This is a genomic window from Microbacterium sp. UBA1097 (genome assembly GCF_002313585.1).
Taxonomy (GTDB): domain Bacteria; phylum Actinomycetota; class Actinomycetes; order Actinomycetales; family Microbacteriaceae; genus Microbacterium.
Genome location: NZ_DCBW01000013.1, coordinates 1 through 57,671 on the forward strand (window position 1 = coordinate 1; position 57,671 = coordinate 57,671).

The window sequence follows — 57,671 nt, forward strand, 5'->3', positions numbered from 1 at the left end:
TACTGCCCCACGTGCCAGACCGGCGGCAAGCTGCTCGCTGATCGTCGCCTCTCCCGCCTCCTGAAATAGACCCGAGATACGCGCCCGACCAGTCTGCTCAATGGTCTCCGCAGGAGCGAAGCGAACTGCCCAGCGCGGGGCTGGCACCGGGTCTGGCGGGAGCCGGCGCAGCCGGCGAGGGCATGTCCCCGCGCTGGGCAGTTCGCGTAGCGGCACCACTTACCGCAGCTACCGCCCATCGGCGCAACGCGAACGAATCAGTCGCCGAGCGTGTCCATGAGTGTGCGGGCGTCATCATCCACCCAATCGAGGGACTTGGTGACGGCCTTCTTCCACAAGCGGTACCGGCGAGCGCGTTCCTCATCCGACATCTGCGGCTCGAACCGGTGGTCGACCTGCCAGTGTTCGCGCAGCTCATCAAGGTCCGACCAGACTCCGACGGCGAGACCGGCAGCGTACGCTGCGCCGAGGGCCGTCGTCTCGACCACGCGCGGGCGTACGACGGGGATGCCGAGGATGTCTGCCTGGAACTGCATGAGCAGGTCGTTCTTCGTCATTCCACCGTCGACGCGGAGTTCCGAGAGGTCGCGGCCCGCGTCTCCGACAACAGCCTCGATGACATCGCGGGTCTGGAAGGCCGTCGACTCGAGGGCAGCTCGCGCGATGTGGGCGCGCGTGACGTACCGGGTGAGGCCGACGATCGCACCGCGCGCGTCGGGTCGCCAGTACGGGGCGAACAGGCCCGAGAAGGCTGGCACGAAGTAGGCGCCGCCGGCGTTTTCGACTGTCATGGCGAGGGTCTCGACATCCTGTGCGCGATCGATGATCCCGAGATTGTCGCGCAGCCACTGCACGAGCGATCCCGTGACGGCGATCGAGCCTTCGAGCGCGTAGTGGGCGGGCCCATCACCAAGTCGGTACGCGACGGTGGTGATGAGTCCGTGGCGGGACCGGACGATCTCGGTCCCCGTGCCCACCAGCAGGAAGTTGCCGGTGCCGTAGGTGTTCTTCGAATCCCCGACCCCGAAGGCAGCCTGCCCGAAGGTGGCGGCCTGCTGATCTCCGAGGATGCCGGCGATCGGCAGTTCGCGGGCTGTGCCCGGAAGCGCGAGCTCGCCCACGACGTCCGACGACGATCGGATTTCGGGCATCATGGCGCGCGGGATGTTCCACAGCGCGAGCATCTCGTCCGACCAGTCGAGGGTCTGCAGGTCCATGAGCAGCGTGCGGCTCGCGTTGGTGACATCGGTCACGTGCGCCCCGCCACTGGTGCCGCCGGTGAGATTCCACACCACCCACGAGTCGGGGGTGCCGAACAGCAGATGGCCGGCTTCGGCATCCGCCCGCGCCCCCGGCACGTGATCGAGGATCCAGGCGACCTTGGATGCCGAGAAGTAGGTGGCAAGCGGAAGACCCGTCACCTCGGTAACCCGGTCGCCGACGCCGTCACGGGCAAGGGCATCGAGCCAGGGCTGCGTGCGGGTGTCCTGCCACACGATCGCGTTGAAGATGGGCTGGCCCGAGCGGCGGTCCCACACGATCGCAGTCTCGCGCTGGTTCGTGACACCGACGGCGGCGATACCGGATGCCTGCAGATGGGCCTTGCTGAGAACGCCGGAAATCACCCACTCGGTGTTGGTCCAGATCTCCATGGGGTCGTGTTCGACCCACCCGGCACGAGGAAAGATCTGCTCGTGTTCGCGCTGGGCGGTTGCCACCACGGTTCCGGCGCGATCGAAAACGATCGCCCGTGTCGAGGTGGTGCCTTGGTCGATGGCTAGGACGTGTTCGGCCACGATGCCTCCCGAAGTGTTGAACGCCTCCAGACGATGGATGGCGCGCCGCTTAGGCTACCGGTGCCGCCGCGGGCTGCCAGGTCGGATCGGCGGCGTGGACAGCGACAAGGGCTGCGGCGACCTCGGCCGTGGCGGCATCCTCGTCCCATCCGAGCACTCCAGCGACGGCGTCGGCGATCTCGGCGACGACATCGGGTGTCGCCTCGCCACGGAACGCGATGCTCGTGCGGCGCAGCAGCAGGTCGGCCAGATGCACGACATCCTCTGAGCTCGCGAGGTACCGCAGTTCGCCGGTGCTGTAGGCGGGAAGTGTCCCGAGGGGCCGGTCCTCGGCATCCTCGTCGACGAATGCGATGACCTCGCGGGCGGTCGTTCCGTAGCGTTCGAGGAGGGTGGCTGCGGCATCCTTCGAGAGCCCCCGGCGGTTCTCGGCGACCCACTGATGCCGTGCCCGCTCGGTTACCGGGTACCCGGCTCCGCCGCCGATTGCACGGCCATGGGTCGTGACGACGCGGGGTCGAGCAAGCAGCGCAAGGGCGTCATCGGTGAGGTGGGCGGCGGAGGCGCGGAAGGTGGTCCATTTGCCGCCGACGAGGCTGATCACCGTGGTGTCCGCCGACCCGGGGAGCTGCTCGGTCTCGACACGGTAATCGCGCGAGACGAAGCCGGGAGCGAGATCGCCGTGGCCGGGAAGCGGGCGGACACCCGAGAAGCGATACACGATCTGCGAGCGGTCGACGGTGATGTCGGGGAAGACGTGCCCGATGAGGTCGATGAAGTAGTCGACCTCGGGCTCGGTGCACACCGCGGGCTCTGCCATATCGTGCTCGAGGTCTGTGGTGCCGACCAGGACGCGTCCCTTGAGCGGGTAGATGAGCACGATGCGACCGTCGCGGTGTTCGAAGAAGATCTCTCGACCAGCCGTGGCTGCCAGCAGCTCGGGGTTGTCGAGCACGATGTGCGAGCCCTTGGTTCCGCCCATGAAGCTGGTCGGGGCCCCGAGGGCGCGGTTGGTGAGGTCGGTCCAGGGTCCGGATGCGTTGATCACGACGGCCGCGCGGAACGGGAACTCGGCACCTGTCTCGGTGTCGCGAAGCGTGATCGCGCCGTCCGCTGCCCCCACGACTTCGAGGTAGTTCGCGGCCCGGGCGCGGTCGCCACCGGCGGCACGCCCGTCGCGGAGCAGATCGAGCGCGAGTCGCTCAGGGTCGTGCACCGAGGCATCCCAGTAGGTCGCGGTGTACTTGACGGTCTCGTTGATCGCCGGAAGCGCTCGCAGCGAACCGGCGCGTCCGCGGAAGGTGTGGCGGGGAACACGGCCGCCGCCGCGCGAGAACGAGTCGTAGATCGTAAGGCCGATCTTGATCAGCGCGGCGCCGCGCTCGACGTGCTTTCCTGCGCCGTGACGCAGGAAACGGAGGGGCGCCGAAAACACCCCCGAGAACGTGGAGAAGATCGGGATCGTCGTCTGCAACGGACGGACGTAGTGGGGAGCCGTGGCGAGCAGATCGTTGCGTTCCGTGACCGCCTCGTGCACAAGCCGGAACTCGCCGTTCTCGAGGTAACGGACGCCGCCGTGGATCATGTGCGACGACGCTGCTGATGCGCCGCTGACGAAGTCACCGCGTTCGACGATCGCGACATCCACGCCCTGGAGAGCGAGGTCCCGAAAAGTCGCGAGTCCGTTCACCCCTCCGCCGACGATGAGAACGTCAGCCTGCGGCCGTTCGCTCAGTCGGGCGACAGTGGTTCGTGCGACGGCGCTCATTGATCGTCCTTCCTCGCCCGGGTATCTCCCGGTGCTCCCATCGTGCCACACATGGTCGAAGTTGCAGGCTTTCTGCACATACGTGCAAACTGTGTCAGTGACCGACGATGCGACCCACCTGCGGCGGGCACTGACCGCCGCCCACCTCTACTACGTCCAGCTCCGCACCATGGATGCGATCGCCGCCGAGCTCGGGACCTCGCGCTCCACGGTGTCGCGACTGCTGTCGTTTGCGCGCGCCGAGGGAATCGTCGAGGTGCGCGTGCGTTCACCCCTCGACGCCCCGGGACTCGTGGAGACGCAGCTGCGGCGCCAGTTCGGCGTCCGCGCACAGGTCATTCCCGTCCCCGAATCGGTGAGCGATCTCGAGCGCCTCGACCGCGTCGCGCAGGGAGCAGCTCAGTTGCTCGATGAGCTAATCGTCTCGGATCTGGTGGTCGGCATCGCGTGGGGATCAACACTGGCTGCGATAGCACGGCGTCTCACTCCCAAGCGCGTGCACGGCACGACATTCGTGCAGCTGAACGGCTCGGGGAACGTGAAGACGTCCGGTATCACGTATGCGAGCGAATTGCTCAGCAGGTTCAGCACTGCTTACGGCGGGGATGCCGAACAGTTCCCTGTGCCGGCGTTCTTCGATGATCCCGAGACTCGGCGCGCACTCTGGCGGGAGCGCAGCACGCGACGCATCCTCGATATCCAGAGCCGCATGGGTCTCGTGCTGTTCAGTGTGGGAGCTTTCCGGGCCGAGGTACCCAGCCGCGTGCACGCCGGCGACTACCTCGAACCCGCCGACCTCGAGCAGCTGAAGACAGAACGGGTCGTGGGTGATGTTGCGACGGTGTTCTACCGCGCGAACGGCTCGACCGAGGGGATCGCCTTGAACGACCGGGGATCGGGCCCGTCTTTCGATCTGCTTCGCGCGGTCCCGCGGCGCTGCTGCATCGTGACCGGCGAGGCCAAGATCCCGAGTCTGCGCGGCGCGCTCGCCGCGGGCCTCATCACGGATCTCGTCATCGACGAGCGCACCGCCCGCGCCATGGTCGACGGACGCGAAGCGTCGTAGCCCACGGGAATGAACGCGCGCGCGGCGCGTTGACTACACTCGAGAGCAATGAACGTGCTCCGGGGTCGGTGAGAATCCGAACCGGCGGTGACAGTCCGCGACCCGCTGCATCCGTGTTCGAGAGAACGCCGCAGCGGTTGATCCGGTGAAATTCCGGGACCGACGGTGATGCGACGCGACAGCGTCGTCAGTCCGGATGGGAGGCAGCACAGGTGACGCCACGGCGTCGCCGCCTTCCCTGCCCCGTCGCACCCGACCGGAGTGGGCAGTGAGCCAAGGCGCAAGCGAGACAGCGGCGATGAGACGCGCGCTCAACGCCGCGCTGCGTGGGCCCCGGGGAGTCAACCCCCAGGTCGGAGCCGTCATCCTCTCCCCGAGCGGCGAAGTACTCGCCGAGGGGTGGCACCGGGGCGTCGGAACCGCGCACGCCGAGGTCGATGCGATGTCACAGCTGACGCCCGAGCAGCTTCGCGGGAGCACGGCAGTGGTCACCCTCGAGCCCTGCAACCACACCGGCCGCACGGGTCCCTGCGCGCAAGCCCTCATTGACGCTGGTGTGGCCCGTGTGGTCTACGCGGTCGACGATCCCGGCGCCGTCTCGGGCGGCGGCGCCGAACGTCTCGCGGCATCAGACGTAACCGTCGAGGAGGGTCTGCTGCGCGATGAAGGCACCGCGCTCCTCGACACCTGGCTCACGGTGCAGCGGCTGGGTAGACCGCACGTGACGGTGAAGTGGGCGCAGAGTCTGGACGGCCGGGCCGCCGCCGCCGACGGCACGAGCATGTGGATCACCGGCCCCGAGGCGCGCGCTGACGTGCACCGGCGGCGATCGGATGCCGATGCCATCGTGGTTGGCATTGGAACCGTGCTCGCCGATGACCCGGCGCTCACCGCACGAGGGGCTGCCGGGCAGCCACTGTCGCAGCAGCCCCTGCCTGTCGTTCTCGGGCGGCGCGCGATTCCGGATGCCGCGCAGGTGCGCAGGCATCCCCGCACCCTGATCCAGCGGCCCGGGACAGACCTCACCATGGTGCTGGACGAACTGCGCGATCTCGGCATCCAGCGTGTTTTCGTAGAGGGCGGGCCGACGGTTGCGGCATCATTCCTGCGCGCCGGGCTCGTCGACGAGGTGCTGGCGTATGTCGCTCCGGTACTGATCGGCTCCGGCCCCGACGGCGACAGGCCGGCCGTCACCGACATCGGGGTCACGACCCTCGCTGACGCTCACCGACTCGAGCTGACCGCGCTCGAGCGGCTCGGCGATGACGTGTTGCTTGTCGCACGCCCCCGCGCCGCCGCCGAGGCCCCCGAATCCCCGTCCCCCGAGACCACCGCCGCTGACGCGTCGTCGGTGTAGTCAGGAGATCGCCATGTTCACAGGACTCGTTGAAGAGATCGGCCGCGTCACCGCCGTCGAACCGTCGGGTGACGGCATCCGGGTGACGATTCACGCACCGCAATCCGTCGCTGATGCCGCGCACGGCGACTCCATCGCCGTCAGCGGCGTGTGTTTGACCGTCGTTGCCCGCGACGGCGACGGATTCACCGCAGACGTCATGCGCCAGACCCTCGACATGTCCACCCTCGCCGATGTCTCTGTCGATCGCCTCGTCAATCTCGAACGCGCCACCGCCGCCGGCGGACGCCTGGGCGGCCACATCGTGCAGGGTCACATCGATGGCACGGGAACCGTTGTCGAGGTTCGGCCCGGCGACCAGTGGCGGGTGATCCGCGTTGCGATCCCCCGGCACCTGGCCCCGCTCATCGTCGACAAGGGATCGATCGCGATGGAGGGCGTGTCGCTCACCGTCAGTGCCGTCAGCGAACCCGCCGACCCCGAACCCTGGTTCGAGGTCTCGCTCATCCCCGAAACCCTCGAGGCTACGACGTTCGACTCCCTGCAGCCGGGCTCGCCCGTGAACCTCGAAACCGACATCCTTGCCCGTCACGTGCAGCGTCTGCTGGCGTTCCCCTCGGCGGCCGAGGCCGCCCCGACCGAAGGAGGCTCGCGATGAGCCTTGCCCCCATCCCCGAGGCCCTGGATGCGCTACGCGCCGGGCGCCCGATCATCGTCGCGGATGACGAGAATCGCGAGAACGAGGGCGATGTCGTCCTCTCGGCAGAGCTCGCCACCCCCGAGGCTGTGGCGTGGACGATCCGCTGGTCCAGCGGCCTGCTGTGCGCGCCGATGCCCGCCGAATGGGCAGACCGGCTCGACCTGCCGCCCATGGTTGCGGTCAACGAGGATGCGCGGGGGACCGCGTACACCGTCACGGTGGATGCCGCCGACCGCACCTCGACCGGCATCAGCGCGAGCGATCGGGCACACACGCTGAACGTGCTCGCCGATCCTTACTCGACGCCCTCAAGTGTCATCCGGCCGGGCCACGTCCTGCCGCTTCGCGCCGTCGACGGCGGCGTCCGCGAGCGCGCTGGACACACCGAGGCGGCTGTCGAGTTGATGCGCCTGGCAGGACTGCAGCCGGTCGGCGCGATCGCCGAGGTCGTCGCCGAAGACGGCTCGATGATGCGGATGCCCGGGCTGCTGGAGCTCGGAGCCCGCGATGGTGTTCCCGTCATCACGATCGAGCAGCTCATCGCCTACCTTGACGAAAACGAGCCGCGCGCGGCCGCGCCGCAGGACGTGCACCGCCGCCGCGTGAGTTTGCGCGCCGAGGCGACGGTCCCGACCGCGCACGGCGTGTTCCGCTTCCTCGCGTACAAGGATCGGATCACCGGCACCGACCACATTGCGGTCGTGGCCGGTGATCTGGCCGAGGACGCACCCCTCGTGCGCGTGCACTCGGAGTGCCTGACCGGCGAGGCTTTCGGCTCCCTGAAGTGCGAATGCGGCCCCCAGCTGGATGCCGCGCTCGACGCTATCGCGCAAGACGGCGGCGTTGTCATCTACATGCGCGGACACGAGGGACGCGGTATCGGCCTGATCAACAAGCTGCGGGCGTACAGCCTGCAGGAGCGGGGCCTCGACACTGTCGATGCGAACCTGGCCCTCGGGCTGCCCGCCGATGCGCGAGACTACGCTGCCGCTGCCGGCATCCTGGGAGATCTTGGCATCGACCGGATGCGACTGCTCTCCAACAACGGCGACAAGGTGGCTCAGCTTCGCGAGCTCGGCCTCGACATCGCGGAGCAGGTGCCGCTGCTCGTGGGCGTCGGCCCGAACAACCACCAGTACCTGGCCACGAAGGCCGAGCGCATGGGACACACCATTGCCCTGGACGACCTGGATCGCGCTCTCGGAGTCGGGGCCGCAGCAGAGAGGACCGACGCATGAGCGGAACCGGCGCCCCCGAGCGCGACACCGTCGACGGCTCAGGACTGGACATCGTGATCGTCGCGGGCCAGTGGCACGAGACCATCGCGAACGGCCTCCTGGACGGCGCCCGCCGGGCACTCGATGCCGCCGGCGCTTCCTACCGCGTCGTGCCTGTCCCGGGCTCGTTCGAGCTTCCCGTCGTGGCAAAGGCAGCTCTGGATGCCGGCGCCGACGCGGTCGTCGCGCTCGGCGTCATCATCCGCGGCGGAACCCCGCACTTCGAGTTCGTCTCGTCAGCGGCCACCGACGGGCTCACCCGCGTCGCCCTGGACGCCGGCAAGCCCGTCGGCTTCGGCGTGCTGACTCTGGACGACGAGGCGCAGGGCATCGACCGGGCCGGCCTTCCGGGCTCGCGCGAAGACAAGGGCTTCGAGGCTGCGGATGCCGCCCTCCGCACCGCGCTCGCGCTGCGGGAGCTGCGGGGCTGACCAGCACCGGGTGAGGCGAACAAGACTCCACCTTCAGTGAGGCATAAGGTACGCTGACGGCATGGAGATTCTTCGTCACGCCGTCCTTCTCGTTCACCTCTCGGGCTTCGCGATTCTGTTCGGCGCCTGGGTCGTCGAGGCGGTGCGGCGCACCGGAGCCGTGACGGCACTCATGAACTGGGGCCTGCTGATCGCGGGCGTCGCGGGGCTCGCGCTGGCAGCACCCTGGGGCGTTCCCGAGGGCGTCGAGTTCAACTACATGAAGATCGGCACAAAGCTCGTCATCCTGCTCATCATCGGGGCGCTCCTGGGCATCGGATCGGCCCGCACCAAGCGGAACGGCTCGGCTCCCGCCGGTGTATTCTGGGCGATCGGCATCCTGACCTTTGTGAACGCGGCCATCGCCACACTCTGGCGCTGAGGCATCGGAGGTGCGGGGGCCGTTCTCGTCCCCCGCACCGATAGGCCTCCATGACCTCTTCCGTCGCCGTTCCGTCCGCTCCCGCCAACCCGCGAAGCCGCGTCATCACGGCAAGCCTCGTCGGCACGACGATCGAGTTCTACGACTTCTACGTGTACGCGACGGCGGCAGTTCTCGTCTTCCCCGCGCTGTTCTTTCCTACCGGTAACGAGACCACATCACTGCTGGCATCCTTTGCGGTCTTCGGCGCCGCGATGGTCGCCCGGCCCCTGGGCGCGGTCGTGTTCGGCCACTTCGGCGATCGGTTTGGCCGCAAGGCGACCCTGGTCACCTCGCTGCTCACAATGGGTATCGCGACCTTCGTGATCGGCCTACTCCCGACCGTGAACGAGATCGGGGTCTGGGCCGCGGTGTTCCTGCTTGTGCTGCGACTCGCGCAGGGATTCGCGCTCGGCGGCGAGTGGTCGGGCGCTGCGCTGGTCGCCACCGAGAACGCCCCGGCGGGCAAACGAGCCTGGTACGGCACCTTCCCCCAGCTCGGAGCCCCGATCGGCTTCATCATCGCCAACGGCATCTTCCTCGCGATCAACCTCTCGCTCCCCCACCCCGATGGCACGGCCCAAGCCTCAGACGCGTTCCTCGCCTGGGGCTGGCGCATCCCGTTCCTGTTCTCGGCGGTCATGGTCATCGTCGGCCTGTGGGTGCGGCTGCGCCTGGTCGAGTCCGACTCGTTCACGCGGGCCGAGAAGAGGGGGACGCTCCGGAAGTTCCCCCTCGGGCTCGCCCTGCGTCGCTACTGGTGGCGGCTCATCCTCGGCACGTTCATCATGCTCGCGACCTACGTGCTGTTCTACCTGATGACGAGCTTCACGCTCTCGTACGGGACGAAGGCGACGACGGATGCCGCGCAGGCCGCCGCGGAAGCCGCCGGAACGCCGTTCGACCCGGCCAGCTACGTTCCGGGCCTCGGTTTCGGGTACACGGACTTCGTGCTGATGCAAATCATCGGCGTCGTCTTCTTCGGGATCTTCACGCTGCTGTCGGGACCCGTGGCCGACGCGATCGGCAGACGTCGCCTGCTGCTGTGGGTGACCGCGGCGATCATCGTGTTCGGCTTCACGTTCACGGTGTTCCTGCTCCCCCAGGCCGATCCGAAATTCACCGGAGCACTCGTGCAGGCCTTCCTCGTGTTCGGCTTCGTCCTCATGGGGTCGACCTTCGGGCCGATGGGCGCCGTGCTGCCCGAACTGTTCCCCACCGAGGTGCGCTACACCGGCTCGGCCGTGTCCTACAACGTGTCGTCGATCCTGGGCGCAGCACTCGCTCCGCTCGTGGCCGTCGCACTGTGGGCAGCCGCCGATGGCAGCCCCTGGCTCGTCGGTGTCTATCTTTCGGCGATGGCAGTGCTCACCTTCATCGCCCTCCTCCTCTCTCCGGAGACCAAGGACGTGGACTACGACGAGATCGGAGCCGGCGAGACGGTATCGCTCTAGCGCGAGCGTCGGGAGCGGGATGCCTTCGCGTCAGTCCAAGAAGAGCTTCCGCAGTCGCGTGGTCGTGAAGATCAGGCCGACGGCGATCATGACCACGTAGTACAGGACATGGCCGAGCATCGCGATCGACAGTGCTCCGGTCGTGAGACCTCGAATGAGTTCCACGCCGTGCCACAGCGGTAGGGCCATCACGATGGCCTGCACTGCCTCGGGGTACACGGTGATCGGGTAGAAGGTCGCCGAGAAGAGAAACATCGGCAGCAGCACCATGTTGATCCAGTCCATGTGCTGGAAGGTCTTCATGTAGCTCGTGACTGCCATCCCGAGGCTTGCGAATCCGAAGGCGATAAGCACGACAGCGGGGAGGGCGAGGATCGCCGTGGGCGCGAGGTTCAGGCCAGCGAACTGCATGATGATCATGAATCCGGTGGCGTACACGAGGCCGCGCAGCAGCGCGTACAGGATCTCGCCTAAGGCGACATCCAGCGGCCCAAGAGATGTCGAGAGCTGCCCCTCGTAGAGCTTGCCGTAGTTCAGCTTGAAGAAGACGTTCCAGGTGGAGTCGTAGATCGCGCCGTTCATCGCAGAGACCGCCAGCAGCGCCGGGGCGATGAAGGCCGCGTAGGAGACCTCCATTCCCGACGACGTCTCGACGTTCTCGATGAGCATTCCGAGGCCGATGCCGAGAGAGAACAGGTAGAACACGGGCTCGAAGAAGCCCGAGAGCACGACAACCCAGCTCGACGAGCGCGCCGCGATGAGACCGCGCTGCACGACGGCCCAGGGGTTACCCGACCACAGGGCGCGGACGCTCCCGCTGCGGCGCGGTTCCGTTTCCGATGCCACCACGGTCATTTCGCGAGCCTCTGCGTAAAAGTGCGGCGAGCGAATGCGTAGCCGACGACGGTGAGGACGAGGAGATACGTGAGGTGAACCGCGGCAGCACCCGGGCCGCCCGGGGCCCCGTACGTCGCCATCCGGCCCAGCTCGGACGCGTGCCACAGGGGCGAGATCCAGCCGATCCACTGCAGCCAGATGGGAAGGCTATCGAGCGGGTAGAAGGTGCCCGAGAACAGGAACATCGGAACGAACAGGAAGCGCTGCACGAGAGCGAACTGACCCTTGTCGTCCTGGATGGAGGCGGCGTATGCCATCAGAGGAACTCCGAAAGCGAGGCCCGCGAGCAGACCGACGAACATCGCGACCCAGCCGGTGGCGGGGTCGGGCACCGCGCCGAAGAGGGTGATGAAGACGTAGTAGGCGACGACGGCGATCAGCATCCGGGCCGAGGCTCCGAGGATCACCCCGTTCGCGATCTGCGGGCTCGACAGCGCCGACGCGTTGAACCCGTAGAAGTAGCGCCGCCACTTGAAGCCTGACATCACGGGGTAGGTGAACTCTTCTGTGGCCACGCCGATCGCTGCGGTCATGAGCAGCGCCGGCGCAACGAACAGGAGGTAGTCCACCTGCTCGCCGTGCACCTCGATCGTGCCGTTCAGGAGCGCGGCAAGTCCGAGCACCAGTCCGAGCAGATACAGGATGGGTTGCCCGAGCGCCCCGACGACGATGGTCCACCCGTACGCGCGCATCGCGCGCACCATGTGCTCGGCGACGTACCACGACCCCCGTCGGCGGGGCTTGCGCCCCCAGGCGAGCGCTTCGGTGCGCAGCTCGTCGAGCGAGGGCTGAGTGCGCGCGTCAGGAACCGGCGTGCTCATTCGATCAGCGACCTTCCGGTCAGGCGCAGGAAGACATCCTCGAGGCTCGACCGCCGCACCAGGGAGGTCAGCGGCTGCAGCCCGGCGGCTGTCACCTGCTCCAGCGCACGTTCGCCGTCGTGCGCGTAGACGAGGATCCGGTCGGGAAGCACCTCGACGCGGTCGCCGATCCCCTCGAGCTGGGGCGCCACCTGCTCGTTGCGGTCCGATCCGAAACGCACCTCGAGCACCTCGCGGCTGGAGTGCTCGCGGATGAGGGAGGCCGGCGTTCCCTCGGCCATGATCTGCCCCTTGTCGACCACGATGAGCCTGTCGCACAGCTGCTCGGCCTCGTCCATGTAGTGCGTGGTCAGCACGAGCGTCGTGCCGCGCTCCTTCAAACGGAAGAGGCGATCCCACAGCACGTGCCGGGCCTGCGGATCAAGACCCGTCGTGGGCTCGTCCAGCAGCAGGATGCGGGGGTCGTTGATCAGCCCGCGGGCGATCGTGAGCCGGCGCTTCATGCCGCCGGAGAGCTGATCGACCTTGCTCTTTGCCTTGTCTTCGAGCGCGGCGAACGCCAGCAGCTCATCGGCCTTCTGGGAACACACCTTGCCGGGCAGCCCGAAGTAGCGGCCGTAGATGAAGAGGTTCTCGCGGGCGTTGAGTTCGCCGTCGAGGTTGTCCTGCTGCGGAACGACGCCCAGCCGCGAGCGGACCTCGGGACCGTACTGGTCGGGATCCAAGCCCAGGATGCTGAGCTCTCCGCTCGTGCGGGTCGAGACTGCGCCGATCATCTTCATCGTCGTGGACTTGCCTGCACCGTTGGGACCCAGCAGCCCGAAGGACTCACCGGGGGCAACCTCGAACGACAGCCCGTTCACGGCGAGGAAGTCGTCCTTGCCCGCGATCTTGTAGGCCTTGACGAGGTTGTGGGCACGAATGACGGGCTCTGGCACCGTCCTACTGTACGAGTGATCTCCGACATCGCGAGACGTCGGAGTAGCATCCCGGTGTGACCGATACACAGCTTCCCTACCGCGCCGACATCGTCGGCAGTTTCCTCCGACCGGCAGCCCTCGCCGAGGCCCGCGCCGCGCGTGCGGCGGGAGAGATCGACGACACCGCCCTGCGCGAGGTGGAAGACGCCCAGATCGCCGCGCTCGTAGGCAAGGAAGCGCAGAACGGTCTGCGGCTTGCCACCGACGGCGAGTTCCGCCGGTCATGGTGGCACTTCGACTTCTTCGGGATGCTCGATGGTGTCGAGGTCGTCGAGCTCGACCACGGCATCCAGTTCCAGGGTGTGCAGACCCGGCCGCTCGGCCTGCAGGTAGGCGGACGCATCGGCTTCAGCGATACGCATCCGTTCCTCGCCCACTTCCGCGCTCTGGCCGACGCCACTGCCGCAACCGGCGCAACACCGAAATTCACGATCCCCGCCCCCACCGTCTTCGATTTCCGTCTCGAGCCCGCCGGGATCACCACCGGCCTTTACGCGGACCGCGATGCGCTCGTGCCCGACCTCGTGCAGGCCTACCGTGATGCCGTGCAGGCCTTCTATGACGCCGGATGCCGCTACCTGCAGTTCGACGACACGGCGTGGGCTTACCTCTGCTCACCCGAAGAGCTCGAAAAGGCAGCGGCCCGCGGCATCCGCACCGAGGGAATCGGCGAGCGCTACTCGGCGATGCTCAACGCGATCCTCGAGGCCAAACCCGCCGACATGACAATCACTACCCACGTGTGCCGCGGCAACTTCCGATCGACGTGGATCTCCTCCGGCGGCTACGAGCCGGTTGCCAAGCACCTGCTCGCCGACACGAACTACGACGGTTACTTCCTCGAGTACGACAGCGACCGCGCCGGTGGTTTCGAGCCGCTGCGCTTCCTCCCCCACGGCCACAAGCGGGTAGTGCTGGGCCTGGTGACCACCAAGTCGGGCGAGCTCGAGGATGCCGACCTGTTGCGCACCCGCATCCAGGAGGCTGCGCAGTTCGCGCCGCTCGAGCAGCTGGCCCTCAGCCCCCAGTGCGGTTTCGCCTCGACCGAGGAAGGTAACCTCCTCACCGAGGACGAGCAGTGGGCCAAGATCCGCCTGGTCGTCGACACTGCCGCCACCGTCTGGGAGTGACCGTCACGAGCGCCTGATGCTCAGGAGCGCTTGACGTACGGGCGGCCCTCGAGGGCCGCACGATCGATCTCTTCCTGGTCCTCGACGAACGGGGTGCCGTGGGTATGGAACGTCGGCACCGTTTTCATGCCCCATGCCTGGCCCTTGGCGCGCTCGGCCTGACTCCATTCGACGACGGGCCAGTCGGGGTCGAGGATGAGGCGGCCCTGCGCTGTGGCGAACTCGATGCGGTTGCCGCCCGGCTCCCACACGTACAGGAAGAACGTCTGGTTGATCGCGTGCTTGTAGGGGCCGTACTCGATGTAGATGCCGTTCTCGAGGCAGATGTCCGCGGCCTTGAGGATGTCTTCGCGCGAGTCCGGGGCGATCGCGAAATGATGGAACCGGCCCCGCTGGTGCGTCCAGTCGTCTGAGTACACGACGTCGTAGGACTTCTGGTTGAACCGGAACCACCACGCACCGTACCGGCCGTCATCGAGGCGCACGCGCTCGGATTCCCGCAACATCATGACATCGCGCCAGAACTCTCCGGCGGCGTTGACGTCGCTGGCCAGATAGTTGATGTGATCCATCCGCCGTGCGTTGATCCCGCGGCCGGGGTATGCGGATGCCTGGTTCTTCAGCGCCGGGCGATCCTCGTCATCCGGAACGTAATGCTCGGTGTCGTAGTACAGCGCCATCAGATGGCCGTCCGGGTCCTCGAACTCGAACGACCGGCCCACCCCGACCTCGCCATCGCGCCAGCCGTGGCCCAGTCCGGATGCCTCGATCGCCGCGACCCGCCGCTCCAGAGCCTGCGGACTCGATGCGCGATAGAGGGTGCGTCCCACGCCGTTCGTGTCGGATGCGGTGAGCTTCAGCGTGTACAGCTGGTACTCGTCCCAACACCGCAAATACGCCGAATCGCCAATGCGGGCTACCTCCCGCATTGCGCAGATGTCGCGGAAGAACCGGAGGCTCTCCTCGAACCGCGGAGTGAACAACTCCACGGCGCCCAGGTGGGCAAGGTCGAAGTTCTCGCTCGTAGCCATGGGTGTCCTCTCTGACACAGCCTCTCTACCGATGCATCCTGTCTATCACTCATTTACCTCTGGACATAGGTAAATTTTGCCCGTACGATCTCGCTGAAGCCACCCGGACGAGGAAGTCGAGGAGACACCCATGGCCAAGAATCTGCAAGAGCTGCTGGACGAGAAGGGCGACACCGTCCGGATGCTGCGGGACTCGCAGCTCGGGACGTACATCTACCCGGTGGTTCCGGCCGAGTTCAGCAACTGGCGCCGCGAGCAGAAGGCGTGGCGCAACGCTGCGGTGCTCTACGACCAGAGCCACCACATGGTCAACTTCTTCGTGAAGGGCCCCGATGCGCTGAAGCTGCTCACCGACACCGGCATCAACGGTTTCAAGAACTTCCCCGTCAACACCGCCAAGCAGTTCGTTCCCACCGCCTCCAACGGCGGCGTCATCGGTGACGGCATCCTCTTCCACGAAGCAGAGGGCGAATACGTGTACGTCGGCCGCGCTCCCGGCGCCAACTGGCTGCAGTTCCACGCCGAGACCGGCGGATACGACGTCGAGTTCCGCTACGACGACCGCTCCCCCTCCCGCCCCTACGGCCAGGCAGTGCACCGCGACTACTACCGCTTCCAGATCCAGGGCCCGAACGCCTGGGCGATCATCGAGAAGCTCGCCGGTGGCCCCGTCGAGCAGGTCAAGTTCTTCCACATGGGCGAAATGACGATCGCCGGCGAGAAGGTGCGCACGCTCCGTCACGGGATGGCGGGCGCTCCGGGCCTGGAGATCTGGGGCCCCTACGAGCAGCACGGCAAGATCCGCGACGCCATCCTCGAGGCCGGGCGCGAGTTCGGCATCGAACCCTGCGGGTCGCGCGCGTACTCGTCGAACACCCTGGAGTCGGGCTGGATCCCCTCGCCCCTGCCGGCGATCTACTCCAGCGAGGCCGAGCGCGCCTACCGTGAGTGGCTGCCGGCGAACAGCTACGAAGCGATCAACGCCCTGGCAGGGTCCTTCGTCTCGGAGAACATCGAGGACTACTACCTCAACCCGTGGGAGCTCGGCTACGGCTCGTTCGTGAAGTTCGACCACGACTTCATCGGCCGTGACGCACTCGAGAAGCTCGACCCCGAGACCCAGCGCAAGAAGGTCACGCTGGCCTGGAACGACGAGGACCTGACCAAGGTGCTCGCGTCAGTGCTCGACCGCGAGGGCCCCGGCTACCAGTTCTTCGATCTGCCCAACGCCAACTACGGGTCCAGCAACTACGACGCCGTCATCGACGCCGACGGCAACACCGTGGGACTCTCGCTGTTCACGGGCGTCACCGCGAACGAGAAGCGCGGCCTGTCGCTGGCCACCGTCGACCGCGACGTTCCCGTGGGAGCCGAAGTCCGCGTGGTCTGGGGCGAGCCGAACGGCGGATCGGGCAAGACGACTGTCGAGCCGCACGAGCAGATCGCAATCCGCGCCGTGGTGAGCCCCGTACCCTATGCCGTGACCGCTCGCCAGGAGTACCAGGGCGGCTGGCGCACCACCGGATCGCTCTGATCCGAGCCGCGCTTCGCGCACACGACGATCTGGGGGACGGATGCTTCGGCATCCGTCCCCCAGATCGTCTCCGGGCGTCCACGTCACGACGAGATGTGGATGCCTTCGAACCCACCCGGGAATCCGCTGACCGCCGCCGAGACGGTGTCGAAGAACCAGTCGAGTGCTCCAGCATGCTGTGGGGACCGGCGACGATAGAGATGCAGTTCGACGGGTCCGAGAGCGAAGGGCAGTTCGCGGATGATGAGCGGCCAGCTCCGCGACCATCCGACAGCCAGTGTCTCGGGAATCGTCGCGATGAGCGTCGTCGACCGCGCGAGTAAGGGCGGGAGCGACGCGATGTGTTGCACGCTCACCGCCGGCGGCTCGCTCACGCCGTGGCGAGCGTGTACGCCGGCCAGCAGGCGGGCACTCGAGTCGCCCTCGACCCAGACCCGGCGCGCCGCACGGTACGCCTCGAGACTCATCTCAGCGCCGACGAGGGGGTTCTGCGAGGACATCACGACGCGGTACTCCTCGCGCTTGACCGTCTGGCGCTCGAACGCAGCGGGCAGTTCCGCCGGGGTGATGGCAAGGTCCACAGATCCTCGGGTGAGTAGATCCTCGAGGTCTTCACCGCGCAACGCTGTGACGGCAAGGCGCGCGCGCGGCGCTCCGAGCGCCATCGCGTCGCCGATCGCCGGGAGCCAGCCGATCTCACCGAGTTCCGAGAGCGCGATGCGGAAGGTGCGCTCGGAGGTCAGAGGGTCGAAGCCGGTCACCGCCGCAATGGTTCGATCGATCACTGACATGCCCTCGTGGAGCTCGGGATAGATCGCGTCGGCAAGCGCTGTGGGCCGCATCCCCTGAGCCGTTCGCTCGAACAGCGGATCGCCGAGTTCCCGCCGCAGCCGCGCCAGGGACTGACTGATGGCCGACTGCGTCACGAACAGCCGGCGGCCCGCCGCTGTGAGGCTGCCCGCCTCGTAGATCGCGACGAACACCCGGGTGAGGTTCAGGTCAGTGAGCATGCGTGCACCTCGATCGAGTCAATATGAGGACCGCTCACAGAGCTATTAGCAGCGCTCATTAGAAAATGCTATTTGATTCAGTCCTGCTTGGGATAGCGTCTCCTCGGGCCGGCACGCACCGCGTCGAGCCCCGAGAACGAAGGAGTTCACATGACCGAGTCGCTGGCCGCCGCGATCGCCCGAGCGGGAAGCCCCGTGCAGCTTCTGCGCAACGCCCAGGCGCGACCCACGATCTTCCCCGTGACGGCGGAGTTCAGCAACTGGAGGTCGGAGCAGCAGTCCTGGCAGAAGACAGTGGCGCTTCTTGACCAGTCCCACCACATGACCGACCTGTTCATCCGCGGCCGCGATGCCCTGCACCTGCTGAGCGATCTCGGCGTCAACAGCTTTGCGCGATTCCAGGTTGACAACGCGAAACAGTTCATCGCGGTCAATGACGAGGGGTATCTGATCGGCGATGCGATCCTGTTCTATCTCGCCGACGAAGAGTTCGACCTCGTCGGCCATCAGATGGTGATCGATTGGGTGCAGTTCCACGGCGAGACCGGCGACTACGACGTCACCTTCGAGCGCGACGGCAACTCGATCGTGCGCGCCGGAAACCCCACCCTGTACCGGTATGAGCTGCAGGGACCGAACGCACTTGAACTCATGGAGAGGGTCACCGGCGCCCCCGTGCCGCCGACCCGCTTCTTCCACATGGCGACATTCACGATCGACGGCATCACGGTGCGCTCACTGCGTCACGGAATGGCCGGTCAGCCCGGCTTCGAGCTGTTCGGCCCGTGGGAAGAGGGCGAGCGCGTCCGGGACGCGCTGCTGCGCGAAGGAGAGCCGCTCGGGCTCGTGCGGGTCGGATCCAAGGCGTACTCCTCGGCGAATCTCGAATCCGCGTGGGTTCCCTCTCCCCTGCCTGCCATCTTCACCGGGGCCCACGCGGAACGGTACCTCGACTGGCTTCCCGCAACCAGCGCCGGGTCTCTGGCCGGAAGCCTCACCTCCGAGCGGATCGAGGACTACTACGTCACGCCCTACGACCTCGGTTACGGCCGCAGTGTGGCGTTCGATCACGACTTCCTCGGCCGGGAGGCACTCGAGCGCATCGCGCAGGAGCCCACACGGGTCAAGGTGACGCTGATCTGGAACCCGGACGATGTCGCAGCTGCACAGCGATCCCTGCTCGAGCCGGGGTTGCCGGCGAAATACATCGACTTCCCGAAGGCCCGCTACGGGCTCTACCAGGTCGACCGTGTTCTGATCGACGGGCACGATGTGGGGATCTCGCATGATGCCGGGTACATCACGAACGAGCAGGTATTCGCGTCATTGGCGAGCCTCGTTCCGGATGCCGCGGAGCCGGGCACCGAGGTTGTGGTGGTCTGGGGCAGATCCTCACCCGAGGCATCTCTGGCGCGGCCGGGGCCTACGAGCGCGGAGTACCGTCGTACATAACCCCCTCCCCGAATCGAGGTCTCGATGTCGCGCGCTGATACGCGTCCCGCCCGTCGTGGGCGCCGCACCCCCGAGGAAGGCCCACGCGCGACGTTCCGCCAGCTGGTGCCGTTCCTCCTCGAGCACCGCACCGTGCTGATCGTCGTCGCCATCCTGAGTATCATCGGGGCCGTCGCGACCCTCGCCCAGCCGCTGCTGGTCGGGCAGGTGATTGCGCAAGTCGAGGCTGGCGGCGGCCTCGGGCTGTTGGTGTGGGGAATCATTGCGCTCGTGGTGGCAGCCTCGGTCATCTCCGGGTTCCAGCACTACCTGCTGCAGCGCACCGGAACTGCCGTGGTCTACTCCAGCCGGCGACAGCTCGTGGCCCGCATCCTGCACCTCCCCATCCGCGAATTCGACGCGCGGCGCACAGGTGACCTCGTTTCCCGTGTCGGAACCGACACGACGCTGCTCTATGCGGTCCTGACGCAGGGACTCGCGGATGCCGTGGGCAACTCCCTCATCTTCATCGGCGCCCTCGTCGCGATGGCGCTGATTGATCCCCTGCTGCTGCTGGCCATTGTCGTCGTGATCGGGGTCTCCATCACCGGCGTCGTGGTGCTCAGCGGCCGCATCCGTCGCGCGACCGGCGAGCAGCAAGAGAAGGTCGGTGAATTGGCCTCCTCGGTCGAGCGCGCGGTCAGTTCGATCCGAACCGTGCGCGCGGCCGGAGCTACCGAACGCGAGGTCACAGAGATCACGGGCGTCGCAACTGACGCGTATGGGGTCGGGGTCCGCATCGCCAAGGTCTCCGCGCTTGTCGTCCCCGTCGCGGGGATCGCCCTTCAGGTTTCGCTGCTGGTCGTCTTGGGGGTGGGCGGCTATCGGGTAGCCTCCGGAGCGATCGAGGTGGCAAGTCTTGTGACCTTCATCCTTTTCCTGTTCCTGCTCGTGGGTCCCCTCGGCAGCTTCTTCGGGGCGATCACCTCGGTGAACCAGGCTCTGGGTGCGCTGGGTCGCATTCAAGAGATCCTCAATCTGCCGACCGAGGATGCCGACGACGCGCGGCTCGCGGCATCCGTCAGCGCAGCCTCCCCCGCTCGTTCGCCACAACACGCCGCGGGCGCAGGCGCCGCGGAGCAGATTGCGGCAATCGAGTTCCGGGATGTCTGGTTCCGCTATCCCGAAGCCGTCGTCGCCGCGCGCCGGAAGGCCGAGACCGAGGCGCGCGCCGTGCTCGAGAGCGCGCACGTCGACACCTCGGCGATCGCGCTCCCGAGCGGCACCGAGGACGCCACGGATGATGCGTCAGCAGCCCCGGCCGAGGCATCCACTGACGCCGGCGACGTGCTGCGCGGCGTATCGTTCCGGGTTCCGCGTGGGTCGCGTGTGGCGATCGTCGGCCCATCCGGCGCCGGCAAGAGCACGACGCTTGCGCTCATCGAGCGGTTCTACGATCCGACGGGCGGCGCGATCCTGCTCGGCGGCGCAGACATCCGAACCCTCCCGCGCGAAGAGCTCCGTGCACAGTTGGGCTACGTCGAGCAGGACGCACCAACCCTCGCCGGCACGATCGCCCAGAACCTGCGCCTCGCGTCCCCCGAGGCGACGGATGCCGACTGCGAGCGCGTCCTCGAGGCCGTGAATCTCACCGAGGTGCTCGAGCGCAGTCCGCTGCGCCTTCAGGCCCCGGTCGGCGAGAACGGCGTCATGCTCTCGGGCGGCGAGCGTCAGCGCCTGGCGATTGCGCGTGCCCTGCTGGCCGCTCCCCCCATCCTGCTGCTCGACGAATCGACGTCGTCGCTGGATGGACTCAACGAGCAGCGGATGCGGGATGCCATAGACGCCGTCGCGGCCGACAGGACCCTCCTCGTGATCGCCCACCGCCTGTCGACGGTCGTTGACAGCGACCTGATCGTCGTCATGCAGAACGGTGAGGTCATCGGTCAGGGCACGCACGGCGAACTTGTCGAGTCCACGCCGCTCTACCGCGACCTCGCCCGCCACCAACTCCTGGTCTGACCCGCCCCGCCGAACCCACAACAATCTCGACGAACCCACCCCTTCCTGCGGCTGAAACCTGTGGGGTAACGCAAGAAGGGGTGGGTTCGCGAGGGGCGCGGGTTGCGCCGGATGCGGGCGGGAGGAGGACGCCCGGGTCAGGAGGACTTGAGGCGGTAGCGAAGGGCTGCGAGTTCGGCGTTCAGCTGGGCGGGGATGCGGCCATCGAAGACCCCGTAGAACTCCTCGGTGAGGTCTGCCTCGTGCAGCCACGACTCCGGGTCGACGGCGAACAGTTCCTCGAGATCCTCCTGCGGAACCTCGATGCCGTCGAGGTTGAGGTCCTCGATGCGCGGAAGGCGCCCAATAGGGCTGTCAAGCGCCGGCACCTTGCCGTCGACGCGACGGATGATCCACTCGATGACACGGGAGTTGTCGCCGAACCCGGGCCAGAGGAAGCGGCCATCAGCCCCCTTGCGGAACCAGTTGACCTGGAAGATCCGCGGTGCACGATCGAACCTCAGCTTCTGGCCCATCTTGACCCAGTGCCCGAAGTAGTCGGCCATGTTGTAGCCGCAGAAGGGCAGCATCGCGAACGGATCGCGACGCAGTTCGCCGACCGTTCCCTCTGCAGCCGCGGTGCGCTCGGACGAGATCGTGGAGCCGAGGAAGACCCCGTGCGCCCAGTCGGTTGCCTCGACCACGAGCGGAACGTTCGTGGCACGGCGTCCGCCGAACAGGATCGCGTCGATCGGCACGCCTTCGGGAGCATCCCAGTCGTCGGCGATCTGCGGGCACTGGTCGGCGCGTACGGTGAACCGCGAGTTCGGATGAGCGGCGGGTCGCCCGGATGCCGGGGTCCAGGGGTTTCCCTCCCAGTCGATCAGTTCTGCCGGCGGCTCGTCAGTGAGTCCCTCCCACCACACATCTCCGTCGGGCCGAAGTGCCACGTTCGTGAAGATCGTGTTGCCCCAGAGCGTTTCGACAGCCGTGACGTTCGTGGACTCGCCGGTGCCGGGGGCGACACCGAAGAAGCCGGCCTCGGGGTTGATGGCCCAGAGGCGTCCATCCTCGCCCGGGCGCAGCCACGCGATGTCGTCGCCGAGTGTCTCGACGCGCCATCCGGGAATCGTCGGGCGCAGCATCGCGAGGTTCGTCTTGCCGCAGGCCGAGGGGAAGGCTGCGGCGAGGTGGTAGGCCTTGCCCTCGGGGCTGATGACGCGGATGAGCAGCATGTGCTCAGCCATCCATCCCTCGTCGCGGCCGATGACCGAGGCGATGCGCAGCGCGAAGCACTTCTTCGCGAGGATGGCGTTACCGCCGTACCCGGAACCGTACGACCACACCTCCAGGGTGTCGGGGAAGTGCACGATGTACTTCTCGTCGTTGCACGGCCAGGCGACATCATCCTGACCGGGCGCGAGCGGCGCACCGACAGAGTGGACGGTCTTCACCCACGGCGACCCGTTTGCGATCTCGCGCAGGACATCGGTGCCGACACGGGTCATGATGCCGATCGAGGTGACGGCGTAGGCGCTGTCGGTGATCTGCACACCGATGTGCGACAGCGGGCCGCCGACGGCTCCCATCGAGAACGGCACGACGTACATCGTGCGTCCGCGCATCGATCCGTCGAACAGCGGCGTGATGGTGGCGCGGATCTCTTCGGGCGCGACCCAGTTGTTTGTCGGGCCGGCGTCTTCTTCGCGCTCAGAGGCGATGAAGGTGCGCGCCTCGGTGCGGGCGACATCGCTCGGGTGCGAGCGGGCAAGGTACGAGCCCGGGCGCCACTCGGGATTGAGCTTGATGAGCTTGCCCTGCTCGACCTGCTCCCTCAGCAGCGCCTCATTCTCGGCGCGCGAGCCGGTCACCCAGTGGATCCGGTCGGGCTTGGTGAGCGCAGCGATCTCATCGACCCACTCGATCAACGCGTCCATGCCGGGGCCGGAGATCGATGGCAGTTGGCCGGATGCCGACGCGGGCGCCGAGATAGTGGGGCGAGTAATGTCAGCGATGGCCATTGTCTCTCCTGTGTGCGACGTCGACTGGGGGTCTTTCTCCACTTTCCTGCACGCGGAGGGCGGTTTGAAGCGGCTCAGCCTCGTAAGAAACGAAATTCTTTCGCTAGCATCAAGGAATGGCACCCACGAACCTCGAACTGGTGACGCTCGGGCACCGCATCCGTCACGAACGCGTGTCTCGGGGCTGGACGCTGGACGAGTTGGGTGCACAGGTCGGGGTCGCGGGAAGCCAGTTGAGCCTCATCGAAAACGGCAAGCGCGAGCCGAAACTCTCGCTGCTGCAGGCGATCGCCCACGCCACGGGACTGGAGGTCACCGACCTCCTCGCCGCTGAACCCCCGAATCGTCGGGCTGCGCTCGAAATCGAGCTGGAACGCGCGCAGGCAAGCCCCGTGTTTCGCAGGCTCGGCATCCCGCCGGTGAAGGTCACCAAAGGGACACCCGATGAGACGATCGAGTCGATACTCGGCCTGCACCGGGAGCTCGATCGCCGCGAGCGAGAAGCGATCGCAACGCCCGAGGAGGCGCGGCGCGCCAACACGGAGCTGCGCCTGCGGATGCGCGAGCGTGACAACTACCTGCCCGATATCGAAAAGCTCGCCGAGAAGCAGCTTGCGGCGGCCGGTCACGTCTCGGGCGCGCTCACCCACCGCACCGTGAGCATCATGGCCGAGCGCCTCGGGTTCGAGCTGCTCTACGTCAACGACCTTCCGCGCTCGGCGCGATCGGTCACCGATCTCGAGAACGGCCGCATTTACCTGCCGCCCGCATCTATCCCGGGCGGCCACGGGCTGCGCTCGATGGCACTGCAGGCGATGGCCCACCGGCTGCTCGGACACCAGCGACCCACGTCGTACGCCGACTTCCTGCAGCAGCGCCTCGAGATCAACTACTTCGCCGCCTGTTGCCTCATCCCCGAGACCAACGGCGTCGCGTTCCTGCAGCAGGCGAAGAAGGAACGCAATCTGGCCGTCGAGGACTTCCGCGATGCGTTCGGTGTCACGCACGAGGCTGCGGCGATGCGGATGACGAACCTCATGACGCAGCATCTCGGCATCCGTCTGCACTTCCTGCGCGTCGACGGATCCGGTGCCATCTCACGGGTGTACGAGAACGACGACCTCCCCCTGCCGATGGATGTCACCGGTGCCGTTGACGGCCAGATCGCCTGCCGCAAGTGGTCGGCCCGTGCCGCCTTCTCGGAGCAGAACCGCACGACCGAGCACTACCAATACACCGACACCCCCGCGGGCACGTTCTGGTGCGCCACGCAGACCGGTACGACAGCCGACGGCGAGTTCTCGATCAGTGTGGGGGTTCCGTTCGACGATGCCCGCTGGTTCCGCGGCCGTGAGACCACCAAGCGTGCGGTCTCCACCTGCCCCGACGAAGCCTGCTGCCGCCGAGCACCCGCGGAGCTCACGTCGCGGTGGGAGGGCAAGGCCTGGCCGAGCGCCCGCGTGCACATGCAGATGTTCACGCCGCTCCCCCGTGGCAACTTTCCCGGCGTCGACGACTCCGAGGTGTACGCCTTCCTCGACCGTCACGCCTGAGGCAGCATCCGTGGCTCGCCCCCAAGAAGTGGGCGCAGATTGTCGTCTCGATGCGATAAGTGGGCGCAAACTGTCGCCTCAGGCCCTGCAAACGACAATGGGAGCCCATCTTTTTCCGCTGGGACCGCGCGCGAGGAACACGTAGTGATGCTCGAGAGGCCGGCATGGGCTCCTCCCCACACCTGAGTTCAGCGCGGGATGACACGAGTTGCCTGAACGGCCAGCCACGTGCACGGCTCGTCCAGGATGCTGAACGGATGCCGCGCCGCCACGCCCCGCTTCCTTCGACGCTGTCCACCCCCTTCGCCTATGCCGAGGCCCGAGCGATGGGTGTGACCGCCGGGCGGCTGCGCGGGTCCGATCTCGAGCGGCCGTTCCACGCCACTCGCATTCTCACCGACCCTGCGACACGCTCCGCGTTCGCGGGTCCGCAAGCGATCGACGCTCGCGTTCGCGCCCGGGTACTCGAGCGGGCCCGCGCATACAGTCGTGTGATGAGCCGGCGAGGGTTCTTCACGGGGATGACGGCAGCGGCGCTTCTCGGGTGCCCGCTGCCCGACGGCTTCGACCCTGACGCGGACCTGTCGGTTGGCACGGTGCACCCGCATCGGGCAGCGCGAGCCCGAGGCGTGGCCGGCTTTCAGACGCGCGAGCACCTTGCGCACGTGATGGATGTCGGAGGCTTGCGCGTGACGACTCCTGCGTCGACTTGGGCGATGGTCGGCGGGGAGCTTTCGGAACGGTGGCTCGTGATCATGGGGGATCACTTCGTGCGCGTTCCTCGCGACCATCGAGGTCGCGCGATGCCGAACGCGCGACTGGCCACGCCCGCACAGCTGGAGGCAGCAGCACTCGCGCCAGGGAGGCGGCATCGCAAAGCGCTCGTTCGTGCCCTGACGTCGGTGCGCGTCGGTAGTGCCTCCCGGCTCGAGACGGAATATCGGCTGGATGCCGAGGCCGCGCGACTGCCCCACATGGATCTGGATGTCGAGGTCCGCGGTGCAGACGGAGCGCTGATAGCCATTGTCGACGGCATGCACCGAGCGTTCGACCTGATCGTCGAAGTCGAAGGCGATCACCACCGGACAGATCGCGCGCAGTGGAATCGCGACATCGACAGAACGGCGGCACTGGCGGCGCAGGGGTGGGAGGTCGTTCGCCTCACCTCACGACGCATTCGAGACGGGAGCGCGACGTCGGTGGTTCGAAGCGCCCTCCACCGCCATGGATGGTCGGGACCGCGGGGCCACTAACAGCGTCGCTCCGCGCACGGCGACACGACGGCATCTGTGGGAGGGTGGATCCGTGCGCGCCTGGCTGATCCGATTCGTGACGCTTTACGTCTTCGACGTCGCCGTCCTGCTGCTGATCGGACTGATCATGCCGCAGGTCTCGGTCGGCTGGTCGGTGCTGTGGGCGGCAGTGGTGCTCGCGCTGGCGACGATCTGGGTCAAGCCTGCCTTGCGACGCTGGCTGGGAGGACGCGCCGAGCGGTCGAGCCGTGACCTCACCCGGGCTGGCACGAAACTCGTTCAGGCGGGCGTCGTGCTCGTCGTCGCCGCGATCGTCTGGATGCTCGTCGTGGTGCTGTCCGGCGTCGATGTCGCGGGCTTTTTCTGGGGGTGGATCACGCCCCCAGTGCTGCTGGCCATCGCGTGGCTCATCTATGACGCGATCGACGACCGGCTCGAGGCGCAGACCGGTCGCCTCTGGGACTCTGCCCGACGCCGGCCGTAGCTCACTCGCCTCCGCCGGCGCCGCCGTCTGAACCCGCATCAGCATCGGATGCGTCACCCTGCGCGTCGGCATCGCCCGCGGATTGGGCGGCAGCCACGCCATCCCGAGCATCGTCACCTCGATCTTTCGCCTGCCGCGATACACCGTGATGGCAGCTGTCAGCACCAGAACTGGCGCGATCACCATCAGCGTCAACAGCACCAGTCCGAATGCGACAGTCGATGCCGCCCGCGTGATCGTGAACTGGACCCCGAGGAGCGTGATCGTGCCGTCCTCGGTGACCACCGACACAGTCGACACCGCCTCCGCAACGACGTTCCATCCCGGGACACGACCGTCTGCCGTCAGGACGTAGGGAATCGGTACCCCCTGACCGTCGGCATCAACGCGCATCGGCGCGATCAGGGTCTCGGCGGTGTAACGGTCGAATGGCCACTGCTCGATGAACCCGTCGAGCGTCAGTGCAACCGTTTCGGCGCCGACGACCTCGTCGGCGCCATATTCGATCGTGCGCGCCCCATTGGTTCCCGTGACGAGCACGTGCACAGCTTCGTCCATCGAGAAGTCGTCGGATGAGTACGATCCCAGATCGGTGGGGTTGATGCGCACCGACATGGTGCTCGCCGCCCCATCGATGTCGACCGGTGTCAACGTCAACTCCAGCGGCACACCCTCGCCACCGCTGGAGGCTTCGGCATGCTCGATCCGACCCCCGGCCGCGTACAGGACGATGACGACGACGTAGAGCAGCGCGATCGCGAGAACTCCCCCGATCACGCCGATGCTGCGGGCACGGGAGCGCGCACGCGGTCGAGAAGTCACGGCGACATTGTGCCAGAGCGCAGCGACGAGGGCGTGACGCTTGTCACGACGGCGTTTTAGGGCAGCTCCGCCAGTGACCCCCGCGCGTGCGTGATGCGTCGCTCGGCTCGTCGCAACTCGCCCTCGGACGTCGATTCCGCCTCTCCGGATCCAGCCGAGTGGGCGGCGACGAGATCGAGGTTTGCACGCAGGTTCACAAGCGCCCCTCCGAGCCCCGCTCGCAGCGCCTCGCGAGCAACGGCAAGGTCGGCATCCAGGTGGTGATTGCCCACCCGGCCCAGCACGTCGAGCTCGGCGACGAGGGCGATACCCACCTCGCCCACCTCCACGGACGAACGCGCACCGTCCACCGCGGCGCGGAGCAGACGGGATTCGCGAGCGGGATCCTCGGTTGGAAGAGCGAGGGCCGCGCCCAGCGCGACGGATGCCTCACTGTCGGCATCCGATGCGTGCAGCGCACGCGTTCGAAGGACCAGGAGTCGCCGACCCGAAGCTTTCGCCTCGTCGCGGCCGGGAGTGTATTCGGCAACCATGCGCAGCAGGCCGGCCGCGAGGGCAAGCATCACCGCGCTCGCAGAACCACCGCCGGGAGCGCCCGTCGCCTCGCCGAGGCGGTCCAGCCACTGCTCGAGCGGAATCGACGCCCGCGCGTCGCTCGGATCAGCCTCTGCCATGGTCGCTAACCGCCCGGTCAGCTCGCCAGACGCTCGGCGGTCTCGACGACGTTCGCGACGAGCATCGCGCGGGTCATCGGTCCGACGCCCCCAGGGTTGGGCGAGAGCCAACCGGCGACCTCCGCCACGGCGGGATCGACATCTCCGGCAAGTTTCGCGCGCCCGGATTCGGTGGTCCCGACCCGGGTCACGCCGACATCCAGCACGGCAGCGCCGGGCGCGATCCACTCGGGCTTAACCAGGTGCGGCTGCCCGACGGCGGCGACCACGATGTCGGCCCGTCGAACCTGAGCCTCGAGGTCGGGGGTGCGCGAGTGGGTGAGGGTCACTGTCGCGTCAGTGCCCTTGCGGGTCAACAGAAGACCGAGCGGGCGACCGACGGTGATACCGCGGCCGATGACAGTGACGTGCTTTCCCGCTATTTGAACCCCATGACGGGTGAGGAGCTCGATGATCCCGGCGGGCGTGCACGGCAGCGGCGCCGGAACCGCGGTGGCGGGGTCGACGCCCAGCACGAGCCGGCCGAGGTTCGTCGGATGCAGGCCGTCGGCATCCTTGTCCGGGTCGATCAGTTCCAGGATCGCGTTCTCATCGATGCCCTTGGGCAGTGGCAACTGCACGATGAAGCCGGTGACGGCGGGGTCCGCGTTGAGCGCACGGACAGCATCCGCGATCTCGTCCTGCGTCGCCGTCGCGGGCAGCTCGACAGCGATCGATGCGACACCGACCTCCGCGCAGTCGCGGTGCTTGCCGGTGACGTAGGAGCGCGAGGCGCCGTCATCGCCGACGAGCAGAGTACCCAGGCCCGGCACGATGCCCCGCTCCGCGAGGGCAGCGACGCGGTCACGCAGCTCCCCCTTGATCGCGGCGGCTGTCGCGGTGCCATCGAGCAGTTGTGCAGTCATTCGCGTCTCCTGTCGTCATCCCGCGACATCCGCGTCCCGGGACGGATAACTACGTCCATAGGTATTCTACGGATGCCGGGTCCCGTCAGCCAGAGCCGGCTGCCGAAGCCCCGCCCACCGTTGGCCACGGGCCCGTGCACGCCGTCCTTACTGCGACAGCCCCGGGTAGAGCGGGAAGGCTTCGGTCAGCGTCGCGACGCGCGCACGCAGGGCATCGATATCGGGGTTCGGCAGCAACGCGAGCGCGATGATGTCGGCAACCTCGGCGAACTCGGCGTCCCCGAAACCGCGAGTGGCAAGCGCCGGCGTCCCGATCCGAAGACCGGAGGTGACCATCGGCGGGCGCGGGTCATTGGGGACGGCGTTGCGATTGACGGTGATCTGGATCTCGTGCAGCAGATCCTCCGCCTGCTTCCCATCGATCGCCGCGTTTCGCAGGTCGACCAGCACGAGGTGCACGTCGGTGCCACCGGATCGGACGGCGATGCCGGCATCTGCGACATCGCGCTGGGCGAGCCGGTCGGCGAGGATCTTCGCACCGCGGATCGTGCGCTGCTGCCGCTCCCGGAACTCCGGGGTCGCAGCCAGCTTGAAGGCCGTCGCCTTCGCCGCGATCACGTGCATGAGGGGGCCGCCCTGCTGCCCCGGGAAGACCGCCGAGTTGATCTTCTTCGCGATCGCTTCGTCGTTGGTCAGGATGAATCCCGAGCGGGGCCCGCCGATGGTCTTGTGCACGGTGGATGACACCACGTGCGCGTGCGGCATGGGTGAGGGGTGCACGCCGCCGGCCACGAGCCCGGCGAAGTGAGCCATGTCGACCCACAACAGCGCGTCGACCTCGTCGGCGATCTCGCGGAAGCGCGCGAAGTCCAGCTGGCGTGGGTACGCAGACCACCCCGCGATGATGACCTGCGGACGGTGTTCGAGCGCGAGGCGGCGCACCTCGTCCATGTCGATCAGACTCGTCTCGGGGTCGACGCCGTAGGCGACGATGTCGTACAGACGCCCAGAGAAGTTCGCCTTCATGCCGTGCGTGAGGTGCCCGCCGTGATCGAGAGATAGACCCAGGATCGTGTCACCGGGGCGGGCGATGGCGTGCAGGACCGCGGCATTGGCTGTCGCGCCCGAGTGGGGCTGCACGTTCGCGTACGCGGCACCGAACAGGTCCTTCGCGCGCGCGATCGCAAGCTCTTCGGCCACGTCGACCTCTTCGCAACCGCCGTAGTAGCGCTTGCCCGGGTAGCCCTCGGCGTACTTGTTCGTGAGCACCGAGCCCTGCGACTGCAGCACCGAAACGGGAACGAAGTTCTCGGAGGCGATCATCTCGAGGTAGCTCTGCTGACGAGCGAGCTCCCGGTCGAGGACCTGAGCGATCTCGGGATCGACTTCGGCGAGTGGGGCGGTGAAGAACGAGTCGCTCATGGCGTGTGCTCCTTGTGCTGCGGGGCGGGGACGACGGCTTCGGGTGGGGTTCCGTCTCGACCCAGGCGTGCGGTCGAGTACCGTGTCGGTCGCTCCCCGGTGGTCATCCACCTCAACGCCAGTCGCGACACCCCGAGCATAGCGGATCGCGCTACGCCCTCGATCCGCGACCGAGCGGTTGGTAGAGTGACTCAACGCTATTTGTTAGGACTCTTTACATGACCGGGACGCAGCCCCGTGACGCCGCCGCCTTCCCGTGGCCGGTTCCTCTCCCCCGCGACGCGGCAGCGGTCGAAGGACCGGGATTCACCCTGCAAGCGCGGACGGCGGTCACCGGCGACCAGACCGTGATCGGCATCCTCACGAAGCTCGTGTCTGCGCGAACGGACGGCGAGATCAACCTCGATTCCACCGCGACGGGCCCCGGCATCTCGCTTGTCATCACGGATGCCGAAACTCCCGAGTCCTACCGACTGAACGCCTCCGCGGACGGCGTCGAGGTGATCGGGTCTGACGCCGCTGGCCTGTTCTACGGCATCCAGACCCTCGCGCAGCTGATCGAACGCACGCCGGATGGATGGCGCATCCCGGCCGTAGAGGTTGCCGACGCGCCGCGCTTTGCGTACCGGGGCGTCATGGTCGATGTCGCGCGCCACTTCTTCCCCGTCGAGGTGGTGCTCGGCGTCATCGACCGAGCCGCGCAGCTCAAGCTCAATCACCTCCATCTGCACCTGACCGATGACCAGGGGTGGCGGATCGAGATCCCCTCGCGCCCCGAACTGACCCGGTTCGCATCCGGTACCGCCATCGGCGGGGACTCCGGCGGCTTCTACACCGCCGAGGACTACGCCCGGATCGTGGCGTACGCAGCCGCTCGGCACATGACCGTCGTGCCCGAGATCGACCTTCCCGGACACACCCATGCGGTCGGCCTCGCCTACCCCGACATCGTCGAGCCTCCCGTGCTCTCGGAGCACATCCGCGAGGTCGTCGAGGCGTACGGCAGCACGCTTCCGGTCGCGGGCGAGCCATACGAGGGCATCGCGGTCGGCTTCTCCTCGTTGCGGATCGGCGACCCGGCGACAGAAACCTTCGTGACGGATGTCGCCGCCGACCTGGCCGCGATAACTCCCGGACCCTACCTTCACGTCGGCGGAGACGAGGCCCTCGGCACGGATCCGGCCGACTACGCCGCGTTCGTGAGCCTCGCGTCACGCATCGTCGCGGATGCCGGGAAGGTGCCCGTGATGTGGCACGAAGCTGGTGCGGCCAGTGACCTGCATCCGGGAAGCGTCGGTCAGTACTGGGGATTCGTCTCGCCGACCGACGGTATGGACGAGAAGGCGCGGGGCTTCGTTGCGCGCGGCGGACGCGTCATCCTGTCGCCTGCCGACGCGGTCTACCTCGACATGAAGGATTCCGCGGATTCGGAGCTCGGCCTGACCTGGGCGAACGGTGTCACGAGCGTGGAACGCGCCTACGCATGGGAGCCGGGGGCGGTGCTCGACGGGGTGGCCGAGAGCGACATTCTGGGCGTCGAAGCACCGCTGTGGACCGAAACCGTGCGCACAGCTGCCGACATCGACGCGCTCATGTTCCCGAGGATCGCTGCCGCGGCCGAGGCAGCCTGGTCACCGGCTACCGGCGAGCACCCGCTACGCAGCTGGGAGTCGTTCCGCGAGCGGGTCGGCGCACTCGACGGTCTGTGGAGCGCCCTCGGCATCCGGTTCCGCCGATCGCCTGAGATCCCCTGGAGTGGCGAGGGAGCATCGTGAGCACCACGATCATCCACAGCGCGCGGCTCGTCGCGGACGGCGCCGAGACGAGCAACGCCTGGGTCGAGATGCAGGGCGGCACCATCGCTGCCGTGGGAGAGGGAGAGACCTGGCGGTCACGAGCCGCGGCGGCGACAATCATCGATGCGCGGGAGGTCGCCGGACCCGGCGCCATTCTCACACCGGGGTTCGTCGACATCCATGGTCACGGCGGCGGTGGGTTCTCGTACGAGGGCGACGAGTCAGGCATCCGCGCCGCCCGCGCGCTGCACCTCGCACACGGCACGACACGGGCAGTCCTCTCCCTCGTTTCGGGCTCGCTCGAGCACCTCACCACCCAGGTCGCGCGGATCGCGGCGATGACGCAGACGGATGCCGACATCCTCGGCTCCCATCTCGAGGGGCCGTTCCTCGATCACGGTCACCGCGGCGCACACGATCCCGCGGCCTTGCGCGCGGCGACGCCGGACGCCGTCGCAGCGTTGCTCGAGGCCGGCGCGGGGACGATCCGGCAGGTCACGCTGGCACCGGAGCTGCCCGGCGCGGCGGAGGCGATCCGCGCCTTTCGGGAGGCGGGCGTCTGCGTCGCCGTCGGCCACACGGATGCCGATCTCGACGCGACACGTGCGGCGTTCGAAGCCGGCGCGACCATCCTGACCCACGCGTTCAATGCGATGCCTCCCCTGCACCACCGCGCGCCGGGCCCCGTCGGCGCTGCAACCGCCGCCCCGCGCGTGACGCTCGAGGTCATCGCTGACGGCGTGCACGTGCATCCCGAGCTCATCCGGATCCTGTTCGCCGCAGCACCCGGACGGATTGCGCTCATCACCGACGCGATGGCCGCGGCGGGCGTCGGCGACGGTAGGTACACGCTGGGCTCGCTCGAGGTCGAGGTCGTCGACGGTGTCGCCCGCCTCGTGGAGACTGGCGCGATCGCGGGGTCAACCCTGACGCAGGATGCTGCGCTTCGCGTGGCCCTCGAGGCAGGCGTCGACCTGCCCGCGGCCGTCGATGCGCTCACCCGCACGCCGGCCGCGGTGATCGGTGTGGCGGATCGCCACGGCAGCCTGCGCCCGGGCTTCGCCGCTGACGCCGTGGTGATGGATGCCTCGCTCCAGCCCCGAGCTGTCTGGCTCGACGGGCGGCGCATGCACTGAGGCCAGCATCCTTCCCTGCGGCAACGGAAAGATGGGCGCGAACTGTCGTCTCCCAGTCCAGACGCGACGATTCGCGCCCACCTTTGCCGCGACAACGACCAGATGCGCCCAACTCACGCGGCCTAGACTGGAAACATGCCCGAATCAGCGACCCCGTCCGGCGTTCCCGCAGGGACCCGCCCGGCGTTGAGCGCGGTCGACGTGCTCGCCGTTCTGTGCGAACTCTTCGCGTTCGGGACTCTCGCGTTCTGGGGCTTCGCCGCCTGGCCCTTCCCCTGGAACATCGTCGCCGGCATCGTCGCGCCGGTGGTCGCCATCCTGCTGTGGGCGCTGTTCGTTTCGCCCCGGGCCGTCATCGTCGTCCACCCGTTCCTGCGGGCCGTGGTCGAACTCCTCGTGTATGTCTCGGCGACGATCGCCTGGTGGAGCGTGGGCCTTGTCTGGGTCGGCCTGATCTTCGGGGTCATCGCCGTCACCGTCGGCGTGCTCGCGGGGCGCCGCCGGCTGGCATGAGCGACCGAGAGGTCCTCGCGCAGCTGCGTGCCGAACTCGGCGACGCGCTCGACACGTCGGATGCCTCTCTCGAGGCCGCCCGCGCCGACAAGTCTGGGCACGCCAGCACCGGCCGTCCTCTCGCGGTCGTGCGCGCCCGGAACGTCGAAGACGTGCAGGCGACGCTGCGCATCGCGTCGGCCACGGGGACACCCGTCGTCACCCGCGGTGCCGGCACGGGGCTCGCGGGCGGTGCGAACGCCGGACCCGGCGAGATCGCCCTCTCGGTTCGGGCGATGGATCGCATCGTGGAGGTACGGCCCGACGACCTGCTCGCCGTGGTCGAGCCCGGCATCCTGAACGCGGACCTGAACCGCGCGCTTGCCGAGTACGGCCTCTGGTGGGCGCCCGACCCCGCCAGCCGCGACATCTCCACAGTCGGCGGCAACATCGCCACGGGAGCGGGCGGACTACTGTGCGCCAAGTACGGCGTGGTGCGGGATGCCGTCCTCGGCGTCGATATCGTCCTCGCAGACGGCCGACTCCTGCACCTCGGCCATCGCACGGTCAAGGGCGTCACAGGGCTCGACCTCACATCCCTCGTGATCGGTTCCGAGGGCATCCTCGGCGTCGTGGTTGGTGCGACCCTGAAGCTGCGGCGACTCGTGCCCGGCGAGGTGTGCACCATCGCCGCAACCTTCACGGATGTCGGCACCGCCGCGAGTGCGTGCAGCGCAGTCACCGCCACGGGACTGCAACCAGCGATCATGGAGCTGCTGGATGCCGCAGCCCTGACGGCCATCCATGAGTTGCTGGGCCTTGCCGCGCCGACCCCGGGCGCGGCGCACGTGACGATCCAGACCGATGGCGCTGCGGCGGCAGCTGACGCGGCGGCGATCACCGCGGTCCTCGAGGCAGCGGGAGGAACCGTCGCCGTGTCCACCGACCGCGACGAGGGCGAGCGGCTTCTCGCGATCCGCCGGTCGGTGCATCCCGCGATGGCACGCCTGGGCACGACCCTCATCGAGGACGTTTCGGTACCACGCTCAGCGCTCGCGGCGATGTTCGCGCGCATCGCCGACATCGAGCGCCGCTACGGCCTCGTGATCCCCACCGTCGCTCACGCTGGCGATGGGAACCTGCATCCGAACTTCATCTTCGACGGTCCCGACGTGCCCGCGGCGATCTGGGAAGCCGCCGATGAGCTGTTTCGTGCCGCGCTCGAGCTCGGCGGAACTCTCACCGGCGAGCACGGCATCGGGGTGCTCAAGCGACGGTGGCTCGCTGACGAACTCGGCGATGACCAGTGGGAGCTGCAGCGCCAGATCGCGCGTGTCTTCGATCCGCAGGGGATCCTGAACCCCGGCAAAGTGTTCGGGCCGTGAGCGACACCGTGAGTGGGGTCATCCACGTCAGCGCGGCAGTCATCGTGTCGACCGACGGCCGCGCCCTCGTCGTGCGCAAGCATGGCGCTACCGTCTTTCAGCAACCGGGCGGAAAGCCCGACCCCGGCGAGAGCGCGATGGATGCCGTCATCCGTGAGATCGCAGAAGAGACCGGCATCCGGGCCGCGGCTGAAGATCTCGTCCCGCTCGGCCGGTTCGAAGCTGCCGCGGCCAACGAGCCGGGACACCGCGTCATCGCCGATGCGTTCGTGCTGCGAGTGAGCGAGGCCCGAGCTGACGCCAGCGCCGAGATCGCTGAGCTGCGCTGGATCACCGAGCACGAGGTTGCATCGACGCCGCTCGCACCCCTCAGCCGAACGCACCTGATCGGTTTCGCGTGGAGTGACTCCGCTGCTTAACCCCAGCCCTGCCGGCGCACGGCGCTCGGCCTACAAGCCCTGCCAGTCCGGCTTGTTCGCGTAGGCATACCGGTAGTACTCGGCCCGAGCGAGTTCGGCTGCGGCATCCTCATCGACGACGACGGTGACGTGCGGATGAAGCTGAATCGCCGAACCGGGGACGGATGCCGACAGTGGGCCCTCGACGGCGGCGGCGAGAGCCGCGGCCTTGGAGCTCCCGAACGCGAGGAGCACGAGGTGGTCTGCCTCGAGAATCGTGCCGAGGCCCTGCGTGATGCAGTGCATCGGCACCTCGTCCGGCGAGGCAAAGAAGCGCGCATTGTCGGTGCGTGTCTGTTCCGTGAGTGTCTTGACGCGCGTGCGAGAGGCGAACGACGAGCCCGGCTCGTTGAAACCGATGTGCCCGTCGGTGCCGATCCCGAGGATCTGCAGGGCGATGCCACCGGCGTCCATGATCGCTGCCTCATAGATCTCGCCGGCGTGCGCGACTCCGTCGAGACGCCCATCGGGGACGCGAATGCGCGCCGGGTCCAGCCCCAACGGCTCGACCACTTCGCGCGTGATGACCGACCGGTAGCTCTGCGGGTGCGCGGGATCGAGGCCCACGTACTCGTCGAGGGCGAACCCGCGCACCGTTGACAGGTCGACGCCCGCGAGGGCGGGCACCAGCGCCTGATATACCGGGAGCGGCGTCGAGCCGGTCGCGAGTCCGAGCACGAGGTCAGGCGTCGCGCGGATACGCCGCGCGATCTCGCTCGCGACCAGCTTCCCGCCTGCCTCGCGGCCCGGGACGATGATGACTTCAGCCATGGGAAAGAACCTCTCTTTCGTCTGCAGCTTCAGTGCCGATGAGCGCCGCTCCGAGCGCTGCGGCAGGCGCACCCGCGGGGAGGATCTCAACGCGGTCGACCAGCTGGAGTGAACGCAGGAATGCCGATTCCCGCGCGCTCGCCTCCAGCTGAGCAGCCACCTCGCTCTGCAGTCGGGTGCCGAGAGCGGTGATGCCGCCGCCGAGGACCACGGTGTCGACATCCGCGGTGAGCACAAGCACCCGGATAGCGGCGGCGACGCCTCGGGCGAGGTCGGTTCGCACCAGCACGGCTGCCGCATCACCGCCGTCGGCAGCGTCGAAGACGTCTCGAATCGGGAGCGCGCCGGGCCTGCCCCACCGGGCTGACACCGCGCCTCCGCCGGCCAGCGCCTCGATGCAGCCGCGTTGGCCGCAGCGGCACACGGGTCCCGCCGGATCGATCGACAGGTGCCCGATCTCTCCGGCACCACCGCGCGCCCCGCGCCAGAGCACGCCACCCGTCACGATGGCGGCGGCTATCCCCGTCCCGAGGTTCAGATACCCCATCGAGAGCGTCCCGCCCCGCAGCGAGGCAGCACCCAGTGCCGCTGCCTTGACGTCGTTCTCGACGCGCACGGGCACTCCGAGAACCGGAGCGACGGCGGCGGCAAGATCGAGCGTCTCGACGCCGAGGTTGACGGCGTGTTCGACCCGGCCTGACCCCGGTTCGATCCGGCCGGGAATCCCGATCCCCACCGACCGGACATCCGCCGCTGTGAGCGCGGGATCAGCCTGCAGATTGGCGACCGCGTCGAGGATCGTCTGCACGACGGCATCCGGACCCCACCCGGTGGCCAGGCGCGTGCGGGCGACGATGGTGCCGTTCGGGGCTACGGCGACAGCATCCGTCTTGGTTCCCCCGACATCGAGGCCGAGTCTCATCGTCCGCCCCCGATCGAGAGGCGGTGGGTGGTGCACATTCTCATCAGCCCTTTACCGCTCCGGCGACAAGTCCACCGGTCATTCGGCCCTGAACGATGAGGAAGAAGATGACCACCGGCAGAGCGATCAGGGTGGACCCGGCCATCACCGCTCCCCAGTTCACGGCGCCGCCCACCGACGAGGACTGGAAGGCATTGAGCCACGGCATCAGCGTGAGGTTGTAGCCCTTCATCATGAGCAGAGCCATCGTGAACTCGTTCCACGACTGGATGAACGCGAAGATCCCGGTGGCCACGAGGCCCGGCGCGAGCAGCGGGAACGTGACCTTCCAAAAGGCCTGAGACTTGGTGCAGCCGTCGATCATGGCTGCCTCTTCGAGGTCGGCGGGAACTCCCGCGACGAACCCGCGCAGGGTCCAAATCGTGAAGGGGATCACGGCGGCGGTGTACACGATTCCGAGCCCCAGCAGCGTGACGATGAGGACGCCGACGGTGACGGTCACGGTGGTGCCCAGCGCGTGCGGGAAGTCGGTCTGGCCCGGGGCAGCCTCCCGTGTCCACGCCGTGATGTAGTTCTCGAGGGTGAAGTCCAGTGGCACGAAGCTCGGGTCGCGGCTGATGATCTCGTTCGTCGGGGTGAACGACATGTTCACCATCCAGTAGACGGGGAACACCGACATCACGAACACGACAGCTGCCGCGATGTTCAGCAGGGTACGCGTCACGACCTTGCGCGGGCTCGGTCGGCGCGCTCCCTCGAGCCGCGGGGAACGCGTACCGCGAGGACGGCCGCGGGGCTCGTCGTCGATGCCGATAGTGCCGAGTTGGGTGGCGGGGGTGACCTGAGTACTCACAGCTCCTCCTCCTTGAGCGTCGTGCGTACGTATCCCCACGAGAGGACAAGCAGCAGGATGACCATCACGACACCGATCGCCGCGGTGGCGCCGAACTCACCGACCCCCTGCCGGAACAGGTAGGTGCCGAGCACGTTCGTCTCGGAGGCCAGTCCCCCGCGGCTTTGCAGCGCATACACCTGCGTGAAGATCCGGAGGTTCCAGATGATCTGCAGCACGAGCACAACGGTGAGAACGCTGCGCAGGTAGGGGAAGACGATGAGCCGGAACCGTGACCAGCCGGTCGCGCCGTCCAGCGATGCCGCCTCGAGCACCTCATCCGGAACCTGACCGAGGGCGGCGTAGGTGGTGAACGCCACGAACGGCACCGACTGCCACACGATGATGATCGTGAGAACCATGAAGAACGACCAGGGGTTCAGCAGCCACGAGTGGTTTGTCCAGTTCTCGGTGCCGGTGAGGGTGTTGAGCATGGAGTTGACCAGGCCGTACTCGGTGTCGAAGATCCATCCCCACACGACTGTCGCCGTGAGGGGTGGCATCGCCCACGCGACCAGCAGACCGATCGACACGACGATCCGCCATGCGCGGCTCAGCCGCACCATGAGGACCGCGACGAGGATGCCGAGACTGAGGTTCAGCACCGTGAGCACGATCATGATCCCGAGGCTGCGCATGAGCACGGCCGGGAAGTCGGACTTCGTGAACAGGTCGACGTAGTTCTCAAACCCGACGAAGGTCGGCCAGGTGCCCTGAACCTTGTTCTTGACGGTGTAGTCAGTGAAGGACTGCACGACCATCAGGACCGCGGGGTAGACGGTCATCACCCCGATGACGATCAGGGCCGGCGTCAGCAGGCCCCAGGCGTTCCGGGCCTCGCGGCGGTTCCTGCGCTTGACGCGGTCGGCGATCAGGTTCGGCGGAGGCGGCGAATCGGAAGCCGTCGATGCGGCGAGAGTGGTGGTCACGGCGATCCCTCCTTTCTGCGGCGGATGGCGGGTACGACGAACGACGGCATGCGTCGATCATCACGGACGGATGGTCCGATCACTCGGTTCGGTGCACGACCGGGAAACTCATGCATCGGACGGAGCCATCGGGCACGTGGTCGGGGTGCCGCCGCGCGGGGAGGCCCGCGCGGCGGCATCCGTCGATCACTGGTTGAGGATGGCCTCGATCTGCTCGTCGAGCGCGGTGGCTACAGCCTCGACGTCCTCGCCCTGAGCGATGCGCACCAGAGCGTCAGGGATGATCTGGGCAGCCTCGACCTCGGCCCAGTTCGGGCTAGCCGGCGTCCCCTTCGAGTTGGCAAGAGCCGCAGCCTGGGCCTGGGCGATCGGGGTGTCCGGCAGAGCGGAGGCGGCCGAGATGATTCCGGGCGTGAGGCCCTGCTCAGCGAGAAGCTTCTGGTAGTCCTCGGAGAGCATGATCTCGAGGGCTGCCTTTGCCTTCGTCGGCGCGGCGCTCTTCGTGGCGACGGCTACGTTGGATCCGCCCGCGAAGATCGGGGCGGTCTCGCCGGCTTCGAGGCCCGGCAGCGCGAACGCGCCGAGGTCGGCTGCATAGGTGTCGGGGCACCCTTCGGAGTTCTGCCCGGCGTCCTCATCGGCCCACGGCCACGCACCCGTCAGGTTTCCGGCGGCCCATGCGGGGCTTGAAATGAACCCGGCCTCGCCGTTGCAGAAGGCAATGTTTGCCATCAGCTCGTTGCCGTCGGCCGGCGCGACAGTGGCGTCCTGATACACCGTCTGCAGGAGGTTGAGACCCTCGAGGCTCTCGGGGCTCGAGAACTGTGCGTCCCACGTGTCGCCGTCCTGAACGGCGATCTCGCCGCCGAAGGCCCAGATATAGGGAAGCGCGTTGTACCAGTCCTTGCCGGGTGCGTAGATGCCCGAGACCGTGTCGGTGGTCATCGCGACGCCCTCGGCAACGTACTCATCGAGGGTCGCGGGGACCTCGTCGACCATCATCGGGCTGTAGAAGACGATCCGGCCGCCCGCGTAGTAGGGCGCGGCGTAGAGCGATCCCTCGTACGTGCCAGCCTCGACGAGTCCGGGCAGCAGGTCCGAACCGCCGAGCTGGTCCTGAATGTCGGAGATGTCCAGGAACAGGCCGGCATCCGCGAAGCCCAGTGCCTGCGTGTTGCCAACCTCGACGACATCCGGAGAGTCGTTCGACGACAGTGCGGCGGTGTACGTGTCCGACACGTCAGCCCACGTCTTCTCTTCGATCGTGAGCGTCCAGCCCTCGTTCTCGGACTCGAAGGTCTGCTTTAGGTAGTCACGAGCGGTCTGGGGCGTGTCGGCGCCGACGAGCCACACCGTGATGTCGCCCGTTTCGGGCTCCGCGGGGGCACCGCCGGCACAGCCGGCCAGCACGAGCGCCGAGGCGCCCGCGAGGGCGACGGCTCCGAGCGTCTTCTTCATGGTGTCTTCCTTCGTGTTTCTCTGGTGTTCGGAAGAGGTCGGGCGACCTATCCGGTGGGGGGAATGGTTGGGGCGGCGGTTACGACACCCCGAGCTGGCCTGACAGGACCATGACGGCAGCTCCGCGCAGAACGATGTCCTGGCCTTGCGCCGTCATCCGAACGCGCACGCCGTCATGGAACCGGGCTAGCGTGCGAGTGCGGATCGTCTCGACCGTTGCCTCTGCGAGAGGACCGGCGAGAAGTTCATCGGGACCCGAGAGCACGATCTCGGAGACATCGAGCGCACCGACGATGGGCGCGAGCGCGATGCCCAGGCGTTCACCGGCGTCGCGCAGCTGCTGCTCACGGTCTGCGGGAGTCTCGGCATCCGCCATGCGAGCCGTCAAGGCGGGCACCGACAGCCACGCCTCGAGGCATCCGACTTTGCCGCACGCGCACTGTGGGCCGCCGTCGGTGCCCACGGTGACGTGTCCGATCTCGCCCGCCGCGAAGTGCGCACCGCGCATGGGCTGACCGGCCGATACCAGTCCCGACCCGACGCCGCGTCCGACCTTCACGAGCACGACGTCGTCGCGCGCACCACCGAAGGTGTATTCGGCTAGAACGGCGGCGTTCGCGTCGTTTGCCACGAGCACCGGCAGCCCGAGGGCATCCTCGAGGATGCTGCGCAGCGGCAGCTGCGTCCAGCCGAGGCCGGGAGCGCTGAGCACGACACCGTCGTTGTCGACGACGCCGGGAGAGCCGACACCGATTCCGAGGACCGGGGCGTGGGCATCGGCGACCAGGTGCCGTGCCAGCTCGATCACCGCATCCCGGGCATCTTCTGCCCCGCGCGGTGCCGCAATCTCGTGGCGGGCGACGATATCGCCGTCGAGGGTGAGGATCGCGCCGAGGAACGTGTCGGGGCCGGAGAGATCCATGCCGAGGATTCGGTGGCCCGCACGATCGAGGTCGACAACCATCGCGGGCTTGCCCGGACCCGACGCTTCGCGAACGCCGAGCTCAGCAACCAGGCCGTCACCGATGAGCTCGGCGACGAGGTCGGAGATTGTGACGCGTGTCAGCCCCGTCTCCCGGGAAAGGTCAGCCCGACTCATGGCGCCGTCATGGAAGAGCGTCTGGAGAACGAGGGAGCGATTGTGGGCACGGGCGTGCTCGGGCAGCACCTTTGCCCGGCGAAGACTGCGGCGCTGCACCGTGTCCGAAGCGACAGCTGCGGCATCCGTGGACGCCGTGGCCTGGGCGCCACGAGCCATGAGGGTGTGCGCGGGCCCCGTGGAAGAGCCGCGCTGCACTTCCGATGCAGTCATGTTTGTTAGTAGACCTTACGAACAAAAGAACTGCAAGAGCGTGACCGAATTTGGACGGACAGTTTACAAAACCGTTACATGCGCTTGGGGCGCGGCGACCGGATGAATGCGGTGTCACATCGTCGCCGTGCGCAGGTCGGATCCATCGTCGACCGGGCAGGAGCCGTAACATGCCAAGGGCGCTCGTGCACCGCCCGGAAAGGAAGCAGCGTGCCCTACTTCGACCTCTCCCCCGCTGAGCTCGAGGCCTATGTCCCGCAGATCAACGAACCCACAGACTTCGACGCCTTCTGGGCCATCACGCTCGAGGAATCCCGCGTCGCGGGCTGGGAGCCGCGACTGACTCCTGTCGACTCGGCGCTGCGGTCGGTCGACGTGTTCGATGTGTCGTTCGCGGGTTTCGGCGGCGACCCGATCAAGGCCTGGCTGCTGGTACCCGCCGGCGCAACCGCCCCGCTTCCCGCGGTGGTCGAGTACATCGGATACGGCGGCGGACGGGGCCTCCCCTCCGAGCGGCTTGCGTGGTCGGCGGCCGGCTACGCGCACCTCATCATGGACACGCGCGGCCAGGGCTCGACGTGGGGCACTGGCGGCGAGACTCCCGACCCGCACGGCACCGGCGCCGCAACCAACGGATACATGACCCGCGGAATAGATGACCCGGCCGACTACTACTACCGCCGGGTTTTCACGGATGCCGTCCGTGCGGTTGACGCCATCCGCATGCTTCCCCAGGTCGACGCGGATCGCGTTGCCGTCACCGGCGGCAGCCAAGGTGGTGGTATCGCCCTCGCTGCCGGCGCACTGTCGGAAAGACTCGTCGCCGTCATGCCCGACGTGCCGTTCCTCTGCCACTTCTCCCGGGCCGTCGGGCTGACCGACCGCGACCCCTACCAGGAACTCGTGCGGTACCTCAGCGTGCACCGGGACGCCCGGGAGCACACCTTCAGGACGCTCAGCTACTTCGATGGCGTCTCGATGGCGCGCCGCGCTACCGCTCCGGGGCTCTTCTCGGTCGCGCTCATGGACTTCACCTGCCCGCCCTCGACCGTGTATGCCGCGTTCAACAACTACGCCGGGCCCTCCAAGCGGATCGTCGCCTACGAGTTCAACGATCACGAAGGAGGCGGCGCTCTCCAGTGGAACCAGCAGGTCGCGTTCCTCGCGGAGCTGGGGATCCAGTGAACGCTCGGATACCTGCCGTCGTCGCGATCGACGCCGGCCAGACTGGCATGAAGGTGCGCGTGCGCACGGATGCCTCGGTCGGTGAGGCTCTGCTGCCGGGCGTTCGCACCGACCAGCCGGTGCTCCCGCAGATCGGTCTGGCGGCGCGACAGATCGCGGACGAGTTCGACCTCGACATCCGTCACCTCGCGGCGGGAGTTTCGGGCCTTACCGACGGCGAAACGACTCCGGCTGCTGTCGCGGCGCTGGTGCGCAGCGCCGGGGCCGCACACGCCGTCGTCGCGCATGATGCGACGACCTCCTACCTCGGCGCCCGCGGCACCGCGCACGGTGCCGTTGTCGCGGCGGGAACGGGGGTCGTGACTCTCGGTGTCGGCCCCGGCGGCGCCGCGCGCGTCGACGGCTGGGGCTACCTCATGGGAGACGCCGGCAGCGGCTTTTGGCTCGGACGCGAAGCGCTGGTCGCCGCGATGCGCGACCACGATGGTCGAGGCACAGCGACGGCGCTCACGGATGCCGTCCGCGGGCGTTGGCCAGATCTCGAGCAGGCCTACATCGATCTGCAGGCAGACCCCGCCCGGGTGAGCATCGTCGCCTCCTTCGCGGCCGAGGTCGCACAGGCAGGCGCGGACGGGGATGCGGTGGCTCTCGACATCCTGCGCCGTGCCGGGGACCTGCTGGCAGAGAGCGCGCTCACGGCGCTGCGTCGCGTCGACGCCGAACCGGCGGTGTGCGCGATCGGCGGGGTCTTCCGTTCCGAGGCGCTGCGCGAGGAGTTCACGCGGGCGCTGGTGAATGGGCGACCGGATGCGCGGATCGTGGAGCCCGCCGGGATCGGCATCGACGGCGTCGAGGCCCTCATCGACCTGCCCGCCGATCACCCGCTCGCCCCCCTCACCTGGTCGGCCCGCGCCTAGCCCGGGCACGCCCGGAAACGACGTCGGGCCGCCCCGCAGAAGCGGAGCCGCCCGAGTCAGAGTGGATCAGCGCAGCGCGTCGATGACGGCGTTGAAGGTCGCCGAGGGTCGCATGACCTCGTTGACCAGTTCGCCGTTCGGGCGGTAGTAGCCACCGATTTCGACCGGTGACCCCTGCGCACCGTTGAGCTCCGCGACGATCGTCGCTTCCTCGGCCGAGAGCTTCTCAGCCACCGGCGCGAAGATCGCCGCGAGATCAGCGTCCTCGGTCTGCTTCGCCAGCTCCTGCACCCAGTAGAGGGCGAGGTAGAAGTGGCTGCCGCGGTTGTCGATCGTGCCGAGCGCGCGCCCCGGGGACTTGTCGTTCTCGAGGAAGGTGCCCGTGGCAGCATCCAGCGTGTCGGCGAGGACCTTGGCCCGGGCGTTGCCCGTGGTCTCGGCAAGATGCTCGAGGGATGCCGCGAGCGCGAAGAACTCGCCGAGCGAGTCCCAGCGCAGGTAGTTCTCGCTCAACAGCTGCTGCACGTGCTTCGGGGCAGACCCGCCGGCGCCGGTCTCGAACAGTCCGCCGCCCGCGAGCAGCGGCACGATCGAGAGCATCTTGGCGCTCGTGCCGACCTCGAGGATCGGGAAGAGGTCGGTGAGGTAGTCGCGCAGCACGTTGCCGGTGACCGAGATGGTGTCCAGGCCATGGCGCATGCGCGCAAGCGTGTAGCGGGTGGCTTCCTCGGGCGAGAGGATGCTGATCTGCACGCCCTTGGTATCGAGCAGCGCGAGCCCCTGGTGCACCTTGGCAATCAGCTGCGCGTCGTGCGAGCGGTTCACGTCGAGCCAGAACACCGCGGGAACCCCGGTTGCCCGGGCACGGGTCACGGCGAGCTTGACCCAGTCCATGACCGCGATGTGCTTGGTCTGCGTCGCGCGCCAGATATCGCCGGCACCGACTTCGTGCTCAAGGAGCACCTCACCCGACGAGTCGAGCACCTGAACGACGCCGGGAGCGGCGATCTCGAACGTCTTGTCGTGGCTGCCGTACTCTTCGGCGGCCTGCGCCATGAGGCCGACATTGGGGACCGTGCCGATCGTCGTGGGATCGAGCGGCCCGTTCGCGATGACGTCGTCGATAACGGCCTGGTAGACGCCGGCGTAGGAGGAGTCCGGGATCACGGCGAGCGTGTCATCCTCACCACCGTCGACTCCCCAGAGCTTGCCGCCGTTGCGGACCAGGGCAGGCATGGATGCATCGACGATGACGTCCGAGGGGACGTGCAGGTTCGTGATGCCCTTGTCGGAGTTCACATATGACAGGCGCGGCCCACGCTCCAGGTCGGCGTCGATCGCGGCGGCGATCTCGTCACCGCCCTCCACCGACGGCAGCCCCGCAAGGATCGATCCGAGTCCGTTGTTCGGTGTGAGGCCCGCTGCCGCGAGCTGGTCACCGTAGCGCTCGAAGACATCGGCGAAGTACGTCTTCACGACGTGACCGAAGATGATCGGGTCGCTGACCTTCATCATCGTGGCCTTCAGGTGCACCGAGTACAGCACGTCAGCCGCAGATGCCTCGGCCAGCGTCTCGGCGAGGAACGCGTCGAGGGCGGATGCCGACAGGAATGTGGCGTCGATGATCTCGCGCGGCAGGACCTTCAGGCCCTCCTTGAGCACCGTGACCGTGCCGTCGGTGCCGACGTGACGGATGGAGAGCACGTCGTCGTGCGCTGCGACCCATGACTTCTCGTTGCTCTTGAAGTCGTCGTGACCCATCGTCGCTACCCGAGTCTTCGAGCCCTCGGGGAAGGGCTTGTTGCGGTGCGGGTGCTTGCGCGCATAGTTCTTGACCGACAGGGGCGCCCGGCGGTCACTGTTGCCCTCGCGCAGGACGGGGTTCACGGCCGACCCCTTGATGCGGTCGTACCGCGCGCGGATGTCCTTCTGCTCGATCGTCTGCGGCTCGTCCGGGTAGTCGGGGATGTCGTAGCCCTGCGACTGCAGCTCGGCGATGGCCGCCTTCAACTGCGGAATGGATGCCGAGATGTTCGGCAGCTTGATGATGTTCGCCTCGGGAAGGGTGGCCAGTCCGCCGAGCTCGGCGAGGGCATCACCGACCGCCTGCTCGGGCGTGAGCTGCTGCGGAAAGGCGGCAAGGATGCGGCCCGCGAGAGAGATGTCGCGCGTCTCGACATCCACGCCGGCCTGATGCGTGATCGCCTGCACGATAGGGAGGAAGGAAGCTGTGGCCAGGGCCGGCGCTTCATCGGTGTACGTGTAGATGATCGTGGATTCGCTCACTCGCCTGATCTTTCCGCTCGGGGGCCGCGCACGAGCCTACCGCACCGACCCAACTATCTCGATATCAAGATAAATTCCCCAGAGGACAATGCCTCGGGATGCTGAACCGCGGCATCCCGGCTAGCCTGTGTGACATGGCCGAACTGCGACTTGCTGAACTGTCCGCCGCCACGGTGGAAGCTGTCAACAATATGTCGCTCAAGCCCGGGCAGGCGGAGTTCCTCGCCCCCGAGAGCTACGAAGTGGCGGCAGGCGATGTCGATCCGCAGACGATGTGGCAGCGCGTCGTCCTCGACGGGGATGACGTGGTCGGGTTCATCAGCGCGAACTTCGACGCCGACAGCGTGTCGGAGTACTTCCGGTCGGTGCTGTGGCGGATCAACGTTGACGCCGACGACCAGGGGCGGGGAATCGGCCGATTCGCCGTCGAAAGCCTGCTCGCCGAGGCACGCGAGCACGGTGTCGATCACGTGAACGTCATCTACGGTGCGGGCCAAGAGGGCCCGCAGGCATTCTTCGAGCGTGTGGGCTTCACACCGGTCGGAGAAACCGAGTACGGTGAGGTTATCGCCGAGATCCGGCTCTGATCCGGCGAGTCCCACCCTTAGTTTCCAGCCCCCATCCGAGGGGCTTGTCGGCTGGCGGCGGGGCCTCGGATTCCCCTCCCCCACCGAGGCCCCGTCGCCTTTTTCGACGGCTCCCGATTCGCTGCGACGGCGGTTCGCGACGGCCTCGCACTCAGTACTCGAGCGCGCGCTCCGGGTGGATGCCCGCAAGGACTCCCAAGACCCGCCGCGCGTCGCGTTCGACCGTGGCCGAGCGCCGTTCGGGCAGCAGGCGCGCACCGACGATGACGACGTGCCGACCGCGCAGGATCCAGAACGACACTCTCGCGGTCTCGGCATCTTCCACGATCACCGAGCGCAACTCGTCTCGGCGTCGAGTCAGCTTGGCGATATCGGGGCGCACCTGGTGCACGTCGGGCAGATCCCGCGCGCGAAGGGCGATGGTCACGCCGTCCGATGAGACGATCTTCCACATCGGCCCCGCCGCCCGCGGGCGCATCGCCTTCGCTGTCGAGAACTCGATGTCCTCTTGCGGCAAGAGAGCCAGCGCGGCGCGTCGTACCGCGACGCGGCCGATGTACTCCGAACTGGACGGTGCGACGACCTCGACCCGCTGTGGCAGTTCCGAGAGCTCATCGGCCAGATCGAGGGGATGGGGCATCCGAATGCTCATGGCGTATCTCCCGTCGGTGTCGGGGAAGGCTGTGCCGGGGTGGGCGTCGGTGTTGCAGTGCTGCGGGGTTGCGTGCGCAGCGCGACCTCGGTTCCCACCGCGACGCCGACGCCGGATGCCGGCCGGGTGGTCACGATGACGGCATCGGGCGCCGCGTCGCCGCTGGAGACCGAGAAGCCCGCGGCCTCGAGGCGACTGCGGCCAGCCGTCACATCGAGTCCGGCGACATCGGGGACGGCGTTGTAGCCGCTGGCGACGGTGACCGCCACCGACGCCCCGGGCTCGAGCAGCTGACCGGCCGCCGGGTCGTGCCGCAGCACCGTCTCGGCCGCCCACGGCGAGTCGACGCGCGTCACCTCGCCGAGCGTCAGTCCCGCGGCACGCAGCGCCGCCTCGGCGTCGGCGAGAAAGCCCGACAGCTGCGGCACCGACACGGCCTGGACCGTGGTTGACGGCGAGGCCTGCGGGGCGACGGGCTCGGGCACGAGACTCGGTTCACCGGTCGGTGTCGCCTGGGTCGTCGGCACCGGCTCGGCTTCGGGAGGAGCACTCGTCGCTCCCGCGAGACTTGCCCACACCCCCGCGGTCGCCACGACGACGATCGCCCCGATGACCGCGAGAAAGCCCGGCGACGCGCTGGGCCGGTCGGGTGCGAGCGGCTCGGGCGGCGGCGCTGGCACCCCGTACCCGCCGCGGGCGGGCGAGAGCACGCGGGTCACGCTCGTACGCTCGGACGCCACCAGGGCGGGGCTTATCGGGTGCTCGGATGCCTCGGCCGAGGCATCCGTGTCGGGGAGCGCGTGCTCGAGGGTCAGGAGCGCTGCCTCGACCGCTTCGCGGAACTGTGTCGCGTCTCGAAAGCGGCGCGCCGGGGTCTTGGTGAGAGCGTGGGTGATGATCCGATCAAACGGTCGGGCGGCCGGAACGAGCGCGGAGGGCGCCGGTGGCGGGGCCGCCACGTGCGCTTCGAGAACCTCCGCGCTCGTGCGACGCGGGAAGGGGGGCCGGCCCGTCAGCGCGAAGTAGAGGACCGCGCCCACTTGGTACAGATCGCTCGGGGTCCTCACGGGAAGCCCGCGGGCCTGCTCGGGCGACATGTAGTTGGCGTTGCCGATGATTCCGCCGCCCTCCGCGGCGGCCAGCAACACGTCGGAACCGACGGTCGTGCGACCGGATGCATCGGCGAGCCCGAAGTCCAGGAGCCGCACCGACCCCGGGTCGACCGGGCCGTCGCTGGCGGGGAACACCAGGTTCTGCGGAGAGATGTCGCGGTGCACGAGACCGGCGGCGTGTGCCACCGCGAGACCTGACAGAATCCCCTCCGCCAGGGCTGCGGTCTGGGCCGTGCTCAACGGTCCGGACTGGAGCACATGGTCACGCAGGGTGGGACCTGCCACGAGGTCCATCGCGATCCACGGCATCAGAACCCCGGCAGCGTCGTGCAGGCCCGCCCCGCGCACCGTGACGAGGTTGTAGTGATGCAGCCCCGCCGCGCGCTCGGCTTCGCGCAGGAACGCCACCCGTTGCGCTTGGTCAGCGCACAGATGCGGATGCAGCATCTTGAGTGCCACCCACTCGGGTTCGCCTACCGCAGCCTGCAGGTCGCGCGCGGCGTACACGGATGCCGAGCCGCCCACCCCGAGCAGCTCGCCGAGCGCGTAGCGCCCGCCGATCAGCTCTCCCGAGGTGTGCCCGCCCATCGCTCTTACCCGAAGCGACCGTTCACGTAGTCGTAGGTGCGCTCGTCCTGGGGCTCCGAGAACATGGCTTCGGTGTCGCCGTATTCGACGATCTGACCGGGGGTGCCCTGCGAGGCGAGGAAGAACGCGCACTGCTGCGATACACGCTGGGCCTGCTGCATGTTGTGGGTGACGATGACGATCGTCACCTCTTTCTGCAGCTCCATCATGGTCTCTTCGATGACGCGGGTGGAGGTGGGGTCCAGGGCCGAACACGGCTCGTCCATGAGGAGAACCTTGGGGGTGACCGCGAGGGACCGGGCGATGCACAGGCGCTGCTGCTGGCCACCCGAGAGGCCGCCGCCGGGCTGGCGCAGACGGTCCTTTACCTCACGCCAGAGGCCCGCGGCGGTCAGTGACCGCTCAACGATCTCGTCCTTCTGGTCGCGGTGCACGCGCACGCCGGTGAGCTTCAGGCCCGACACGACGTTGTCGTAGATCGACATCGCCGGGAACGGGTTGGGCTTTTGAAACACCATCCCGATGTGCTTGCGGGCGTCCTGCAGCTTCTTGTTGCGGTCGTAGATGTCGTCGCCGTCCAGGCGCACTTCGCCGGCGAGGGATGCCGAGGGCACGAGCTCGTGCATCCGGTTGAGGATGCGCAGGAACGTCGACTTACCGCATCCGGAGGGCCCGATGAGCGCGGTGACCTGCCCTGCGGGCATCGTGAGCGAGACCCGCTCGAGCACCTTGTGGGTGCCGAACCAGGCAGAGATCTGGTCGGCTTCGAGAGTGGAGAGCTCGCGGGGCGGATGCGGCGCGGCCAGCGCGTCGGCGATCTCGGTGTCGGCGTCAGCGACTGTTTCGGGCGCCGGCTCGGGAAGAGTCGGCGGGGTGCGCGTCTCGCCGGGCGCGATGACGGCGGTCGCGGTGTCATCGGGTGAGGTGCGGTTCATGGATGCGGCATCCGTCGTGATCGCGTCGTGGATCGGCATCCGCGCAGCAGTCAACTCCGCGGACTCGACGAGGGACGAGTGCACCTCGGTGATGTCGTCGGGGGCGGTCGGTTCAGTCGTCATAGTCATCCTTCGTCGGGGGCGTCACAGCAGGTTCGGGAGGGCATTCATCACGATGTCGGCAGTGACGACACCGAGGGCGACGAGCACGGGAACGCCGACGAGCCAGGCGTGCCAGCGGCCCCAGCGGGTCCACAACCACCACATGCCGATTCCGGCGGCGGTGAAGAAGACGAACGCGAAGAAGGCGGCGAACCAGGCACTCGGGTCCTGGCCCATGGCCCGCTCTGCAGGCGGCAGCGCCGCGTAGCCCATGACCCGGCTCGGGTTCTGCTGCCTCTTCGAGACCAGTTCAGCGTCGACGTGCAGCACGCCGGAGGGGAAGAGGGCTAGTCCGTCGGCGGTCTGCAGTTCGAGGCGGCCTTTGTTCGCCGCGAGGTCGGGCGGCATCGGGTCACCCGCACGGCGCAGGCCGAAGACCCGGTAGGTGTTGACGCCCTGTCCGGTGGTGATCGTGATCTCGTCGCCCGGCGCGAGCCGGTACAACTGCGAGAACGGTCCGCCGTACGTGGTCTGGCGACCGAGGATGACCGCGAGCCCTGCCTGGCCGGGCATGACGCTGTCGCGCCGGTGCCCGATACCGGAGCGCAACACCTCGCCCGATGAGCCTTCGAGCACGACCTCGCTCAGTCCGATCGCGGGGGCTTCCAACAGGGCGACCGGAGTTCCCAGTTCGACCATCTCGTCTTCGCTCACCAGCTGCCCGACCGGGGTCTCCGCCTTGGCGAGCGAGGTGCGCAAGTCACCGTAGGCGATCGTCTGCGCGCGGTAGTGCTGAAAGGCCGAGAACGCGGCGACGTGCGCGACGAACGCGAGCAGCAGCAGGGATGCCGTGAGGATCATGGCTCCCGCCCACCACCGTCCGTCGCGCGGGGCGAGCGGGCGCGGCGGTGGGGGCAGCCGCGGGCGGCGAGGTTTGCGCGGCGGCTTGGGTGGTTTGGGTGGCGCCGGCTCGATATGCACGGGGGCCACGACGTCGGATGCCTCGGGCGGCGCCTGTTCGGTGATCGTCATGCGGCGCTCGCCTCGGGGGCGGGGGCGCGCATCGTGCGGATGAGCCACCAGGTGCCAAAGGCGGCGAGGACCGCAAGGAGTGCTCCCCCGATCCACCACGCCCACACCGGCACGCCCTGCACATCGGGGGCGGCGGCGGTTGCGGCGCTGGCGACGACGATGCTCGCTGAGGCAACCTTCTTCGACTCCCACCCGGTCAGCTGCACGGTGTGGGCCCCGGCGGGCAGATCGCTGGGCAACTGGAACGACTGCGTCAGGGTCCCCGCCGCATCGGCGGGGAAGTTGCCGATCAGCACCGGGTCGGAATACAGCACGAGCTGCACCTTCTCGTTGGGGGTGAACCCCGAGAAGCTGACGGTGATCGTGTCGCCCGCGTTGTAGGCGGTCTTGTCGACGCTTGCTTGCTCGGCCGTGGTCGAGGGGCTCTTACCGATCGCCGGTTCAGTCGGGCCGGTTGCGACTTGCTGCGCGGCAGACTGCGCCGACCCGCTTGAGCCAGAGCTGGCGGAGCCCCGCGCTGTTGTCCCACCGGTGGTGGTTGTGCCACCGGGACCGCCAGACGGCCCATCACTCGGCGAGGGTCCGGAGGCGGTGGTGCGGAAGTGGAAAGCAGGCTCGATATGTTGCTGTCCCCCTGCGCTCTCACGCACAGCCGAGAGCGTGAACTCGCCCGCCTCCGTCTCGAGGAGCACAACAGCCAGGCACAACGTTCCCAAGCTCTCGCCGGCAGCGACCTCCACCGGGTCACCGATCGTCGCGCCGGCGGTCGCGCTGAAAGGCACCGACGTGGAGAGGAATCCCGTCCAGGTGCCGACCAAGGCGTCGGCGTTCTGGAACCCCCAGCACACCGCGAACGCGTCACCGGCCGTCAGCGTGGGAGCTTCCGTCGTGCTGAGAACAGTGCCGTCATCTCGTATCGCGGCCACGGCGTCCGCCTGGAGCACCGACGTCGGTGTTGCAGTCGGCACAGTCACGCTGACGGTGGCCGCGCCGCTCGGCGCGGGTGTCGGTTCGGCGGCAACGGCTGGGGTGAGCGGCACCGCGAGGCCGGCGACGACGAGGGTAGCGCCGGCGGCGAGCAGCCGGAGCGAGGGGATGCGGGTCATCGGACCGCCTCCTTTTCCTGGGATCTGTAAAGCGAAATACCTGGGATTTGTAAAGTAGAAACCCCGGGATCTGTAAAGTAGCGAGCGTGGACACTTACCGGAGGCGAATCGTCGACGACGAACTCGACGCCGTGTTCCCCGCCCTCGCGGCGATAAGCCTGGATGGGCCGAAGGGTGTGGGGAAGACTGCGACGGGGAGTCGGCGCGCGGCGACAGTCCTGCCGGTCGACCGCGCCGATGTCGCCGAACGGCTGGCCGCCGACGCGAACCTTCTCACTCGCGCGGCCAAGCCCGTCCTTCTCGACGAGTGGCAGCGGGTGCCCGAAACATGGGATCTCGTACGCCGTGCCGTCGACCGCGACCGCAGCGGGGGCCAGTTCCTGCTGGCGGGCAGCGCCGCCCCGGTGGTCGCTCCCGTCCACTCGGGAGCGGGCCGAATCGTGAGCTTGCGAATGCGACCACTCTCGATCGCGGAGCGAACGGGCGACCGGCCGCCCATCTCGCTGTCGGCACTGCTCACCGGCACCGGCGAGATCGCGGGCGAAACCGGATGGCAGCTGCCGGATTACGTCCGCGAGATCGTGGCCTCGGGGTTCCCGGGGATCCGTGACCTGCCCGATCGGGCGAGACGGCTCGCGCTCGACGGGTACCTGGCGCGAATCGTGGAACGCGACATGGTCGAGCAGGGCTTTCGTGTACGCGCTCCCGCGTCGCTGCGTGCGTGGATGCGTGCGTACGCGTCGGCGACGAGCTCCACCGCCAGTTATACGACGATCCTCGACGCTGCGACAGTCGGCGAGTCCGACAAGCCCAGTCGTCCGACGACGGTTGCCTACCGTGATGTGCTCAGCCAGCTCTGGCTGCTCGATCCGGTGGAGGCCTGGCGTCCGCTCGGCGCAGACCTTGGTCGACTGTCCTCCGCACCGAAACATCACCTCGCCGATCCCGCTCTCGCAGCACGGCTGATGGACCTCGACGAGGCCGCCCTGCTCGAGGTGCGAGAGCGCGCGATGATCGGCCCCCAACACGGTGCTGCGCTGGGTCGCCTCTTCGAGGGGCTCGTGACCCTCAGCGTCCAGACCTACGCGCAAGCGGCGGAGGCTCGCCTTTTTCACCTGCGCACTCAGGATGGCGCGCACGAAGTGGATCTCGTGCTCGAGAGCCGTGGCCGCGTCGTCGCCATCGAGGTGAAGCTGGCAGCGTCGGTGGATGATCGTGACGTGCGCCACCTGGTGTGGCTCAGAGACCGGCTCGGAGATCGCCTTGCCGACGCGCTGGTTCTCACGACCGGACCAGCGGCGTACCGGCGTCGCGATGGCGTCGGCGTCGTCCCACTCGCCCTGCTCGGGCCGTAACGCCCTCATCTGACGGGCTCGCTCTCGTCGCGCGCTTCGGCGCGGATGTGGTCGGCGTAGGCGGCGAGGTCCTCGGCGAGACGCTGCCGGGAGCGGCGACGGAGCACCACGATCAGCACGATGGCGCCCGCGATGACGGCGAGGATGAGCAGCAACATCCACGGGATGGCCCAAGTGATCGCCGAGCTCGAGACCGCCGCAGGCAGCGGGTCGGTGTCTGCGAGGCTGTCACCGGGAAGGGGCGTCACCGTGATGTCGGCGAACAGCAGCAGCAGCGGCGCGACACCGGCGACCTGTGCGGTCACGTGCGCGGTGCCGCCGGGCACGATGTTGCGCACGGGGTCGAGCTGGACGGTGCCGAAGTCGATGCCGAACGGCCCGGTCAGGTGCACTGCCGGTTGCGCCGACAGGCGTGTGTTGCCGGTGTTGAGGATGTCGAAGCCGACGAATCCCGTGCCCGCACCGATGGGGTTGAGAGTTCCCTCGTACCCGGCGACGGCGCCCTGGATGCCGAGCTGCGGCGTCAGCGGACCGTCGACGCGCAGGTAGATGCGCGTGCCGACACGATTCTCTTGCACCACGGAGGTGCCGCCCGATGAGGCGGGCGTCGTGTACGAGGCGACGATGCCGGCGGCATGGTCGCCGGGGGTGGCATCCTGGGGCACGACGATCGTGAAGGGGATGTTCTGGGTGGTTCCGGGATCGACGGTCACCGAAACACCGAGGGATGCGGCACAGGCCGCTTCGGCGTCGTCGTTCGTGTCGGCGCAAACGCTTGCGCCGGTGTCGATCGTCGTCCAGCTGCCGAGGTCTGTAGAGGCCTGGTCGGAACCGATGAGGGTGAACGCGGCGGTGTCGTAGTCGGTGGTTGCGTCGGCGGCGTAAACGCGGAACGTGGCAGGCACGGCCGAATCGTTGACGACACCGACCCAGTCGGTGATGGTCGTGCCGGGCGCGACCTGGTAGGTGAAGGCTGTGCGGCCGTCGGGGCCGGACGGCGTTGACGGCTGGATGCCCCACGTGATGTCGCCCTCCTCGGCACGGGCTGCCGGAGTGTCGAGGGCGACGGCAGACGCGAGCAGGAGGGCGGCGATCGCGAGCAGGCCGGTCACGGCGCGGGTCGGGTGTGCGCGGGCGGTCATTGTTCTCCGGTGTGGGATCAGGCTGTTCATGCAGGAGCGGGTGGCCCGTCGCGCCCCCGAGCGCGACGGGCCACCCCAGGGAGGGATGCTCAGATGAGCGTCAGGGTGAGGGTTGCGGTGTAGTCACCGGCCGGGGCATCTGCCGGAGTGTTGAGCGTGATCGTCGCTCCGACCGACGTGGTGACGTTGGCCGTCGCAGAGCCCGTGCCGGTGGCCAGGGCCTTGTCGGATGACAGGCCGCCGCTGACGCCGGCGACGACCTCAGCGCCCGCCGTGCCGTTACCGTCGCCAACCTTCGCGGGCTTCCACCCGACGTTGCTGGCCGCGATCTGGTTCGAGCCGCTGGTGAGCGTGCTGATGCGCCCGTTGAGGGTCCACGGGGTGCTCGCGCTCTGGCGGTCATCGTTCACGGTGACGGTGCCGAGCTCACCGGTTGCCGTCCACACCTCACCCGCGGTGCGGGTGGTGGGGCCGCTGAGGGTGACCGACTGAGGCTTAGCCGTCATCTTCAGTCCCGTCGGCACCGGAGTGGTAGCGGTGGGAACCGTGACGCCGACCGTCGGGGTGGCGGTGTCTTGCACCGGCACGGCCTCGGTCGTGACATCCACCGAGCCGGAGGAGGCGGTGTGGGTGGTGTCGCCGGAGTACTCAGCGGTGAACGCGTAACTGGTGCCCGCCGTCAAGCCCGACACCGCGTAGCTGGCGGTGCCGCCCGAGACCGTGACCGGGTCGCCGATCGCGGTGCCCGCCTGCTTGAACTGCACTGTACCGGTCGCCTCGCTCGGCGCAACCGTCGCGGTGAGGGTGACGCCGGTCTGGGTGACAGCCGAAGACACGAGGCTGGTCGTCGTGGCGCTGCGCGTGTCGGCGACGCTCCACGTGTTGTTGGTCTTATCGATGTTGAGCTTCACCGAGAAGTACTTCGCGTCGCCGATCGGGAGGGTCGACAGGATGGGCAGGTTCGTCGTCAGGGTGTCGCCGGGGTCGCAGGTCACGACCAGGTCCGCCGTGCCATCTCTGAACAGATTGAGAGTCGTGAAGTCGCTGAACCGCGCCGCGTAGCTGCTGGTGAGATTCAGTGGAGTTCCGTCCAACCCGTAGCCGGCGATGGTAGTGCTGCGCGGGTATGCGGGGAAGTAGTCGGCGTGCGTGCCGTCCGACCACACCAGGAAGGTTCGCGAGGATGCGCGGAAGTGTTCCGGGCACCCGGTCGTCGCGGTGAGAGCAGTCGGGTCGCCGGAGTTTGTGAGGGTTCGCGTGGCGGGTGCGGTCACCGTCAGGTCGCCGATGCGGTTCTCGGGTTTGAGCGGCTCCAACACCTCGGTGGCGCTGGCGGGCGCTGCGGCGGCGAAGCTGGCTGCCGCGAGAAGCAGTGCGGTGCCGCTCGCGACGAGGGCGCGGCGCGCACGGGTGAAACGGGTCATGCGAGTGTCCTTTCGTGCCGGGACTTTCCCGGCGGATTCGGGTAGGAGGAGGAAAGGTCTGTTGGGGCTTCGCGCCGCGGTGAGGCGGGTGGGTGGGGTGTTAGTTGGAGCGGTGGTTCTCGGCGTCACCGGCCTTGTAGAGGGTGGTGCCGATGGTCACGCCCGAGGTGCCCAGCGAACCGAAGCCGAAGTCTTCGATCACCAGGGTCGAGGTGCCCGGGCGGGTCGCGGAGTACACCGCACCCTCGACCACGGTCGTGGTCGCCGGGTCGTCGACGAACGCGAACGCCAGGTCGCTGTTGGTCGAGATCGCCGCGTGCTCGATGATGTTGAACACCGGGCGCTTGACCGGGAACGCGGTGTTCAGCACACCCGAGCTGATCGGCGCAACACCGTTGATCTCGGCCAGCTCCGCGCCGTGACGACGCTCAGTCACCGTGACACCGGCGTACGTCCCGCTGTAGTACGACGGGTTCGCAGCGACCTTCGTCTGGGCGATGTACTGCGCGATCGAGAACGGCACGATCGCGTTCGGGACATCCTCGAGCACCTTGCCGTCGTGCTCCTGCACGCTGACGGTCACGCCGCCGGAGGTGTAGGAGTCGGAGACCGCCGAACCGATGGTGCCACCGATGGTGCTGTCCCAGAACGAGCGCGTACCCGACCCGGCCTGCGGGCGGAACGGCACGATGTCAGCACCGGTACCGGGCAGACCGACCGTGTAGGTCTGGCTGTTGCTCAACGTCACCGACGCGCCGTTGCTGGCGTGGTAGATCGCCTGCAGGTCGGCAAGCGTCAGGTCGCGGGGCAGCGTGGTGTTGTCCTCGTGCACCGCGTAGGTGACCGCATCCACCGCCAACGGCACGTACGACAGCACGCCGGTCGTGCTCGGCACGCGCGGTCCGCTCGACGAACGTGCGAACTGCAAGTCGGTGTCGTCGAGGTTCGCCGACGAGGTGCCGCGCGGGTTGGTCAGCGACTGGTTGTTGATCGCCGCCTTGAGCGCGTTGTAGCCCTCGGTCGAGCCGTTCGGACGAGGGATCGACGTGCCGCCGGTGTGCGTGACGATGAAGCTCCCCTGACCGGCCGGGATCGTGGCGTCCCACGAGCCGATCAGCAGATCGTCGTTCGCGTCCACGACGACTGCCGCCAGACCGTTGACGACATCCTGAGTCGTGTCCGATCCGGTGCCGTTGAGCGCACGGTTCAGCGTGTAGGTGCCGGTCGATGGGTTGAGGGGGTCGGCCTGAGCGGCCGGAGCCACCAGCAACGCCGCCGCCGCACCGAACGCGACAGCTGCCGCGATGCCCGACTTCGTGATTTTGTTCATGATGAGTTCCTTGCTACTTTCTTGTGATGCGCTAACCCGGGTTTCCGGGTCCCGGCCCCCGACGGAGTTGCAGCTCCGTCGGGGGCTTT

General features: G+C 67.9%; 49 protein-coding genes and 2 riboswitches. Of the genes, 22 read left to right on the forward strand and 27 right to left on the reverse strand.

Annotated features, from left to right (window positions below; genetic code table 11):
* Positions 1-257: 257 nt before the first annotated feature.
* Positions 258-1,796, reverse strand: a complete 1,539-nt coding sequence (gene glpK / locus B4F19_RS03330) for a glycerol kinase GlpK (RefSeq protein WP_292732805.1) — start codon at positions 1,794-1,796, stop codon at positions 258-260.
* A gap of 49 nt (positions 1,797-1,845) precedes the next feature.
* Entirely contained in the window at positions 1,846-3,564 is a 1,719-nt protein-coding gene (locus B4F19_RS03335) for a glycerol-3-phosphate dehydrogenase/oxidase (protein ID WP_292732807.1), read from the reverse strand.
* A gap of 97 nt (positions 3,565-3,661) precedes the next feature.
* Here B4F19_RS03335 and B4F19_RS03340 point away from each other — a divergent pair, with 97 nt between their 5' ends.
* From B4F19_RS03340 to B4F19_RS03370, 7 genes are all read left to right on the forward strand, one after another.
* Entirely contained in the window at positions 3,662-4,630 is a 969-nt protein-coding gene (locus B4F19_RS03340; RefSeq protein WP_292732809.1) for a sugar-binding transcriptional regulator, read from the forward strand.
* Positions 4,631-4,682: 52 nt separating this feature from the next.
* Positions 4,683-4,842: riboswitch (FMN riboswitch) on the forward strand.
* A gap of 86 nt (positions 4,843-4,928) precedes the next feature.
* Positions 4,929-5,987: a bifunctional diaminohydroxyphosphoribosylaminopyrimidine deaminase/5-amino-6-(5-phosphoribosylamino)uracil reductase RibD gene (gene ribD, locus B4F19_RS03345; protein ID WP_292732811.1), complete on the forward strand. Its 1,059-nt coding sequence runs from the start codon at positions 4,929-4,931 to the stop codon at positions 5,985-5,987.
* A gap of 13 nt (positions 5,988-6,000) precedes the next feature.
* Positions 6,001-6,645 (forward strand): riboflavin synthase, encoded by a 645-nt coding sequence (locus tag B4F19_RS03350; RefSeq protein WP_292732813.1) that lies wholly within the window; start codon positions 6,001-6,003, stop codon positions 6,643-6,645.
* Positions 6,642-7,925, forward strand: coding sequence for a GTP cyclohydrolase II (ribA, locus tag B4F19_RS03355; protein WP_292732815.1), 1,284 nt, complete (start codon positions 6,642-6,644; stop codon positions 7,923-7,925). The genes B4F19_RS03350 and ribA overlap by 4 nt, the downstream gene beginning before the upstream one ends.
* The gene (gene ribH, locus B4F19_RS03360; protein WP_292732817.1) at positions 7,922-8,395 is read left to right on the forward strand and encodes a 6,7-dimethyl-8-ribityllumazine synthase; all 474 of its coding nucleotides are present in this window, start codon (positions 7,922-7,924) and stop codon (positions 8,393-8,395) included. Before ribA ends, ribH begins: the two co-directional genes overlap by 4 nt.
* A 61-nt stretch (positions 8,396-8,456) precedes the next feature.
* A complete protein-coding gene (locus tag B4F19_RS03365) occupies positions 8,457-8,816 on the forward strand; it encodes a Fe-S protein (protein WP_292726959.1) in 360 nt (119 codons plus the stop codon).
* A 50-nt stretch (positions 8,817-8,866) separates the two neighbouring features.
* On the forward strand, positions 8,867-10,309 hold the full coding sequence (locus B4F19_RS03370) for an MFS transporter (protein ID WP_292732819.1): 1,443 nt from the start codon (positions 8,867-8,869) through the stop codon (positions 10,307-10,309).
* 30 nt (positions 10,310-10,339) lie between these two features.
* On the opposite strand, the gene B4F19_RS03375 is transcribed toward B4F19_RS03370, so the two are convergent.
* From B4F19_RS03375 to B4F19_RS03385, 3 genes are read right to left on the reverse strand one after another with little or no spacing between them, the layout of a single operon-like run.
* Positions 10,340-11,164 (reverse strand): ABC transporter permease, encoded by an 825-nt coding sequence (locus B4F19_RS03375; protein WP_292732821.1) that lies wholly within the window; start codon positions 11,162-11,164, stop codon positions 10,340-10,342.
* Positions 11,161-12,027, reverse strand: a complete 867-nt coding sequence (locus B4F19_RS03380; protein WP_292732823.1) for an ABC transporter permease — start codon at positions 12,025-12,027, stop codon at positions 11,161-11,163. Before B4F19_RS03380 ends, B4F19_RS03375 begins: the two co-directional genes overlap by 4 nt.
* Positions 12,024-12,965, reverse strand: a complete 942-nt coding sequence (locus tag B4F19_RS03385; RefSeq protein WP_292732825.1) for an ABC transporter ATP-binding protein — start codon at positions 12,963-12,965, stop codon at positions 12,024-12,026. Before B4F19_RS03385 ends, B4F19_RS03380 begins: the two co-directional genes overlap by 4 nt.
* Positions 12,966-13,021: 56 nt before the next feature.
* Between B4F19_RS03385 and B4F19_RS03390 the strand changes: the two genes are divergently transcribed.
* Positions 13,022-14,137: a 5-methyltetrahydropteroyltriglutamate--homocysteine S-methyltransferase gene (locus tag B4F19_RS03390; RefSeq protein ID WP_292729040.1), complete on the forward strand. Its 1,116-nt coding sequence runs from the start codon at positions 13,022-13,024 to the stop codon at positions 14,135-14,137.
* 20 nt (positions 14,138-14,157) lie between these two features.
* Here B4F19_RS03390 and B4F19_RS03395 read toward each other — a convergent pair whose 3' ends face one another.
* A complete protein-coding gene (locus B4F19_RS03395; RefSeq protein ID WP_292729037.1) occupies positions 14,158-15,168 on the reverse strand; it encodes a VOC family protein in 1,011 nt (336 codons plus the stop codon).
* A 130-nt stretch (positions 15,169-15,298) separates the two neighbouring features.
* Here B4F19_RS03395 and ligM point away from each other — a divergent pair, with 130 nt between their 5' ends.
* Entirely contained in the window at positions 15,299-16,702 is a 1,404-nt protein-coding gene (gene ligM / locus B4F19_RS03400) for a vanillate/3-O-methylgallate O-demethylase (RefSeq protein ID WP_292732827.1), read from the forward strand.
* Between the two features lie 83 nt (positions 16,703-16,785).
* Here the strand turns inward: ligM and B4F19_RS03405 are convergent, their stop codons facing one another.
* Positions 16,786-17,712, reverse strand: coding sequence for a LysR family transcriptional regulator (locus tag B4F19_RS03405; protein WP_292729030.1), 927 nt, complete (start codon positions 17,710-17,712; stop codon positions 16,786-16,788).
* Positions 17,713-17,862: 150 nt separating this feature from the next.
* On the opposite strand from B4F19_RS03405, the gene B4F19_RS03410 reads away from it, so the two are divergent.
* Together B4F19_RS03410 and B4F19_RS03415 are read left to right on the forward strand one after the other, a co-directional pair.
* Entirely contained in the window at positions 17,863-19,164 is a 1,302-nt protein-coding gene (locus B4F19_RS03410; RefSeq protein WP_292732829.1) for an aminomethyl transferase family protein, read from the forward strand.
* A 24-nt stretch (positions 19,165-19,188) separates the two neighbouring features.
* Positions 19,189-21,165 carry an ABC transporter ATP-binding protein gene (locus tag B4F19_RS03415; protein WP_292732830.1) on the forward strand — a complete coding sequence of 659 codons (1,977 nt, stop codon included), beginning with the start codon at positions 19,189-19,191 and terminating at the stop codon, positions 21,163-21,165.
* Positions 21,166-21,302: 137 nt separating this feature from the next.
* Here the strand turns inward: B4F19_RS03415 and B4F19_RS03420 are convergent, their stop codons facing one another.
* Positions 21,303-23,165, reverse strand: coding sequence for a phosphoenolpyruvate carboxykinase (GTP) (locus tag B4F19_RS03420; RefSeq protein WP_292729024.1), 1,863 nt, complete (start codon positions 23,163-23,165; stop codon positions 21,303-21,305).
* A 116-nt stretch (positions 23,166-23,281) separates the two neighbouring features.
* On the opposite strand from B4F19_RS03420, the gene B4F19_RS03425 reads away from it, so the two are divergent.
* The gene (locus B4F19_RS03425; protein WP_292729022.1) at positions 23,282-24,718 is read left to right on the forward strand and encodes an XRE family transcriptional regulator; all 1,437 of its coding nucleotides are present in this window, start codon (positions 23,282-23,284) and stop codon (positions 24,716-24,718) included.
* Between the two features lie 257 nt (positions 24,719-24,975).
* Positions 24,976-25,971 carry a DUF559 domain-containing protein gene (locus B4F19_RS03430; RefSeq protein WP_292732831.1) on the forward strand — a complete coding sequence of 332 codons (996 nt, stop codon included), beginning with the start codon at positions 24,976-24,978 and terminating at the stop codon, positions 25,969-25,971.
* Here the strand turns inward: B4F19_RS03430 and B4F19_RS03435 are convergent.
* The 4 genes from B4F19_RS03435 to glyA form a co-directional block, all read right to left on the reverse strand.
* Positions 25,880-27,277 carry a DUF4436 family protein gene (locus B4F19_RS03435; protein WP_292732832.1) on the reverse strand — a complete coding sequence of 466 codons (1,398 nt, stop codon included), beginning with the start codon at positions 27,275-27,277 and terminating at the stop codon, positions 25,880-25,882. The two genes, B4F19_RS03430 and B4F19_RS03435, sit on opposite strands and share 92 nt — an antisense overlap.
* Before the next feature lie 56 nt (positions 27,278-27,333).
* Complete coding sequence (locus B4F19_RS03440) at positions 27,334-27,951, reverse strand: cyclodeaminase/cyclohydrolase family protein (RefSeq protein WP_292732834.1); 618 nt, start codon at positions 27,949-27,951, stop codon at positions 27,334-27,336.
* A 17-nt stretch (positions 27,952-27,968) separates the two neighbouring features.
* Entirely contained in the window at positions 27,969-28,856 is an 888-nt protein-coding gene (locus B4F19_RS03445; RefSeq protein WP_292732836.1) for a bifunctional methylenetetrahydrofolate dehydrogenase/methenyltetrahydrofolate cyclohydrolase, read from the reverse strand.
* A gap of 147 nt (positions 28,857-29,003) precedes the next feature.
* Positions 29,004-30,278, reverse strand: coding sequence for a serine hydroxymethyltransferase (gene glyA, locus B4F19_RS03450; protein WP_292732838.1), 1,275 nt, complete (start codon positions 30,276-30,278; stop codon positions 29,004-29,006).
* Between the two features lie 52 nt (positions 30,279-30,330).
* Positions 30,331-30,414: riboswitch (ZMP/ZTP riboswitch) on the reverse strand.
* 82 nt (positions 30,415-30,496) lie between these two features.
* On the opposite strand from glyA, the gene B4F19_RS03455 reads away from it, so the two are divergent.
* The 5 genes from B4F19_RS03455 (at position 30,497) to B4F19_RS03475 (ending at position 35,506) form a co-directional block, all read left to right on the forward strand.
* Positions 30,497-32,053: a family 20 glycosylhydrolase gene (locus B4F19_RS03455; RefSeq protein ID WP_292732839.1), complete on the forward strand. Its 1,557-nt coding sequence runs from the start codon at positions 30,497-30,499 to the stop codon at positions 32,051-32,053.
* Positions 32,050-33,210 carry an N-acetylglucosamine-6-phosphate deacetylase gene (gene nagA / locus B4F19_RS03460; RefSeq protein WP_292732840.1) on the forward strand — a complete coding sequence of 387 codons (1,161 nt, stop codon included), beginning with the start codon at positions 32,050-32,052 and terminating at the stop codon, positions 33,208-33,210. Before B4F19_RS03455 ends, nagA begins: the two co-directional genes overlap by 4 nt.
* Positions 33,211-33,345: 135 nt before the next feature.
* On the forward strand, positions 33,346-33,723 hold the full coding sequence (locus B4F19_RS03465) for a YrdB family protein (RefSeq protein WP_228179151.1): 378 nt from the start codon (positions 33,346-33,348) through the stop codon (positions 33,721-33,723).
* Positions 33,720-35,087, forward strand: coding sequence for an FAD-binding oxidoreductase (locus B4F19_RS03470; protein ID WP_292732841.1), 1,368 nt, complete (start codon positions 33,720-33,722; stop codon positions 35,085-35,087). The genes B4F19_RS03465 and B4F19_RS03470 overlap by 4 nt, the downstream gene beginning before the upstream one ends.
* The gene (locus B4F19_RS03475) at positions 35,084-35,506 is read left to right on the forward strand and encodes an NUDIX hydrolase (RefSeq protein WP_228179149.1); all 423 of its coding nucleotides are present in this window, start codon (positions 35,084-35,086) and stop codon (positions 35,504-35,506) included. The genes B4F19_RS03470 and B4F19_RS03475 overlap by 4 nt, the downstream gene beginning before the upstream one ends.
* Positions 35,507-35,536: 30 nt before the next feature.
* Here the strand turns inward: B4F19_RS03475 and nagB are convergent, their stop codons facing one another.
* From nagB to B4F19_RS03505, 6 genes are all read right to left on the reverse strand, one after another.
* On the reverse strand, positions 35,537-36,316 hold the full coding sequence (gene nagB / locus B4F19_RS03480) for a glucosamine-6-phosphate deaminase (protein WP_292732842.1): 780 nt from the start codon (positions 36,314-36,316) through the stop codon (positions 35,537-35,539).
* Positions 36,309-37,238, reverse strand: a complete 930-nt coding sequence (locus B4F19_RS03485) for an ROK family protein (protein WP_292732843.1) — start codon at positions 37,236-37,238, stop codon at positions 36,309-36,311. Before B4F19_RS03485 ends, nagB begins: the two co-directional genes overlap by 8 nt.
* A gap of 43 nt (positions 37,239-37,281) precedes the next feature.
* Positions 37,282-38,091: a carbohydrate ABC transporter permease gene (locus tag B4F19_RS03490; RefSeq protein ID WP_292732844.1), complete on the reverse strand. Its 810-nt coding sequence runs from the start codon at positions 38,089-38,091 to the stop codon at positions 37,282-37,284.
* Entirely contained in the window at positions 38,088-39,059 is a 972-nt protein-coding gene (locus tag B4F19_RS03495; RefSeq protein ID WP_292732845.1) for a carbohydrate ABC transporter permease, read from the reverse strand. Before B4F19_RS03495 ends, B4F19_RS03490 begins: the two co-directional genes overlap by 4 nt.
* 186 nt (positions 39,060-39,245) lie before the next feature.
* On the reverse strand, positions 39,246-40,517 hold the full coding sequence (locus B4F19_RS03500) for an extracellular solute-binding protein (protein WP_292729245.1): 1,272 nt from the start codon (positions 40,515-40,517) through the stop codon (positions 39,246-39,248).
* A gap of 79 nt (positions 40,518-40,596) precedes the next feature.
* Complete coding sequence (locus B4F19_RS03505; RefSeq protein WP_292732846.1) at positions 40,597-41,829, reverse strand: ROK family transcriptional regulator; 1,233 nt, start codon at positions 41,827-41,829, stop codon at positions 40,597-40,599.
* Positions 41,830-42,039: 210 nt separating this feature from the next.
* On the opposite strand from B4F19_RS03505, the gene B4F19_RS03510 reads away from it, so the two are divergent.
* Together B4F19_RS03510 and B4F19_RS03515 are read left to right on the forward strand one after the other, a co-directional pair.
* Positions 42,040-43,014 carry an acetylxylan esterase gene (locus B4F19_RS03510; protein ID WP_292732847.1) on the forward strand — a complete coding sequence of 325 codons (975 nt, stop codon included), beginning with the start codon at positions 42,040-42,042 and terminating at the stop codon, positions 43,012-43,014.
* Entirely contained in the window at positions 43,011-43,931 is a 921-nt protein-coding gene (locus B4F19_RS03515) for an N-acetylglucosamine kinase (RefSeq protein WP_292732848.1), read from the forward strand. Before B4F19_RS03510 ends, B4F19_RS03515 begins: the two co-directional genes overlap by 4 nt.
* A gap of 66 nt (positions 43,932-43,997) precedes the next feature.
* Here B4F19_RS03515 and B4F19_RS03520 read toward each other — a convergent pair whose 3' ends face one another.
* Complete coding sequence (locus tag B4F19_RS03520; protein ID WP_292732849.1) at positions 43,998-46,217, reverse strand: NADP-dependent isocitrate dehydrogenase; 2,220 nt, start codon at positions 46,215-46,217, stop codon at positions 43,998-44,000.
* A 134-nt stretch (positions 46,218-46,351) separates the two neighbouring features.
* Here B4F19_RS03520 and B4F19_RS03525 point away from each other — a divergent pair, with 134 nt between their 5' ends.
* On the forward strand, positions 46,352-46,804 hold the full coding sequence (locus B4F19_RS03525) for a GNAT family N-acetyltransferase (RefSeq protein WP_292732850.1): 453 nt from the start codon (positions 46,352-46,354) through the stop codon (positions 46,802-46,804).
* Between the two features lie 151 nt (positions 46,805-46,955).
* Here B4F19_RS03525 and B4F19_RS03530 read toward each other — a convergent pair whose 3' ends face one another.
* The 5 genes from B4F19_RS03530 to B4F19_RS03550 form a co-directional block, all read right to left on the reverse strand.
* Positions 46,956-47,456, reverse strand: coding sequence for a hypothetical protein (locus tag B4F19_RS03530; RefSeq protein ID WP_292732851.1), 501 nt, complete (start codon positions 47,454-47,456; stop codon positions 46,956-46,958).
* Positions 47,453-49,156 (reverse strand): protein kinase domain-containing protein, encoded by a 1,704-nt coding sequence (locus B4F19_RS03535; protein WP_292732852.1) that lies wholly within the window; start codon positions 49,154-49,156, stop codon positions 47,453-47,455. Before B4F19_RS03535 ends, B4F19_RS03530 begins: the two co-directional genes overlap by 4 nt.
* Positions 49,157-49,161: 5 nt before the next feature.
* Positions 49,162-49,962, reverse strand: coding sequence for a phosphate ABC transporter ATP-binding protein PstB (gene pstB, locus B4F19_RS03540; protein ID WP_292732899.1), 801 nt, complete (start codon positions 49,960-49,962; stop codon positions 49,162-49,164).
* Between the two features lie 273 nt (positions 49,963-50,235).
* On the reverse strand, positions 50,236-51,225 hold the full coding sequence (locus tag B4F19_RS03545; protein WP_292732853.1) for a sortase: 990 nt from the start codon (positions 51,223-51,225) through the stop codon (positions 50,236-50,238).
* Positions 51,222-52,331 (reverse strand): hypothetical protein, encoded by a 1,110-nt coding sequence (locus tag B4F19_RS03550; RefSeq protein WP_292732854.1) that lies wholly within the window; start codon positions 52,329-52,331, stop codon positions 51,222-51,224. Before B4F19_RS03550 ends, B4F19_RS03545 begins: the two co-directional genes overlap by 4 nt.
* A gap of 86 nt (positions 52,332-52,417) precedes the next feature.
* Between B4F19_RS03550 and B4F19_RS03555 the strand changes: the two genes are divergently transcribed.
* Positions 52,418-53,686 (forward strand): ATP-binding protein, encoded by a 1,269-nt coding sequence (locus B4F19_RS03555; RefSeq protein ID WP_292732855.1) that lies wholly within the window; start codon positions 52,418-52,420, stop codon positions 53,684-53,686.
* Between the two features lie 5 nt (positions 53,687-53,691).
* Here the strand turns inward: B4F19_RS03555 and B4F19_RS03560 are convergent, their stop codons facing one another.
* The 3 genes from B4F19_RS03560 to B4F19_RS03570 all read right to left on the reverse strand — a co-directional run bounded on the left by B4F19_RS03560 (position 53,692) and on the right by B4F19_RS03570 (position 57,582).
* A complete protein-coding gene (locus tag B4F19_RS03560; RefSeq protein WP_292732856.1) occupies positions 53,692-54,828 on the reverse strand; it encodes a hypothetical protein in 1,137 nt (378 codons plus the stop codon).
* 89 nt (positions 54,829-54,917) lie between these two features.
* Positions 54,918-56,252 carry an Ig-like domain-containing protein gene (locus B4F19_RS03565; protein WP_292732857.1) on the reverse strand — a complete coding sequence of 445 codons (1,335 nt, stop codon included), beginning with the start codon at positions 56,250-56,252 and terminating at the stop codon, positions 54,918-54,920.
* Positions 56,253-56,352: 100 nt separating this feature from the next.
* Positions 56,353-57,582: a hypothetical protein gene (locus tag B4F19_RS03570; protein ID WP_292732858.1), complete on the reverse strand. Its 1,230-nt coding sequence runs from the start codon at positions 57,580-57,582 to the stop codon at positions 56,353-56,355.
* Between the last annotated feature and the right edge of the window lie 89 nt (positions 57,583-57,671).

What these genes read in the sequence shown, in the direction of transcription:
- B4F19_RS03335 (WP_292732807.1), bottom strand. Translation starts at nt 3,564, where the DNA reads ATGAGCGCCGTCGCACGAACCACTGTCGCCCGACTGAGCGAACGGCCG.
- ribD (WP_292732811.1), top strand. Translation starts at nt 4,929, where the DNA reads ATGAGACGCGCGCTCAACGCCGCGCTGCGTGGGCCCCGGGGAGTCAAC.
- B4F19_RS03350 (WP_292732813.1), top strand. Translation starts at nt 6,001, where the DNA reads ATGTTCACAGGACTCGTTGAAGAGATCGGCCGCGTCACCGCCGTCGAA.
- ribA (WP_292732815.1), top strand. Translation starts at nt 6,642, where the DNA reads ATGAGCCTTGCCCCCATCCCCGAGGCCCTGGATGCGCTACGCGCCGGG.
- ribH (WP_292732817.1), top strand. Translation starts at nt 7,922, where the DNA reads ATGAGCGGAACCGGCGCCCCCGAGCGCGACACCGTCGACGGCTCAGGA.
- B4F19_RS03365 (WP_292726959.1), top strand. Translation starts at nt 8,457, where the DNA reads ATGGAGATTCTTCGTCACGCCGTCCTTCTCGTTCACCTCTCGGGCTTC.
- B4F19_RS03370 (WP_292732819.1), top strand. Translation starts at nt 8,867, where the DNA reads ATGACCTCTTCCGTCGCCGTTCCGTCCGCTCCCGCCAACCCGCGAAGC.
- B4F19_RS03375 (WP_292732821.1), bottom strand. Translation starts at nt 11,164, where the DNA reads ATGACCGTGGTGGCATCGGAAACGGAACCGCGCCGCAGCGGGAGCGTC.
- B4F19_RS03380 (WP_292732823.1), bottom strand. Translation starts at nt 12,027, where the DNA reads ATGAGCACGCCGGTTCCTGACGCGCGCACTCAGCCCTCGCTCGACGAG.
- B4F19_RS03395 (WP_292729037.1), bottom strand. Translation starts at nt 15,168, where the DNA reads ATGGCTACGAGCGAGAACTTCGACCTTGCCCACCTGGGCGCCGTGGAG.
- ligM (WP_292732827.1), top strand. Translation starts at nt 15,299, where the DNA reads ATGGCCAAGAATCTGCAAGAGCTGCTGGACGAGAAGGGCGACACCGTC.
- B4F19_RS03405 (WP_292729030.1), bottom strand. Translation starts at nt 17,712, where the DNA reads ATGCTCACTGACCTGAACCTCACCCGGGTGTTCGTCGCGATCTACGAG.
- B4F19_RS03410 (WP_292732829.1), top strand. Translation starts at nt 17,863, where the DNA reads ATGACCGAGTCGCTGGCCGCCGCGATCGCCCGAGCGGGAAGCCCCGTG.
- B4F19_RS03415 (WP_292732830.1), top strand. Translation starts at nt 19,189, where the DNA reads ATGTCGCGCGCTGATACGCGTCCCGCCCGTCGTGGGCGCCGCACCCCC.
- B4F19_RS03420 (WP_292729024.1), bottom strand. Translation starts at nt 23,165, where the DNA reads ATGGCCATCGCTGACATTACTCGCCCCACTATCTCGGCGCCCGCGTCG.
- B4F19_RS03425 (WP_292729022.1), top strand. Translation starts at nt 23,282, where the DNA reads ATGGCACCCACGAACCTCGAACTGGTGACGCTCGGGCACCGCATCCGT.
- B4F19_RS03430 (WP_292732831.1), top strand. Translation starts at nt 24,976, where the DNA reads ATGCCGCGCCGCCACGCCCCGCTTCCTTCGACGCTGTCCACCCCCTTC.
- B4F19_RS03440 (WP_292732834.1), bottom strand. Translation starts at nt 27,951, where the DNA reads ATGGCAGAGGCTGATCCGAGCGACGCGCGGGCGTCGATTCCGCTCGAG.
- B4F19_RS03445 (WP_292732836.1), bottom strand. Translation starts at nt 28,856, where the DNA reads ATGACTGCACAACTGCTCGATGGCACCGCGACAGCCGCCGCGATCAAG.
- glyA (WP_292732838.1), bottom strand. Translation starts at nt 30,278, where the DNA reads ATGAGCGACTCGTTCTTCACCGCCCCACTCGCCGAAGTCGATCCCGAG.
- B4F19_RS03455 (WP_292732839.1), top strand. Translation starts at nt 30,497, where the DNA reads ATGACCGGGACGCAGCCCCGTGACGCCGCCGCCTTCCCGTGGCCGGTT.
- B4F19_RS03465 (WP_228179151.1), top strand. Translation starts at nt 33,346, where the DNA reads ATGCCCGAATCAGCGACCCCGTCCGGCGTTCCCGCAGGGACCCGCCCG.
- B4F19_RS03470 (WP_292732841.1), top strand. Translation starts at nt 33,720, where the DNA reads ATGAGCGACCGAGAGGTCCTCGCGCAGCTGCGTGCCGAACTCGGCGAC.
- nagB (WP_292732842.1), bottom strand. Translation starts at nt 36,316, where the DNA reads ATGGCTGAAGTCATCATCGTCCCGGGCCGCGAGGCAGGCGGGAAGCTG.
- B4F19_RS03485 (WP_292732843.1), bottom strand. Translation starts at nt 37,238, where the DNA reads ATGAGACTCGGCCTCGATGTCGGGGGAACCAAGACGGATGCTGTCGCC.
- B4F19_RS03500 (WP_292729245.1), bottom strand. Translation starts at nt 40,517, where the DNA reads ATGAAGAAGACGCTCGGAGCCGTCGCCCTCGCGGGCGCCTCGGCGCTC.
- B4F19_RS03505 (WP_292732846.1), bottom strand. Translation starts at nt 41,829, where the DNA reads ATGACTGCATCGGAAGTGCAGCGCGGCTCTTCCACGGGGCCCGCGCAC.
- B4F19_RS03525 (WP_292732850.1), top strand. Translation starts at nt 46,352, where the DNA reads ATGGCCGAACTGCGACTTGCTGAACTGTCCGCCGCCACGGTGGAAGCT.
- B4F19_RS03530 (WP_292732851.1), bottom strand. Translation starts at nt 47,456, where the DNA reads ATGAGCATTCGGATGCCCCATCCCCTCGATCTGGCCGATGAGCTCTCG.
- B4F19_RS03535 (WP_292732852.1), bottom strand. Translation starts at nt 49,156, where the DNA reads ATGGGCGGGCACACCTCGGGAGAGCTGATCGGCGGGCGCTACGCGCTC.
- B4F19_RS03545 (WP_292732853.1), bottom strand. Translation starts at nt 51,225, where the DNA reads ATGACGATCACCGAACAGGCGCCGCCCGAGGCATCCGACGTCGTGGCC.
- B4F19_RS03550 (WP_292732854.1), bottom strand. Translation starts at nt 52,331, where the DNA reads ATGACCCGCATCCCCTCGCTCCGGCTGCTCGCCGCCGGCGCTACCCTC.
- B4F19_RS03560 (WP_292732856.1), bottom strand. Translation starts at nt 54,828, where the DNA reads ATGACCGCCCGCGCACACCCGACCCGCGCCGTGACCGGCCTGCTCGCG.
- B4F19_RS03565 (WP_292732857.1), bottom strand. Translation starts at nt 56,252, where the DNA reads ATGACCCGTTTCACCCGTGCGCGCCGCGCCCTCGTCGCGAGCGGCACC.
- B4F19_RS03570 (WP_292732858.1), bottom strand. Translation starts at nt 57,582, where the DNA reads ATGAACAAAATCACGAAGTCGGGCATCGCGGCAGCTGTCGCGTTCGGT.